Annotated in this window: 58 protein-coding genes, 2 tRNA genes, 3 pseudogenes and 1 riboswitch (2 of these 64 cut by a window edge); of the genes and pseudogenes, 26 read left to right on the top strand and 37 right to left on the bottom strand. The window is 60.7% G+C overall.

Annotated features, from left to right (window positions below; genetic code table 11):
* Together V7773_RS10795 and V7773_RS10790 are read right to left on the bottom strand one after the other, a co-directional pair.
* Positions 1–1154: the 5' portion of an MFS transporter gene (locus V7773_RS10795; RefSeq protein WP_336073339.1), read on the bottom strand. The gene continues 10 nt to the left of window position 1, outside the view; the window shows 1154 of its 1164 coding nt (coding positions 1–1154); it begins with the start codon at positions 1152–1154; the stop codon falls past the left edge of the window.
* 13 nt (positions 1155–1167) lie between these two features.
* Entirely contained in the window at positions 1168–2403 is a 1236-nt protein-coding gene (locus tag V7773_RS10790) for an aminotransferase class I/II-fold pyridoxal phosphate-dependent enzyme (RefSeq protein ID WP_063322565.1), read from the bottom strand.
* 257 nt (positions 2404–2660) lie between these two features.
* On the opposite strand from V7773_RS10790, the gene fos reads away from it, so the two are divergent.
* Positions 2661–3074: a fosfomycin resistance glutathione transferase gene (fos, locus tag V7773_RS10785; RefSeq protein ID WP_092347030.1), complete on the top strand. Its 414-nt coding sequence runs from the start codon at positions 2661–2663 to the stop codon at positions 3072–3074.
* On the opposite strand, the gene V7773_RS10780 is transcribed toward fos, so the two are convergent.
* Entirely contained in the window at positions 3064–3384 is a 321-nt protein-coding gene (locus tag V7773_RS10780; RefSeq protein ID WP_336073336.1) for a type II toxin-antitoxin system RelE/ParE family toxin, read from the bottom strand. The genes fos and V7773_RS10780 overlap by 11 nt on opposite strands.
* A complete protein-coding gene (locus tag V7773_RS10775; RefSeq protein WP_336073335.1) occupies positions 3374–3613 on the bottom strand; it encodes a CopG family ribbon-helix-helix protein in 240 nt (79 codons plus the stop codon). The genes V7773_RS10780 and V7773_RS10775 overlap by 11 nt, the downstream gene beginning before the upstream one ends.
* Before the next feature lie 248 nt (positions 3614–3861).
* On the opposite strand from V7773_RS10775, the gene V7773_RS10770 reads away from it, so the two are divergent.
* On the top strand, positions 3862–5211 hold the full coding sequence (locus tag V7773_RS10770; RefSeq protein ID WP_336073334.1) for a sensor domain-containing protein: 1350 nt from the start codon (positions 3862–3864) through the stop codon (positions 5209–5211).
* 325 nt (positions 5212–5536) lie between these two features.
* Complete coding sequence (locus V7773_RS10765; RefSeq protein ID WP_063322561.1) at positions 5537–6040, top strand: DUF4142 domain-containing protein; 504 nt, start codon at positions 5537–5539, stop codon at positions 6038–6040.
* An 89-nt stretch (positions 6041–6129) separates the two neighbouring features.
* Here V7773_RS10765 and V7773_RS10760 read toward each other — a convergent pair whose 3' ends face one another.
* Complete coding sequence (locus V7773_RS10760) at positions 6130–6534, bottom strand: low affinity iron permease family protein (RefSeq protein ID WP_336073333.1); 405 nt, start codon at positions 6532–6534, stop codon at positions 6130–6132.
* A 176-nt stretch (positions 6535–6710) separates the two neighbouring features.
* On the opposite strand from V7773_RS10760, the gene V7773_RS10755 reads away from it, so the two are divergent.
* The gene (locus tag V7773_RS10755; RefSeq protein ID WP_336073332.1) at positions 6711–6857 is read left to right on the top strand and encodes a hypothetical protein; all 147 of its coding nucleotides are present in this window, start codon (positions 6711–6713) and stop codon (positions 6855–6857) included.
* Positions 6858–6916: 59 nt separating this feature from the next.
* On the opposite strand, the gene V7773_RS10750 is transcribed toward V7773_RS10755, so the two are convergent.
* From V7773_RS10750 to V7773_RS10730, 5 genes and pseudogenes are all read right to left on the bottom strand, one after another.
* Positions 6917–7327 carry a type II toxin-antitoxin system HicB family antitoxin gene (locus V7773_RS10750; RefSeq protein ID WP_092148680.1) on the bottom strand — a complete coding sequence of 137 codons (411 nt, stop codon included), beginning with the start codon at positions 7325–7327 and terminating at the stop codon, positions 6917–6919.
* 40 nt (positions 7328–7367) lie between these two features.
* A pseudogene (locus V7773_RS10745) lies at positions 7368–7544 on the bottom strand (type II toxin-antitoxin system HicA family toxin); the annotation flags it as partial.
* A 269-nt stretch (positions 7545–7813) separates the two neighbouring features.
* Entirely contained in the window at positions 7814–8173 is a 360-nt protein-coding gene (locus V7773_RS10740; RefSeq protein WP_336073365.1) for a helix-turn-helix domain-containing protein, read from the bottom strand.
* The gene (locus V7773_RS10735) at positions 8173–8475 is read right to left on the bottom strand and encodes a type II toxin-antitoxin system HigB family toxin (protein WP_336073331.1); all 303 of its coding nucleotides are present in this window, start codon (positions 8473–8475) and stop codon (positions 8173–8175) included. Before V7773_RS10735 ends, V7773_RS10740 begins: the two co-directional genes overlap by 1 nt.
* Before the next feature lie 297 nt (positions 8476–8772).
* On the bottom strand, positions 8773–9402 hold the full coding sequence (locus V7773_RS10730) for a LysE family translocator (RefSeq protein WP_192263340.1): 630 nt from the start codon (positions 9400–9402) through the stop codon (positions 8773–8775).
* Between the two features lie 144 nt (positions 9403–9546).
* On the opposite strand from V7773_RS10730, the gene V7773_RS10725 reads away from it, so the two are divergent.
* On the top strand, positions 9547–10029 hold the full coding sequence (locus V7773_RS10725) for an Lrp/AsnC family transcriptional regulator (protein ID WP_063322558.1): 483 nt from the start codon (positions 9547–9549) through the stop codon (positions 10027–10029).
* Here the strand turns inward: V7773_RS10725 and V7773_RS30425 are convergent.
* Positions 9911–10189 carry a DUF3077 domain-containing protein gene (locus V7773_RS30425; RefSeq protein WP_442963471.1) on the bottom strand — a complete coding sequence of 93 codons (279 nt, stop codon included), beginning with the start codon at positions 10187–10189 and terminating at the stop codon, positions 9911–9913. The two genes, V7773_RS10725 and V7773_RS30425, sit on opposite strands and share 119 nt — an antisense overlap.
* A gap of 420 nt (positions 10190–10609) precedes the next feature.
* Between V7773_RS30425 and V7773_RS10715 the strand changes: the two genes are divergently transcribed.
* Positions 10610–10804 carry a hypothetical protein gene (locus V7773_RS10715; protein WP_063322557.1) on the top strand — a complete coding sequence of 65 codons (195 nt, stop codon included), beginning with the start codon at positions 10610–10612 and terminating at the stop codon, positions 10802–10804.
* A 130-nt stretch (positions 10805–10934) separates the two neighbouring features.
* Entirely contained in the window at positions 10935–11120 is a 186-nt protein-coding gene (locus tag V7773_RS10710; RefSeq protein WP_063322556.1) for a hypothetical protein, read from the top strand.
* A 110-nt stretch (positions 11121–11230) separates the two neighbouring features.
* Here the strand turns inward: V7773_RS10710 and V7773_RS10705 are convergent, their stop codons facing one another.
* The 13 genes and pseudogenes from V7773_RS10705 to V7773_RS10645 all read right to left on the bottom strand — a co-directional run bounded on the left by V7773_RS10705 (position 11231) and on the right by V7773_RS10645 (position 25008).
* Positions 11231–11812, bottom strand: coding sequence for a hypothetical protein (locus V7773_RS10705; RefSeq protein ID WP_063322555.1), 582 nt, complete (start codon positions 11810–11812; stop codon positions 11231–11233).
* Between the two features lie 141 nt (positions 11813–11953).
* Positions 11954–12027: transfer RNA gene (locus V7773_RS10700), tRNA-Gly, on the bottom strand.
* Between the two features lie 162 nt (positions 12028–12189).
* Entirely contained in the window at positions 12190–13074 is an 885-nt protein-coding gene (locus V7773_RS10695; RefSeq protein ID WP_063322554.1) for an alpha/beta fold hydrolase, read from the bottom strand.
* Positions 13075–13383: 309 nt separating this feature from the next.
* A complete protein-coding gene (locus tag V7773_RS10690) occupies positions 13384–14076 on the bottom strand; it encodes a pseudouridine synthase (RefSeq protein WP_336073327.1) in 693 nt (230 codons plus the stop codon).
* Positions 14077–14111: 35 nt separating this feature from the next.
* Positions 14112–14330 (bottom strand): cysteine-rich CWC family protein, encoded by a 219-nt coding sequence (locus V7773_RS10685; RefSeq protein ID WP_072347095.1) that lies wholly within the window; start codon positions 14328–14330, stop codon positions 14112–14114.
* A pseudogene (locus tag V7773_RS10680) lies at positions 14323–14940 on the bottom strand (GGDEF domain-containing protein); the annotation flags it as partial. The gene V7773_RS10685 and the pseudogene V7773_RS10680, both read right to left, overlap by 8 nt.
* A 311-nt stretch (positions 14941–15251) precedes the next feature.
* Complete coding sequence (atzF, locus tag V7773_RS10675; protein ID WP_336073326.1) at positions 15252–17030, bottom strand: allophanate hydrolase; 1779 nt, start codon at positions 17028–17030, stop codon at positions 15252–15254.
* 22 nt (positions 17031–17052) lie between these two features.
* Positions 17053–20733: an urea carboxylase gene (uca, locus tag V7773_RS10670; protein WP_336073324.1), complete on the bottom strand. Its 3681-nt coding sequence runs from the start codon at positions 20731–20733 to the stop codon at positions 17053–17055.
* A gap of 198 nt (positions 20734–20931) precedes the next feature.
* Positions 20932–21573 (bottom strand): urea amidolyase associated protein UAAP2, encoded by a 642-nt coding sequence (locus V7773_RS10665; protein ID WP_336073323.1) that lies wholly within the window; start codon positions 21571–21573, stop codon positions 20932–20934.
* Between the two features lie 12 nt (positions 21574–21585).
* On the bottom strand, positions 21586–22311 hold the full coding sequence (locus V7773_RS10660) for an urea amidolyase associated protein UAAP1 (protein ID WP_063322547.1): 726 nt from the start codon (positions 22309–22311) through the stop codon (positions 21586–21588).
* Between the two features lie 13 nt (positions 22312–22324).
* Entirely contained in the window at positions 22325–23113 is a 789-nt protein-coding gene (locus V7773_RS10655) for an ABC transporter ATP-binding protein (RefSeq protein ID WP_336073322.1), read from the bottom strand.
* Positions 23110–23925 (bottom strand): ABC transporter permease, encoded by an 816-nt coding sequence (locus V7773_RS10650; protein ID WP_336073321.1) that lies wholly within the window; start codon positions 23923–23925, stop codon positions 23110–23112. Before V7773_RS10650 ends, V7773_RS10655 begins: the two co-directional genes overlap by 4 nt.
* Before the next feature lie 15 nt (positions 23926–23940).
* Positions 23941–25008 carry a putative urea ABC transporter substrate-binding protein gene (locus tag V7773_RS10645; RefSeq protein ID WP_336073320.1) on the bottom strand — a complete coding sequence of 356 codons (1068 nt, stop codon included), beginning with the start codon at positions 25006–25008 and terminating at the stop codon, positions 23941–23943.
* Between the two features lie 60 nt (positions 25009–25068).
* A riboswitch (guanidine-I (ykkC/yxkD leader) is annotated at positions 25069–25170 on the bottom strand.
* Positions 25171–25474: 304 nt separating this feature from the next.
* Here V7773_RS10645 and V7773_RS10640 point away from each other — a divergent pair.
* Entirely contained in the window at positions 25475–25903 is a 429-nt protein-coding gene (locus V7773_RS10640; protein ID WP_092148636.1) for a hypothetical protein, read from the top strand.
* Between the two features lie 92 nt (positions 25904–25995).
* On the opposite strand, the gene V7773_RS10635 is transcribed toward V7773_RS10640, so the two are convergent.
* Complete coding sequence (locus tag V7773_RS10635) at positions 25996–27108, bottom strand: enoyl-CoA hydratase/isomerase family protein (protein WP_092148633.1); 1113 nt, start codon at positions 27106–27108, stop codon at positions 25996–25998.
* A 131-nt stretch (positions 27109–27239) separates the two neighbouring features.
* Between V7773_RS10635 and ung the strand changes: the two genes are divergently transcribed.
* A complete protein-coding gene (ung, locus tag V7773_RS10630) occupies positions 27240–27932 on the top strand; it encodes a uracil-DNA glycosylase (protein ID WP_336073319.1) in 693 nt (230 codons plus the stop codon).
* A gap of 250 nt (positions 27933–28182) precedes the next feature.
* Here the strand turns inward: ung and V7773_RS10625 are convergent, their stop codons facing one another.
* From V7773_RS10625 to V7773_RS10610, 4 genes are read right to left on the bottom strand one after another with little or no spacing between them, the layout of a single operon-like run.
* Positions 28183–29223, bottom strand: coding sequence for an AbrB family transcriptional regulator (locus V7773_RS10625; RefSeq protein WP_092148627.1), 1041 nt, complete (start codon positions 29221–29223; stop codon positions 28183–28185).
* Positions 29216–30730, bottom strand: a complete 1515-nt coding sequence (locus tag V7773_RS10620) for a tripartite tricarboxylate transporter permease (protein ID WP_336073318.1) — start codon at positions 30728–30730, stop codon at positions 29216–29218. Before V7773_RS10620 ends, V7773_RS10625 begins: the two co-directional genes overlap by 8 nt.
* 1 nt (position 30731) lies before the next feature.
* Complete coding sequence (locus V7773_RS10615; RefSeq protein WP_063322539.1) at positions 30732–31193, bottom strand: tripartite tricarboxylate transporter TctB family protein; 462 nt, start codon at positions 31191–31193, stop codon at positions 30732–30734.
* 54 nt (positions 31194–31247) lie between these two features.
* On the bottom strand, positions 31248–32240 hold the full coding sequence (locus V7773_RS10610; RefSeq protein ID WP_014337021.1) for a Bug family tripartite tricarboxylate transporter substrate binding protein: 993 nt from the start codon (positions 32238–32240) through the stop codon (positions 31248–31250).
* A gap of 426 nt (positions 32241–32666) precedes the next feature.
* On the opposite strand from V7773_RS10610, the gene V7773_RS10605 reads away from it, so the two are divergent.
* Positions 32667–33338, top strand: a complete 672-nt coding sequence (locus V7773_RS10605) for a response regulator (protein ID WP_063322537.1) — start codon at positions 32667–32669, stop codon at positions 33336–33338.
* Positions 33331–34716 (top strand): sensor histidine kinase, encoded by a 1386-nt coding sequence (locus tag V7773_RS10600; RefSeq protein WP_336073317.1) that lies wholly within the window; start codon positions 33331–33333, stop codon positions 34714–34716. Before V7773_RS10605 ends, V7773_RS10600 begins: the two co-directional genes overlap by 8 nt.
* A gap of 137 nt (positions 34717–34853) precedes the next feature.
* Here the strand turns inward: V7773_RS10600 and V7773_RS10595 are convergent, their stop codons facing one another.
* Both V7773_RS10595 and ygfZ read right to left on the bottom strand, forming a co-directional pair.
* Complete coding sequence (locus V7773_RS10595) at positions 34854–35675, bottom strand: HDOD domain-containing protein (protein ID WP_092148617.1); 822 nt, start codon at positions 35673–35675, stop codon at positions 34854–34856.
* A gap of 35 nt (positions 35676–35710) precedes the next feature.
* A complete protein-coding gene (ygfZ, locus tag V7773_RS10590; protein WP_092148614.1) occupies positions 35711–36652 on the bottom strand; it encodes a CAF17-like 4Fe-4S cluster assembly/insertion protein YgfZ in 942 nt (313 codons plus the stop codon).
* A 149-nt stretch (positions 36653–36801) separates the two neighbouring features.
* On the opposite strand from ygfZ, the gene V7773_RS10585 reads away from it, so the two are divergent.
* Positions 36802–37056 carry an FAD assembly factor SdhE gene (locus V7773_RS10585; protein ID WP_003184348.1) on the top strand — a complete coding sequence of 85 codons (255 nt, stop codon included), beginning with the start codon at positions 36802–36804 and terminating at the stop codon, positions 37054–37056.
* Positions 37040–37492 (top strand): protein YgfX, encoded by a 453-nt coding sequence (locus tag V7773_RS10580; RefSeq protein ID WP_336073315.1) that lies wholly within the window; start codon positions 37040–37042, stop codon positions 37490–37492. Before V7773_RS10585 ends, V7773_RS10580 begins: the two co-directional genes overlap by 17 nt.
* On the opposite strand, the gene nadB is transcribed toward V7773_RS10580, so the two are convergent.
* The gene (gene nadB, locus V7773_RS10575) at positions 37461–39077 is read right to left on the bottom strand and encodes an L-aspartate oxidase (protein ID WP_336073314.1); all 1617 of its coding nucleotides are present in this window, start codon (positions 39075–39077) and stop codon (positions 37461–37463) included. The two genes, V7773_RS10580 and nadB, sit on opposite strands and share 32 nt — an antisense overlap.
* 559 nt (positions 39078–39636) lie before the next feature.
* Here nadB and rpoE point away from each other — a divergent pair.
* The 4 genes from rpoE (at position 39637) to V7773_RS10555 (ending at position 43462) form a co-directional block, all read left to right on the top strand.
* On the top strand, positions 39637–40218 hold the full coding sequence (gene rpoE, locus V7773_RS10570; protein WP_003172477.1) for an RNA polymerase sigma factor RpoE: 582 nt from the start codon (positions 39637–39639) through the stop codon (positions 40216–40218).
* A gap of 31 nt (positions 40219–40249) precedes the next feature.
* Positions 40250–40837 (top strand): sigma-E factor negative regulatory protein, encoded by a 588-nt coding sequence (locus V7773_RS10565; protein ID WP_336073313.1) that lies wholly within the window; start codon positions 40250–40252, stop codon positions 40835–40837.
* A 12-nt stretch (positions 40838–40849) separates the two neighbouring features.
* Positions 40850–41797, top strand: a complete 948-nt coding sequence (locus V7773_RS10560) for a MucB/RseB C-terminal domain-containing protein (RefSeq protein WP_336073312.1) — start codon at positions 40850–40852, stop codon at positions 41795–41797.
* Between the two features lie 234 nt (positions 41798–42031).
* Entirely contained in the window at positions 42032–43462 is a 1431-nt protein-coding gene (locus tag V7773_RS10555) for a DegQ family serine endoprotease (RefSeq protein WP_336073310.1), read from the top strand.
* Between the two features lie 61 nt (positions 43463–43523).
* On the opposite strand, the gene V7773_RS10550 is transcribed toward V7773_RS10555, so the two are convergent.
* Positions 43524–44957, bottom strand: a complete 1434-nt coding sequence (locus V7773_RS10550; RefSeq protein WP_063322529.1) for a M48 family metalloprotease — start codon at positions 44955–44957, stop codon at positions 43524–43526.
* Positions 44958–45055: 98 nt separating this feature from the next.
* Here V7773_RS10550 and V7773_RS10545 point away from each other — a divergent pair, with 98 nt between their 5' ends.
* Entirely contained in the window at positions 45056–45295 is a 240-nt protein-coding gene (locus tag V7773_RS10545; protein ID WP_053120054.1) for a sulfurtransferase TusA family protein, read from the top strand.
* Between the two features lie 29 nt (positions 45296–45324).
* Positions 45325–46395: an AI-2E family transporter gene (locus tag V7773_RS10540; RefSeq protein ID WP_063322528.1), complete on the top strand. Its 1071-nt coding sequence runs from the start codon at positions 45325–45327 to the stop codon at positions 46393–46395.
* A gap of 128 nt (positions 46396–46523) precedes the next feature.
* On the opposite strand, the gene V7773_RS10535 is transcribed toward V7773_RS10540, so the two are convergent.
* On the bottom strand, positions 46524–46997 hold the full coding sequence (locus tag V7773_RS10535; protein WP_336073309.1) for a peroxiredoxin: 474 nt from the start codon (positions 46995–46997) through the stop codon (positions 46524–46526).
* 10 nt (positions 46998–47007) lie between these two features.
* On the bottom strand, positions 47008–47568 hold the full coding sequence (locus V7773_RS10530; RefSeq protein WP_003184325.1) for a glycine cleavage system protein R: 561 nt from the start codon (positions 47566–47568) through the stop codon (positions 47008–47010).
* Between the two features lie 315 nt (positions 47569–47883).
* Here V7773_RS10530 and dapA point away from each other — a divergent pair, with 315 nt between their 5' ends.
* The 5 genes from dapA to V7773_RS10505 all read left to right on the top strand — a co-directional run bounded on the left by dapA (position 47884) and on the right by V7773_RS10505 (position 51572).
* Positions 47884–48762 carry a 4-hydroxy-tetrahydrodipicolinate synthase gene (gene dapA / locus V7773_RS10525; RefSeq protein WP_063322526.1) on the top strand — a complete coding sequence of 293 codons (879 nt, stop codon included), beginning with the start codon at positions 47884–47886 and terminating at the stop codon, positions 48760–48762.
* A gap of 17 nt (positions 48763–48779) precedes the next feature.
* Positions 48780–49895: an outer membrane protein assembly factor BamC gene (gene bamC, locus V7773_RS10520; RefSeq protein ID WP_092148600.1), complete on the top strand. Its 1116-nt coding sequence runs from the start codon at positions 48780–48782 to the stop codon at positions 49893–49895.
* 4 nt (positions 49896–49899) lie between these two features.
* Entirely contained in the window at positions 49900–50658 is a 759-nt protein-coding gene (locus tag V7773_RS10515; RefSeq protein WP_072341286.1) for an MBL fold metallo-hydrolase, read from the top strand.
* A gap of 27 nt (positions 50659–50685) precedes the next feature.
* The gene (purC, locus tag V7773_RS10510) at positions 50686–51399 is read left to right on the top strand and encodes a phosphoribosylaminoimidazolesuccinocarboxamide synthase (protein ID WP_025212375.1); all 714 of its coding nucleotides are present in this window, start codon (positions 50686–50688) and stop codon (positions 51397–51399) included.
* A gap of 83 nt (positions 51400–51482) precedes the next feature.
* A tRNA-Ser gene (locus V7773_RS10505) sits at positions 51483–51572 on the top strand.
* Between the two features lie 240 nt (positions 51573–51812).
* Here the strand turns inward: V7773_RS10505 and V7773_RS10500 are convergent.
* On the bottom strand, positions 51813–52334 hold the full coding sequence (locus tag V7773_RS10500; protein WP_336073308.1) for a hypothetical protein: 522 nt from the start codon (positions 52332–52334) through the stop codon (positions 51813–51815).
* Complete coding sequence (locus V7773_RS10495) at positions 52292–52585, bottom strand: type II toxin-antitoxin system TacA family antitoxin (RefSeq protein WP_092148591.1); 294 nt, start codon at positions 52583–52585, stop codon at positions 52292–52294. Before V7773_RS10495 ends, V7773_RS10500 begins: the two co-directional genes overlap by 43 nt.
* A gap of 791 nt (positions 52586–53376) precedes the next feature.
* On the opposite strand from V7773_RS10495, the pseudogene V7773_RS30420 reads away from it, so the two are divergent.
* Both V7773_RS30420 and V7773_RS30415 read left to right on the top strand, forming a co-directional pair.
* Positions 53377–54153 (top strand): annotated as a pseudogene (locus V7773_RS30420) (MCP four helix bundle domain-containing protein); the annotation flags it as partial.
* A 69-nt stretch (positions 54154–54222) separates the two neighbouring features.
* Positions 54223–54766: the 5' portion of a methyl-accepting chemotaxis protein gene (locus V7773_RS30415; RefSeq protein ID WP_371856975.1), read on the top strand. Its footprint extends 245 nt past the window's final position; the window shows 544 of its 789 coding nt (coding positions 1–544); it begins with the start codon at positions 54223–54225; the stop codon falls past the right edge of the window.

Below are 54766 nucleotides of genomic sequence, written 5' to 3'. Positions count from 1 at the left end.
CGGGGTGGCACGAACTTCACACAGAGCATCGCCGCCGCCCCCAACAGTGCGCATAACGCCGCCAGCGGCCAGGCCTGTTGGCTCAACAACAGGCTGGCCATGGCACCGATCACCGAGGCCATCAGTTGGTGCAGGAACCCACTCAACGCCATGGCATAGGCGCCGGCCACCGGTGAGCCTTCGTTGGCCAGGGACAGGCTGATGGGGTAGATCAACGACTGGCCAAACACCGCGAAGCAATACGGCAGCCAGAAGAGCAGCGCAATACTGCTCAAGGTGAGGCTGCCTGCCAGCATGCTCATGCTCCCGCCCAGCACCAGGGCAATGCCCCAGCCCATCATTCGCCGTTGACCGGTACGCAATACAAAAGCATTCACCACCAGCGCCCCAAGCAAGTACGCCGCACTGACCGGCCAGCCCAGCAGGCCGTATTCAATGGGTGACCAGTGGAAGCTCTCCTGCAGGATCAGTGGCGCGGCGGTGTTGAAGGCGACGATCACGCCGTAACCCAGCCCACCGGCCAAGGCCGGCAGCAGGAACGCGGGTTGTCGCAGGATGTGCCCGTAGATGCCCCACGCCGATTGCCCGTTGCCGGTTTGCACCAGCACCGGGAACCTGGCCCGGGACACCGCCGCTGCCATGGCCAGGCTGACGGCGCCCAAGCCTTGGAAAATCGCTTCCCAGCCGAAAACGGCCTGGATCAGCGAGCCCAGGTACTGGCCGATACCGAGGGCAATCACAAAGGCGATCGATATCCATGACAGTGCCTTGGCCAACAGGTCGCCGCTGAAACTGTCCCGGATCAGTACCCGCGCCATCACCGAGATACCGCTGGCGCCGATGCCCTGGATCAACCTGAGCGTCAGGAACGCCTCCACGGTTGTGCCCAGCGGCAGGGCCAGGTTGCCCAAGCCGTACAACCCCAAGGCCGCCAGCAAGACCGGTTTGCGCCCCAGCCGTTGGCTCAGGCTGCCCCACAGCAACATGGGCAGCGCCATGCCGATCAGGTACACCGACAAGCCCCAGGAAACCCGGGACGCATCGGCGCCCAGGTCCCGGGCGATATCGGGCAGGGCCGGCAAGTAGATGCTCATGCCCAGTTGGGCCAGGAAAACGGTAGTGCAAGTGACGATCAGGGTTGTACGGTTCTTCATCGAGCGTCCTGTCTCAAGGGCGGATGTCACGCCCGTGGGTCAGCAGCAGTTCGGTGATTTTTTCGCAAAACGAGCGAATCACGTTCGGCTCCATGTCGGCGCGCAGGGTGATGCGTATGGCGGCTTTGCCTTGCGGCACCACGGGAAAAAAGACCGCTGAAGTGAAATACCCCAGTTCGGCCAGTTCGACGGCCAGGCTGTTGGCCAGGGCCGCTTCACCGCAGGGCACCATGCGGATTGCCATGGGATTGCCACGCTGTTCAGTGCGCACGAGGCTGTCGAAGAAGCGGATATTAGCTTGCAAACGCTCCTGCAGGGCGCTGAATTCTCGACTGCGGTGCAGGCGTATCGACGCCATACCGGCGCCGATGGCCGCTGCGTTCAGGCTCTGGGACCAATTGCTCGGCCCACCGTAACGCTGCACCAGCGCTTTGTGCCGCTCACTACCAAACATGACCATCCCGCCACTGGCGCCGAATGACTTGGCCAAGGACGCAACGATCAGGGTGCGTTCATCCACGGCCGGGACGCGCGAACGGACCAGGCCTGCGCCGGACTCCCCGACCGCGGACAGCGCGTGGGAGTCATCCAGATAGAGAAACAGGCCATAGCGTTGCTTGAGATACATCAGGCTATCCAGGTCCGCCAATCCGCCCATGCTGTAGGCGCTGTCGGCCACGTACGCCACGCAGCGCTGGCGTTTGCACAGGTCTTCGATGAAGTCCATGTCGTTGTGCGGGCACGTGACGACCTGGGTTTCATCGGCACAGGCGGCCTTGCTGTGGTTCATCGAGTAATGGGCGTGTTTGTCAAACACCATGACCGGCGAACAATGGTTGGTGAATGCACCGCTGGCCAGCAGCGGCAGGATTCCGGCGCTTGCCGCACTGCACGACAGGGCACTGAGGCAACTGGCGCCAAACAGCTCCGACAATTGAGTTTCGTACTGGTCCAGGATCGCCAGTTTGCAGCGATTCCTTGAGTTGGCGACCCGCAGGGTCCCGGTTTCCCACAGGGCAGTCATGGCACCGTCCAGCAATGCGGGGTGATAGTCCAGGCCCAGGTAGGACGTGGTACAGAAATGATGAAAGGTACGACCGTATTGGTCGACCAGCACATTGGGTGTCTTGACCTCGACATTCAGCCCTGAGACCTTGCCGGCCTCGGTGCCCTGCCAGTTCTGGTCTGCCAGGGAAATCACCTTGCGGTAGTGGGTGAAGTGATGGGGTGCTTGAGCGGTCTGGTTCATGGTGCGATTACATTCCTTGGTGAATGGTGCTGTCCGTGGGGTGTTTCGATAGCGGTGTGTTTCCAGACTTTACAGATTGTTGTGCAGGGCTTTGAATCGGCTGTTTCTGGCGTGTTTGAGTGTCACTGGAGAGTTCTGCGTAGGACTTTGCCTAGGGCCTTGGACGGGGAATCCGTCGGCGATGTCGGAGCTTGGAAGTACCCTGGGTTCGCCCCACGCCCACTGGGTTATCACTCTTTTCTGAAGGTGGTTTGCTGATGCTCTCAGGCTTCAATCATCTGACTCTTGCCGTCACCGACCTGGATCGCAGCGTGGGTTTTTATGGCGAGCTATTACAGTTGCGTCTCGAAGCCAAGTGGGACCGCGGGGCCTATTTGTCGCTGCCGGGTTTGTGGTTGTGCCTGGCTTTCGACCCATTGCGCCGGCCCCAGCCGGCGGCGGACTACACCCATTACGCTTTCAGCATCACTGCCGAGGATTTCCCGGAACTGGTGGCGCGGCTGAACGCGGCCCAGGTGTCATCATGGCGCGACAACCGCAGCGAGGGGGATTCGTTCTACTTTCTCGACCCGGACGGGCACAAGCTTGAAGTGCATGTGGGCGACCTGGCGTCGCGGTTGAAGGCTTGTCGACAGGCACCGTATGCCGGTATGGCGTTTTTTACGGAATGACGGGGTTGCGTTGAAGCGAGTGGCTGCACCTACCAGGCGTTGGCAATCGTCGCGTATGGAACAGTCGCAGGATTTGCACACGTGCGTGGCGAACGCGATAGGGAATCAGGTATGGGCGGTCGGGGACAACCCATTCACGGGTGCCAGCCAGGCGGCCTTCACGACCGGACGCAGGGAATTGAGCAAGTTGCTCGACGCTCATGAGGATTGCCTTGACGAAGTGCGCTGCTGCTTTTGGATTGTCCAGCGCAATATAAGCGGCTTCGTCGTCCAGATTCTTGAGGGCAGTACGCAGCCACTCAACCTGCATTGTTCATCCATTTTTCGGCAGTCGTGCTGACATCCTCGGGACTCGCGAAGTCACCTGCATCTGCCTCATGCAAGGCTTCTTGGATTTCCTTGATCTGCCAGGCTTCACGGGCTAGGTATTCGCGTAGCGCATCGACGGCCAGGAATGATTTGCTGCGCCCGGTAGCCTTGGCCAATACCGCCAGGGTTTCGGCGACGTCATCGGGCAAGCGCAATGACATGATGGACATGACGATCTCGATGTAGTGGTTTGTAATACAACATACTACATCGTCCTTGAAGTGTGGCCAGTCCCGTTGGTCTCCATCGTTTGTGTGAATGTTCGCCCCGATATCGAGGCTCATCCTCTACAGTCTGATCCCCTGCGCTATCCTCATCGCTACAGGGGGCGAGTCGTTCTCGCCCGTTGTATCGGCGTCACGAACTGACGATCACCCGCTTCGCTCACCGCTGCATTATCCGGATGACCTCCAGCCCCATGGACACTCGAAGTTCCGCGCCGCTGGCCAGCTACATCGATCTTCTGCTGGACGCCGTGTGTGCCGTCGACGGCCAAGGGCGTTTCGTGTTCGTCAGTGCTGCCTGCGAACAGATCTTTGGCTACACCCCGCAGGAACTGATCGGCCAGCTAATGATCGACCTGGTGCATCCCGCCGACCGCCAGCGGACCCTTGAGGCGGCGCGGGAGATCATGGACGGCGAGCCCAAGCTCAATTTCGAGAACCGCTACGTGCACAAGGACGGTCGGGTGGTGCACATCCTGTGGTCGGCGCGCTGGTCGCCGGCGGACCAGCTGCGCATTGCCGTGGCCCGAGACATCACCGAACGCAAGCAGGCCGAGTCCCGACAGGCGGCGTTGTATGCGATTTCCGAGGCAGCCCATGCCGCGGCAGACCTGCTGGCGCTGTTCAAGCGCATCCATCTGATTATTGGCGAGTGGCTGCCGGCGCTGAATTTCTCGGTGGCGCTGTATGACGAACAATGTTCGCAGCTGAACTTCCCCTATCACGTCGACGATCGGGAAGGGCAGCCCGAGTTGCCAGGCACGGTCACCGGGCGTTTGTGCGCCGAGGTGATTCGCAGCGGCCAGCCGATCCTGCTGACGCCTGGTTGTAACGACTTGCCGCCGGGGTTCGATGACCTTGTAGCGCGACCGGATGCGCCGTGTTGGCTGGGCGTGCCGCTGAACTCGCAGAGCGGTACGATTGGCGCGCTGATCGTCAAGAGTGCGCCGCACAACGAGCGCTACACCGAGCAGGACAAGGAACTGCTGCAATACGTCTGCGCACAGATCACCGTCGCCATCGAGCGCAAGCAGTTGCACGCCCGGTTGCAGCACATGGCTCAGTACGATCAATTGACCCAGGTGCCCAACCGCGAATTACTCCGTGAACGGTTCAAGTGTGCATTGGCGACCGCTCGCGCGGCGTCCGGGCGCATGGCCTTGCTGTACATCGACCTGGACCGTTTCAAGCAGATCAACGACACCTATGGCCACGGGGTTGGCGACATGCTGTTACAAGCGGTGGCCAATCGTCTCAAGGGCTGTATCCGCGACACCGACACCGTGGCACGTATTGGTGGGGACGAGTTCGTGGTGCTGCTGCACAGCATCCAGGCCTTGGCGGATGCCCAACGCGTGCAGGAAAAAATCCGCCATGCATTGGCCCAGCCACTGCGCCTGGACGGGCACTGCCTAAGCATCGAACCGAGCATCGGCGTGGCCTGTTTCCCCGACCATGGCACTGAAGATGTTGCCCTGTTCCGCCACGCCGACGAGGCGATGTATGCCGCCAAACGCCAGAATCACAGGGCGTTCGGCATCTGAAAGCGCGCCACCGTTCGTCGTGGCACGAGCACCTTTCTCAAACCTTCAACCCGTATCCAATTCGAATATAAGAAGGGGGCTGCGCGCCCTGCATCCACGAATAGGGGGGGCCGGACCATGCCCGGTTCAAGCGGTATTTATCTGGCAAACATTGCTCATGATCGAACGAAGGTGTCCGAAGCGGGTCGCAGAAGTGGGAGAACCACCATCACGAGCGTCGATAGAAACCGTCGAAAGCCGGGTCGTACGTTTCGCTGTATTCATGGCTGGTTCTGATTCAACGGTGGATAAACCGCCAGAACTTTCATCAGAGGAGGGCGCGATCATGAGCCGTATGGCCAGTTTTTTTCGCACCACCAGTGTTGTCGTGTTGATGGGCCTGGGCGCCAACAGTGCCTGGGCCCAATCGCCTGCCGAATTCATCAACGATGCTTCCGCCAAAGGCATGGCCGACATCGAGACAAGTCGCATGGCCCACGGAAAAGCCGAATCCAGGGAGGTCAAGGACTACACCATCATGGTGATCAACGACCGCACCACGGCCAATCAACACTTGGCGAAGATCGCCAAGAAGCTCGACTTGCCTGTCGCCCCCCGGGAGGAGGTGGCGGACAAGGCCAAGGCCCTGATGCCGCAGGTCAAGGAAGGCGAGTCGTTCGAGGCTGCGTATGCCGCCACCCAGGTCAAGGCCACCGAGGAGGCCATCGCGCAGATCCAGCAGCAGGCCCAGACCACCGAAGTGCCGGAGATCAAGGCGTTTGCCGATGAAACCCTGCCTAAATTGCAGACCCATCTTGAAATGGCCAGGGCGCTGCAAGCCAGCCGTTGATCTGCTGCGTTTTTTGTATTCAGTGCCGGGACGTTCGCGTCCCGGCTGATTTTTGCCCGCCAAAAGGAGAATCTTCCAGCGTGTCTGCGTCAGCACTGGTTCAGGTCTACTTTGTTCTTTTCCTCCAGCCCTTCAAGACTCTTGGCTTCGCCCTGGCCCATGGCCTGGTAATGCTTTCTCAGCGCTTCCAGTTGCTTGAGGTCCAGCGACTCAAGGCCGAGCATTGCATTCTGTGCCTCCTTGGTCGCTCGCAATAACTCATCAACCTTGAGGTGCAAGATGTCGGTATCGCGGTTCTGCGTGTTTTGAATCAGGAACACCATCAGGAAGGTAATGATCGTCGTTGATGTGTTGATGATCAGTTGCCACGTGTCGTTGAAGTGGAAAAGAGGTCCGCTGAGGGCCCAGAGCGCCAACAACACGATGGCCCCCAGAAACGTCTTGGGGCTCCCCGCCCAAAGGGCCAGTTTTTGAGCGATTTTTGCGAAGGTCATTGCTGTGTTCCTTATGGATGCACCTGTCTGGTGTGACAGCAACGAAACGGTGAAAATTCTGCTTACATTTTCAGGCGCCGCTGTTCGGCAAGGTTTTTCGTGCAGCCTGAAAATCATCGCAACCAATTGCTGTGTTGGCGGGTCACTCCTTAAGGCCCTCAGCTTCGGAGTCCACCATGAACCTTGCACGCACAGTTTGCCTTGCCTGCTGCTTGTTCACCCTGCAAGGCTGTTTCGACAACTCGGATAACGAGACCAAGGACAACACCGACGGCACCAAGTCTTCGGTGCAGATGCAGGAGTCTGGAAAGGAGAACAACTAGCCGTCTGGCTGAGTCCTGTGGGAGCGAGCAAGATCGCTCCCACAGGTAGTGGCGGCTTCTCACCGGCCTTGTTGCAACACCTTCAGCGCCGCCGACGCCAGGAAGCCGGAGCGACTCTTCTCTTCAGGATGGTGCAGCACGTATTCATCGATACGATTGAGCAGATAACCGGGCAACGTGATGTTGAGCTTCTGGGCCTTGCCCAGGTACTTAGTGACATCGATGTCCACCAGCGCCCAAGTGCAGCCGGCATACTTTGGATTAGCTGCATGTAGGGTGACGGTGTTGGCTGGCGGAATCGCCGAACCGTCCTCGGCCAAAATCTCGAAGTGTCCCTCAATGGCCTCACGCGCCATCGCCATGGCCTCGTCCAGGTCATCGCCTGCGGAAAAACATCCGGGAATATCCGGCACTTCAACACCCCAGGCGTGCTTGTCATCGCCCATGGAAATCGCAATCGGGTAAAGCATATTCATCGTCCTCCGGGAACGTCGCGCAACGGGCCGGCTGAAGCAGCGCCTGTTGCAAAATACTGATGGCCGTTTTCTTGAGCAGGTCCTTCTTCGGATGAGGAACCGTGACCAATCCCGGCTTGGTCGGGTGCTTGAAGTGATGGTGGCTGCCCCGAACCCGCACCAGATACCAACCGTCTGCAATGATTTGGCTTATCAAGAATCGGCTATTCACAACACCTCCGTGTGGTGTGCTTGGTGGGTACTATACCTACTGAAATTTAATGATCAACACTATAACCACCAGGGACGACACTGGCGGGTGGCTGAGTGGGTTGCTTCGAAGTGTAGAAGCCGCGCCCGGTAAGGACTGCGGGAGAGAGGGAGTGAGTTATTTCGGGATGTGATGAGGGGGGTAGTGACTAAAACGAGGACCTCAAAAACCGGTCACGATGGACCGGTTCTACTTGAGATGTTGGTGGGATTGGTCGATGCCATCACGTGTTAGGCAACGTCCGCCAAAAGGCTCTCGTAAGGGATTCGCAATCCATCGTGAAGGCGTTTAATCATCGCCAGACTCAGTTTGCGTTTGCGGTTCAGCACTTCAGATACACGCCCGCTCGAACCGAGGAACGGTTCCAAGTCGCGCGCGGTCAAGCCTTGCTGATCCATCCGGAATTTGATGGCCTCAATTGGGTCGGAAGGCGGCATTGGGTAGTGCTCGTCCTCATATTTTTCGATCAGCAAGGCAAGGATTTCCAGCTCATCGCCTTCAGCCGAACCGACTTCAGCACCCCAGAGTTGCTCGATGCGCGCAAAGGCTGCATTCAAGTCGTCTTGGCTGCGAATGGGTTTGATGTTCATCATACGGTCTCCGCATTAATTTGGTCGTACTGGGCATGGGTTCCGACGAACCGGACAAAACCGAGCTGGCGCTGATAGTCGATCGCCAGAATGATTCGGTATTTGTTACCGCCAATGTTGAATACAACCCTGCTGCTTTTGAGAATGCTGGCTGTTCCGAGTTCTGCCTTAATCTCTTGAGGCGTGTGATAGGTTGCTTTCTCCATGTGTCGATACCATTCAACCAGTGGAATCTGAGAGTCGGTATAAGCCGGATTACTTTCCCAAAATTCCCGCAAGGTACCTCTCGCAATAATCCGCACCCATTACCTCCCGTTTTGGGAGGAGTCTAGTCTGAGCATCCCACCATTGCAAATGGTGCTTAATGGGAACGGAGTTGAGGGGGCTGAAAGGTCCGCTCGACCCCTAGCACCCCATGCTAGTGCGCTATTCCCGATGGTGAAGAAGTACATCAGAAGACGCCTGGTTCGATTTACTGACATTTGGAATGTGATTACGACAGGTGATGCCACGTGGCGAGGGAGCTTGCTCCCGCTGGGCTGCGTAGCAGCCCCCGGTTTACTTCGCTCCAGGTCCCGTCCGACCAGCTTATCCAGGCACTAGGCCTGCTGCACAAACGTCAGCCGCACCGCAAACCCAATCAAAAGACTCCCAAACAACCACTGCTGTACGCGCTGGGCCGAAGGGGAGCGTTGAAGCCAGCGCCCAAGCGCGACACCTACCAGCGCGTAGGCGCTATCAAACAACAAACCCACGCTGACCAATACCACGCCCAGGGACGCAAACTGTCCCAACACCGGTCCGCCCTGTGGATCGATGAACTGCGGCAATAACACCGAGCAAAACAACAATGCCTTGGGGTTGAGCAGATTGGTCAGCAGACCGCGCCGAATCGCCTGGTACCAACGCCGCTTTCCGGCCTCGATACCGGCTCCTTCAAAACTCGGCAACAACGTGGTCCTCAGGCATTGAAAACCGATCCATAACAAATAGGCCGCCCCGGCCAGGCGTACCGCGTCAAAGGTCCAGGGCGCGGTCTTGAACAATGCCGAAAGCCCCAATGCGGCCAGCGCGACATGACATCCCCGGGCGACGCCCAGGCCCACCGCCGTCGCCAGCGCCGCGCCCTTGCCCTGGCGGGCACCGGTTTGCAGCAGCAGGATCATGTCCGGCCCAGGCAGCACATACACCACCATCAAGGCCATCAGGAACAACCAGAGCTCTGCCATGCCACACCCCCTTCATCGACGATTCGGTCGTGCCAGTCTAGGGCCGAAGGGCAGGGCAGGTGGTTGCGAAGTCAGCTTCTAAAGCTCAGAAAATTGGCATAACCTGCCATGTACTCGTGTTATTCAATCGGGAAATGCCAATTCATGAAACTGGATGCCTTCGACCGCAAAATCCTCGCCGCGCTGCAACGCGATGGTCGCCTGAGCAATGTGCAACTGGCCGAAGAAATTGGCCTGTCCCCGTCACCCTGCCTGCGCCGCGTGCGGATGCTCGAAGACGCCGGTGTGATTCGTGGTTATCAAGCCATTCTGGATCGCGACGAAGTGGGCCTCGGGCTGACGATCTTTGTCGGCGTGAAGGTCGAACGACACAACGACGAACAAGCCGAAGCGTTTCGCCAGGCGGTCACGGCGTTGCCGGAGGTGATCTCGGCGTTCCTGGTCTCAGGCGAATCGGATTTCCTGTTGCAAGTGGTGGTGCCGGATCTGCGGGCCTACGACCGGTTCCTCACCGGGCGGCTGCTAAAGTTGCCGGGGGTGAGTGACATCCGGAGCAATTTTGCGATTCATACGGTGAAGACGCCGGGGGCGCTGCCGTTGGGGCATCTGCCGGGGACTGAGCAATGAACGACACAAGTGGGCGGCCAAGATACAAAAAGCAAAGATCCGACGCCCGTTCCAGTGCCTCTTGGATGGGGAATCCGCCGTTGACCCGGAACAGCGCTCGATCAGCGGAATAGTTGAAGGGGGTGTAGCCGATGGTTTTTAGTTCAGTGTTTTCGTTCATGGCCTGCCTCTGTCGATCGAGAAACAGTAGGTTCGGGGCCTGAGCTTTGGCTGGTTTGAAAGTGATTTGATTTGCTGCGAGGTACGCATTGTCTAGCTCCCGTGAAGCGCGGTTGCTTGACTCGCGGGTTTCCAAGCCCCGATCGCTGATTTGCAGCGACGTCTGGAGAGTGGCTCGAAGGACAAGCGCAACAAGGCGAAACTCGCCGAAAAGTAAAGTATGCGCACCCCCTACGCAATTCTCGGATTCGGCCTACAAATTAAGCGAGAGCCGCCCGCTATCCACAACTGCGCAGATAGGAAATAGTGCTCCGCAGACGGACTACACGGTTGGCAACGAGCCATTGATGTCCGACAGATTTTTCCGGCTTCGCAGAAAACGACGCTTAATGCGGCGGCTCAAACCTTGGAAGGATGATCAATGCTTCAGAACGACCGCGATAATTTAGAACTCGATAAACTATTGATCGAAACCCGAAAGCTGTTGGCTGAGACTCGCAAACTTACGGCCGAGGAAACGAAGCTGAAGCACGAGGCCTTCTGGTATCCATACGCAGTAGGGGCAGGGGTTGCGACTGCCCTTGTCGCCGTTGCGGGTTTTGGGATTAAAATTTGAACGCTGGTTCGCCACAATGCGCCAATACCCACCCTACATTACTGGTACTTGAGCTTTGCAAGCATACGGCTCACATTGCTCGAAATGGTTCAGACTCAGCACGACCCGCGACCTCGGAGGAGAAAGAAACATGCCTACACCTCGTAGTTACCAAGCAAGCATCGAGCAATTGCATCAAGAGGTAGAGGCGTTAGCTGAAGAGATGAGACGCCCGGCCCCGGCCACATTCCGCGTTACGTTTTTGCCGTTCAGCATCGGTGCCGCGTTCGCCCTGACCCTGTTTGCCGTCGTCGCTTTTGTCGCAAGGCATGTTTGATTTTCTGTCCACTTTTCGGCACAGCCCAGTCCGGTTTGGTCAGCACCCTTACCGCCTACCAGTTCCCCTCTTGGTGAGGGCGCGGTGAAATTTTCGCCATGAGCGCTCATTCATGCTCTTGGCGTACTGCTCTTCAAAGCGCCTGCTGCGCAACGCCTCGCAATAGCCTTCAGCATGCGCCGACGGATAAGCCCGCTGACCGGGCGAATCAAATACCAATACGACGTAAAACTTCGCAACGCATCCGCGTCGAGGCAATGCACCCGTGTCTGCGTGGTGACCCTCGTCAGCCCCGATCGCAGCAACTGGCAGCTGAAACTGATGACCAGCTTCACATTCCCCGGCTCATTGAATAGCTCGAACGCTTCGGCATCCGCGACAACGACTTGGCCGTAGTCAGCTTTCCACAGCTTGCCGGCGAGTCCGTAAGCGACCTCTACGTCGCCGTTGCGCTGAAGCAATGTGAAATTATCAATGCCGAATGAAGCGCGTTGATCAGCGCCTGGATGCGGAGATCGACCCAGCAGGCGCATGGGGAGTTCGCGAAGCTTGATTGCATACCGAAAGAAACGGTCGTCTTCGGGGCGGTGGTCGAGGATTGCCGCCATGGCACGGGAAGGGTCTACGGGGATGTCCACGGTATGCAATTCACTGAACTGATACGTAGGCAGATATGAGTCAATCAGGTGCATCCTTGCTCTCCTTCATAGGTACTCGATGTGAACCTCAGGGGCGCAAATCCCACAAAATTCCAGACCAAAAAAAACCGGCCACCAAGAGCCGGTTTTTTTATCCTTCGCCAAAAAACACACAGCGCAGGACCAGAATTCGATTGGAGCGGGTGAAGGGAATCGAACCCTCGTTATCAGCTTGGGAAGCTGGAGTAATGCCATTATACGACACCCGCTCAGAGCGGCTGACTTTGTACCAGATGTGGCCGAGGATTTGAAGTTTTTCTTTACGTACGGCGAGGTCACCCGTCTACGCAAGCCTTAAACCAGAGCGGTCGTTCGCGGGCAAGCCCCGTTGCCAGAAGCGTAGGGCGGGGCTTGCTCGCGAGGACTCGGTTTCAGATAGCCAGTGCATGGTAGTCCTGCACGTAGTTGTAGCGTGGTCGACTTTCGTGGTGGGCCGGTTTCAGGAAGTCCAACAGGGCGTTGCGGCTGTCGCGGCAGGCGGCCTTGTGTTCCATGTCCAGGAAGTGCCCGGTGGCTTGCAGTGTGCTGAAGCTGCTGTACTGCACGTGATCGGCAAAAAGCCTGGCGTCGTCGGCCGCGGTGTATTCGTCCCATTCGCCGTTCAGGAACAGCACCGGCACGTTGATTTTTTTCGCCGCGTTGACGTAGCACAACTGGTCGCTGTGAAGCACATCGCTGATGTGGAAGTGCATCTGCCCGTACTCATGCTCGGCCAAACTGCTGACATGGCGATAGTTGAAACGCTTGAACAACGGCGGCAAGTGTTTGCCGATGGTGCTGTTGACCAAGTGTCCGACACGGTCGCCGTCCAGGCTGCTCAGGTAATCCACGCCGCGCTCCAGGTAGTCACGCATCGGCGCATTGAGTACCGGTGAGAACGAGCTGATCACGGCTTTTTCGATGCGCCGTGGGCGCTGGGCCAGGGCGGTCAGCGTGGCGGCGCCGCCCCAGGAAAACGACAGCACGTGCTCGGCGGCGAAGTGGTCGATCAGTTCCAGGAGGATCTGGCCTTCGACCTCTTTCGTCAGCATGGTCTCATGCCGGTTGTGGGCTTTGGACTTGCCCGCGTAGGGTTGGTCGTACAGCACAACATTGAATTGCGGGTAGAGGTTTTTGGCGGTCTGTGCAAACGACGCAGTGGTGGCCATTGAGCCGTTGACCAGGATGATGGTCTTTTGTGCGGCGTCTGCGCGATAGAACTCCGTGTAAACCCGATACTGACCCTGTATATCCAGCACAGCGATTTCTGGCCTCATGTCATAAGACTCCTGGCAAGCGGGTATGCGCGCAATGAGATTGCACGGGCAATGTGACAGGTAGGCATACGCCTGGAAGATAAGGCCCATGTCGATCCAAAAAAAGGTCGACGGGTGTTGTTATAGGCGGGCAGTTCGCCGGCGGGACAAGGCGGAACCTGAGGGTTCCGGCCGGCAAAAAGTTTCTTGGAAGTATGTTGTGACTCATCGGTCACATTTCGGCCGACGGTTTGATTCAAGCAGGGGGCCGACCGTTGCGCAAGTACCTATCGGAAAATTGTTCGACACTTCTGCCCAGCGGTAGCAGGTTCAGATGAGATGGACTTCTTCAAGGCTCAAGGCGCGGTACTGGCCCGGCTCAAGACGGGCGTCCAGTGTCAGTGGGCCCATGCGCTCGCGGTGCAGGCGCAGCACCTTGTTGTTGAAGTGGCCAAACATGCGCTTGACCTGGTGATAGCGCCCTTCAACGATGCTCAAGCGCGCCGATCTGGGCCCCAGCAGCGTCAGCTCAGCAGGTTGGGTGGTGAGGTCTTCGAAGGCAAAGTACAGGCCCCGGGCGAAAGTGTCGGCGTATTCGGCCGTGATGATTTGCTCGGTTTCAACGTAGTAGACCTTGGGCAATTTGGTCTGCGGTTGGGTCAGGCGCCGCGACCAGGCGCCGTCATTGGTGATGAGCATCAGCCCGGTGGTGTTGAAATCCAGGCGTCCGGCGATGTGCAGGTCGTCCTTGTCCGGTTCGTCCAACCGGTCGAGCACCGTGGGGTGTTGCGGGTCGCGGGTTGCACTGACACAGCCGGGCGGCTTGTGCAGCATGAAGTAGCGCGCTGGCCGGCCTGCTTGCAGCACTTCGTCGTCGACTTCTACACGGCTGAATTCGCGGACTTGTGCATGGGGATCGCTGACGGTCTGTCCGTCGATCCGCACCCGGCGTTCCACCAGCAACAGGCGCACTTGTTGGCGATTGAATCGCGGCAGATTACTGAGGAAACGGTCGACGCGCATGGGCAGTTCAGGCAAGGCAACGGAGGGCGGGCATCTTACGCGATCGGCTGAGGCTTGGCGCGCAACTGGGCTTGGACCTGGGCGCAGCGTGGGCACAGGCAGGATTGATCACGCAGCTCGGCTGGCAATGCTTCAAGCACGGCCGGGTCGATGCTCACGCCGTAACACCAGCAGGCGCGGTCGGCGGTTCGTGGGTCGGCCAGGGTGCAGTCATTGGCACCGCCGCAGGCCGGGCAAAGATCGGGTTTATTCATAACTGGAATGAGGCATTTCCACGCAGGTTCGATTGCGCCCGGTCTGCCGGGCGCGTTGCAGCGCATGATCGGTCCGCGACAGCAGGCTGTGCAAGGTGTCTTCGTCCTGCAAGGTGGTGAGGCCGAGACTGACGGTGACCAGCAATTGTTTTCCACTGCAGAAATAGCGCTGCTTTTCGATGTGCTGACGAATTTTCTCTGCGATCTTCAGACCGGTCTGTCCATCGATGTCCTTGAGCAGGACGACAAAGGCTTCCGTGCTCCAGCGACACACGATGTCCGAATGCCGCAGGTTTTGTGTCAGGTCGCGGGCGAACCCGGCCAGCAGTTGATCGGTGGCGACATGACCATGGGTGGTGTCCAACCGCTTGAAATCGTCCAGTTCCATCAGCAGCGCAGTCAAGGGTTTGGGTTCGCGCTGGGCTTCATGGAGGGCTTGCACGGCCAGCAGATCGAAGCCACGGCGATTCGGCAATTCGGTCAGACTGTCGAGGGTGGCTTGGGCGTCGATGCGTTGTTGGTAACTGTTGATCAACCGATAAAGGATTGCCAGGACAGCCAGCGTCACGAGTATGCCGATCAACAGGTTCAGATACAGTGTCTTGAGGATGTTATCGCGTACCGAGGCATGGGCTGCGTAATAGCCCAGCAACGCAATGATCAGGAATCCGGTACCCAGCAGCGCCACCACGGCCAGGAGCGGCTTGCGCTGGGAATACAACGGCGAACGGAGCGACATGGCGATTCCCTTGGCGCAGACCCAATGAAGTCAGTTTAGTGGCCTTGTGGGAAAAGACAGTCGAATTTGCAGGTTTGTGGGACCGTGGCGAGGGAGCTTGCTCCCGCTGGGCCGAGAAGCGGCCCCGAAAGCGTCTGCTTCGCAGCCGAGCGGGAGCAAGCTCCCTCGCCACAGGTTCAGCTTTATTCCAGGCTACGCAGATAAGCCCGCCATCCCCCCAGATGACTGATGTCCTGCGCGCCCTCCAAACCATAGGCCTCGCAAATGAATCCGCTTTCCCAGCGCCCATCGGCCAGTTGCACCTTGCCCAGCCCCAACGGTGCGGGGATGCCGGTCAGGAACGAACCCAGTTCGCTGCTCGGCAGCTCCCAGACTTCCACCTCGATCGCTACGCCGCCTTTACGAACCCGAACCATGCCGGGACGCAAGGGTGGGCCGCCGGCCAAGGCATGGAGGCGGTAGTCCGGTGAGCTCTGGGTGGCCTCGATCAGCCGGCCACCGCGTTGCTTGAGCTGCCAGTTCAGCGCCAACCCGTCCAGGTGTGCGCCGCACACGACCAGCCGTGCCCGGTCGTGGCGCGCCGGGTGGGCGGGAACAGGCAAGGCCTTATCCTGTTGACGCTGCAAGGCATCGGCCACGCTCAAGAGGTATTGATCGGTGAACGCTCGACCGAACAGCGTCACGCCCCAAGGCAAGCCGTTGGCCATGAATGCGCTGGGCACGGCGACGGCGGCGTAGTCCAGCAGGTTCATGAAATTGGTGTAGTACCCCAGCTCCGAGTTGCGCAGCACCGGTTCGGCGGCCAGTTCGGCGAGGGTCACCGGTCGGCCGATGGTCGGTGTGAGTACGCAATCAAGCGCCTCCATGGCCCGGTCGCATTGGGCTTTGAGCGTTTGCAAACGGTAGCGGGCGCGGAAGGTTTGTACACCATCCACCGTAGGCGCTTTCGCCAATACGGCACGGATGACGGGCAGTACGGCGTCGGGCTCGCGCTCCATCAATGGGCCGGCAACGCTGTAGCGTTCGGCCACCCACGGGCCTTCATAAAGCAGCCGTGCGGCTTCCAGGAACGGCGACAGGTCCAGTTCCACGGCTTCGCCGCCCAGGCGTTCGAGTCGCTCGATGGCATCCAGAAACAGTTGCGGACCTTCAGGACAGCCGAAAAACGCCAGGTCTTGCTGGCGCGGCACACCGAAGCGAAAGCGCCGGGGGGCGCCGAACGCGGTGCCATCGTTCCACTGCGGGTTGTGGCGGCTGTAGTCGTCACGAGGGTCTGGACGGGCCGTCAGCGCTAACAGCTGGCTGGCTTCCTTGGCCGTCGCCGTGAAGGTCGTGACGCAGTCCAGCGTGCGACAGGCCGGGACCACGCCCGCCGTGGAGATCAGCCCCAGGGTGGCTTTCAATCCCACCAGGTTGTTCAGCGCGGCGGGCACCCGACCGGAGCCGGCGGTATCGGTGCCCAAGGCAAAGCTCGCCACGCCCAGGGCCACGGCCAGCGACGAGCCGGCGCTCGAGCCACCCGCCGGGTAGTCGGGCAGCACGCTGTTGCGGCAGGCGCCGTAGGGCGAGCGAGTGCCATTGAGCCCGGTGGCGAATTGGTCGAGGTTGGTCTTGCCCAGGGGGATCGCGCCCAGTGCCAGCAACTGTTCGACGATGGTGGCCGAACGTGGCGGTACGTAGGCAAACGAAGGGCAGGCGGCAGTGGTGGGAATGCCGGCCAGGTCGATGTTGTCCTTGATGGCAAAAGGTACGCCGTACAGCGGCAGGCTCTCGAGGTCGCGGCCTTCCAGCGCGGCCAGGTAGGGTTCCAGTTCCTCGGCCGTCAGCAGGTGGATGAACAGGTGATAGTCCGGGTTCAGCGCCGCGGCTTTTTCCCGCAGCTCCAACAGCAATGTCCGAGGCGTCAGTTCGCCGCTGCGGTAGGCATTGCGCAGGTCGTCCAAGCGAAGAGAGAAGTTCATGGGGTTAATCCTTTGATTGAGTTCAGTCACGTTCCAGCACCACGACGCGCTGTCCGGCGCGCACTGCCGAACCGGGCTGGACGCGCACCTCGCGTACCAAGCCGGCCACGGGTGCCAGCACCGGGATTTCCATCTTCATCGACTCCAGGATGACCAGCACATCGCCAGCGGCGACCCGAGCGCCAACCTCCACCTGCACCTGCCAGAGGTTGCCGGCGATATGGCTGTCGACACTCAGTTGACCGTCAGTCAGCGGCGAATCTTCGCTCGGTGCGATGGCCGGTTCTTCGCTGTCGAAGTGCGCCTGGCCACTGGCGATCCAACGCTCGCGCTCGGCCTCGAAGGCGCCTTGTTGCTGGCGGCGGAACGCGGCGATGCTGTCAGCCTCCTGCGCCAGGAAACGCTGGTAGTCAGCGAGATTGAGCTGGCTATGCTCGATCTTCAGGTCGAAGCGGCCCAGGGGGAAGTCCCGGCGGATGCGCAACAGTTCATCGGCACTGACCGGGTAGAAGCGGATCTGGTCGAAGAACCGCAGCAGCCACGGCTTGCCGTCGAAGGCGGCGACGTCCCGATAGCGGTTCCACATCTGCAACGTGCGCCCGACGAACTGATAGCCGCCCGGGCCTTCCATGCCGTACACGCACATATAGGCACCGCCGATGCCCACCGAGTTTTCCGCGGTCCAGGTCCGGGCCGGGTTGTATTTGGTTGTCACCAGCCGATGCCGTGGGTCCAGTGGCGTGGCGACCGGCGCGCCGAGGTAGACGTCCCCCAGGCCCATCACCAGGTAGCTGGCGTCGAACACCGTGCGCTGCACTTCGTCGAGGTTGGGCAGGTCGTTGATGCGCCGGATGAACTCCAGGTTGCTCGGGCACCAGGGCGCGTCCTTGCGCACGGTGGTCATGTATTTCTCGATGGCGAGTTGGCAAGCCGGATCGTCCCAGGACAATGGCAGGTGGACGATGCGCGACGGCACTTGCAGATCCTGCGCGGCGCACACGGCGTCCCATTCACCGACGATGAGCGTCAGCAGATCGGCCAGGGGCATTTGCTCGGGTTGGTAGTGCACTTGCAGCGAGCGAATGCCCGGCGTCAGGTCGATCACGCCGGGCAGGTGTTTGTGTTCCAACGCTTGCATCAAGGCGTGGGCGCGAAAGCGCAGCACAAGGTCCAGTTCGGGGGCGCCGATTTCCAGCAGCAGGTGGGTGTCGCCGGCCAGGCGAGCGACCAGGCGGGTATCGTCCTGGCCGATATCCAACACCACAGGCGACCCCCATTTCTGTGTGTGCCCAGAACCTGTGGCGAGCGAGCTTGCTCGCGCTGGGTCGCGAAGCGGCCCCAACTCTTTATCGGTAGGATCATTGTCTGGCGAGTGCTGCGCACTCGAGCGGGAGCAAGCTCCCTCGCCACAAGGGATGTGTGTCGCCAGTGAGCGGGCGGTCGATATGTCCACCGGCACAAACCGCACCTTGTCCCCTGCCTTGAGTTGCCCCAACTGCCAGAGGTCCGCTTCGATCACCGTCACCGGGCAGACGAAACCGCCCAGGCTCGGGCCGTCGGGGCCGAGGATGACGGGCATGTCGCCGGTGAAGTCCACGGCACCGATGGCGTAGGGGTTGTCATGGATGTTGGAAGGGTGCAGCCCGGCCTCGCCGCCGTCGGCGCGCACCCATTCGGGTTTCGGCCCGATCAGGCGCACGCCGGTGCGGCTGGAGTTGAAGTGCACTTCCCACGCCGTGTCGAAGAAGGTCTGGATGTAACGCTCGGTGAAATATTCCGGCGCGCCGTGGGGACCGTAGATCACGCGGATCTGCCGCACGCTTGGCAGTTCCAGGATCGGCGCGCTCGTTGGCGGCGGTGTCGTGTGCTCGCTCAGCGGTGCCAGGTGCAACACGTCGCCGGTACACAACGCTCGTCCGCCGTGGCCGCCAAACTGGCCGAGGGTGAAGGTGCTTTTACTGCCCAGGTAATCCGGCACTTGCACGCCGCCTTGCAGGCACAGGTAACTGCGTGCCCCGGCGCCAGAGATGTTGCCGATCGCGAGGGTGGCGCCGGCAGCAATCGACAACGGTGTATTCATCGGCACCGCTTCACCGTCGAGCGTGAGGGCAATCACCGCACCGGTCACCGCCACTCGGGCGGCGCAGTTGAAACGCAGCAGCGGCCCGTTCATGGTGATTTCCAATGCCGCCGCACCTTCTTCGTTGCCCAAGAGGCGATTGCCCAGGCGCAACGATCGACTGTCCATCGGTCCTGACGGCGGCACCCCCACCGCCCAATAACCGAGGCGGCCGGGATAGTCCTGGACGCTGGTCTGGGTGCCTGGACTGAGCACTTCAACGGTGTGGGCACGATAGACCAACGTCTCCAGGCAACGGGTCCAGGGCTGGCCGCTGGCAAACGGTGTGTCGAGGAGAATTTGTTGCAGGTATTGGCGGTTGGTCTCGACGCCGTACAGCAGGCTTTCATCCAGTGCTTGATAAAGGCCCAGGCGCGCTTGCTCGCGGGTCGGCGCCCAGCGAATGACCTTGGCGATCATCGGGTCGAAGTAGGGCGGGATCTGGCAACCGGCCTCGACCCAGGTGTCGATGCGCAGTGTTTTGCCGTCGGCCTGGGGAAATTTCACGGCGGTCAAAAGCCCAGGGCTTGGCTGGAAATCCCGGCCTGGGTCCTCGGCATACAGGCGCGCCTGGATCGCGTGGCCCTCGGCTTTCAAACCTTGGCCCAGCTCGTTCAGTGGCGGTAAATCACCGGCCGCCAATTGCACCATCCAGCGCACCAGGTCCACGCCCCACACCTGCTCGGTGACGCCGTGCTCCACTTGCAGGCGGGTGTTCACTTCCAGGAAATAGAAGCGCCCGGCGTCGCTGTCGAACACGAATTCCACAGTGCCGGCGCTGCGGTAGTTCACGGCTTGGGCCAGTTGGATCGCCGCTGCGCAGAGTTCGTCGGCCATGCCCTCGGGCAGGTTCGGCGCCGGGGTTTCCTCGAGGACTTTCTGGTTGCGCCGTTGCACCGAGCAGTCGCGCACGCCCAGGGCGATCACCTGGCCCTGGCCGTCGCCGAACACCTGTACCTCCAGATGCCGTGCGCGTTCGATGTACTTCTCGATGAACACTCCGGCATCGCTGAAGTTGTTCTGGCCCAGGCGCTTCACAGCTTCGAAGGATTCGCTCAGCTCAGCGGCGCTGCGACACACGCGCATGCCGATGCCGCCGCCGCCGGCGGTACTTTTGAGCATCACCGGATAACCGATCTGAGTGCCGGCCAGTAGCGCGGCGTCGAGGCTGTCGAGCAGTTCGGTGCCTTCGAGCAGCGGCACGCCGTGTTGCCGAGCCAGGTCGCGGGCGGTGTGCTTGAGGCCGAACACGCGTAGTTGCTGTGGTGTCGGACCAATGAAGGCGATCCCGGCCGCTTCGCAGGCTTCGGCGAAGGCTGCGTTTTCCGAGAGAAAGCCGTAGCCGGGATGAATCGCCGTCGCGCCACTGTTTTTGGCGATCGCCAGGAGCTTGTCCACCGCCAGATACGTATTGGCCGCCGCGCCTTCGCCCAGGCTGTGGGCTTCGTCGGCCTGCAAAATATGCAGGCTGGCGGCATCGGCTTGGGAATACACCGCGACACCTTGGACCTTCAGTTCGCCCAAGGTCCGCAGGATGCGGCAGGCGATGGCGCCACGGTTGGCAATCAGGATTTTTTCGAACATGGCATTACCCCTCAGGCATACAGGTCTGCCTGAATTGGGATGCGGGCCGTCCCGCAGTTTTCGATGGCCGCCGGGGTCGTCCCAGGTGGCGAAACTTCCAAACACCTCATCCCCTGTGGGGTTCATGAAGTTATTTGATGCACTGCCCCGACCTGCTCTGGCACAACGCGAACAGCCAGCGCCGCAGGCGGGTGAGTTTCAGTTCCATATCAAAAGCTCCGCAGGCGTGGGGTTGTAGGCGTTGCACGGGTTGTTCAGTTGCGGGCAGTTGGAGATCAACACGATCACGTCCATCTCGGCCCGCAGGTCGACGTATTTGCCTGGCGCCGAGATCCCGTCTTCGAAGGTCAGCCCGCCAGCGGCGGTGACTGGCACGTTCATGAAGAAGTTGATGTTCGGCCCGATATCGCCCTTGCCCAGGCGACCGTCGTGGGCACAGGCCCGCAGGTAGTTATCACGGCAGCTGTGCATGTAGCGTTTCTCCAGGGCGTAGCGCACGGTGTTGCTTTCCTGTGCGCAGGCGCCGCCGAGGGTGTCGTGGCGCCCGCAGGTGTCTTCGACGATGGTCAGCATCGGGTGGCCGAGGTTCGAATAGAGCACGCTGCCGGTGCTCAAATAAACGCTGTTTTGCCGGCGCAGGGTGCGCTGCACGTCGTAGCGTTCCTTGGGGTTGGCCAGGCTGTAGAACAGCGTATCGACCGCCTGGTTGCCTTCAAGGTCGAGAATGCGCAGGGTCTGGCCCGCCTTGACCTCCACCAGCCAGGGTTCCCCGGCGGGAATCGTGGCACGGTAGACGGCGGTGTCGGGTTGCTTGTGTGCGGTGGCGATGGCGTGTGACATGGCAGCGATCCTTCAGGCGAACAGGCGGTCGGTGTTGATGAAGCCGCGTTGGTTTTCCGGGCGCGAAAGGCGGCAGTGCTCGGCGACGCTGGCATCGGCATTCATCCAGCTGAGCTTGAGCGGTTGCGGGGCGTATTGCGGGTTCGGGTCCATCGGGTGTTGCAGCGCGGTCAGCACCACCAGGGTGTCCATCGGCGCGTACAACTCGATGTAGTCGCCGGTGAGGGAATTGCCCTCGACGAAGTGAAAGTTTCCGGCCTCATCGACATCGACCCGGCTGAACAGGTTGAGGGTCATCAGCAGGTCGGACAGGCCCAGTCCCCATTTGCCCAGTTCCACCAACAGGTTGTCGGTGCCGTTGCGAAAGAAGCCGTTGCGCAGTTCCTGGTAGCGGCCCTGACCGTATTTTTGCGCGACTTCCTCGGCGCAGAGCACGCCGCCCAGGCTGTCGCTCCAGCCGCAGGTGTCGGCGGTGATGGCGGCGAGCACTCGGCCCATGTCCGAGTACAGGCAATGGCCGGCGGTGAGTTTGGCGGTGTGTTGGCATTTGAGGCTATCGGGCAGGTTCAGGCGTTCGGTTTTCTCGTTGGCATTGAGCAGCGTCAGGCTCACGTTGGCGCCGCCGCGCAGGTCGGTCAGGCGTAGCAGTTGGCCGCGCTTGAGCACGAAGGAACGGTGGCCGCCGCCGGGCAGCAGTTCTTCGGCGAAAGGCGTAAACAAGTGGGTCGAGTCGGTCATGAAAAAACTCCGTTCAAGCAATACGCAACGTGCCGGCCAGTTCGGCAGGCAGGGCGTCGACGGCGGCACGGGCGGTGCGGCGGTCGCTGTTCAATGGGATGTCGTAGGTGATGCGGGCGCCATAGGCGCCGGGGGCGTGGGGATCGACGCGGACCTTGTCGAACACCAACAGGCGTGTGCCGAGGCTGAAACCTTCGGACAGGTCGTGGGTGACCATGAACACCGTCAGCCGGGTTTCGCGCCACAGCTCCAGCAACAGGGCGTGCATGTCTTTGCGAATGCCCGGGTCGAGGGCGCCGAAGGGCTCGTCCAGCAGCAGGACACGCGGCTTCATGATCAGTGCCTGGGCGATCGCCAGCCGCTGCTGCATACCCCCGGACAGTTGCGCCGGGTATTTATCCAGCGCATGGCCGAGGCCGACTTTTTCCAGTAGTTGTGCGGCTTCTTCGCGGGCCTGGCGCTTGGCGCTGCCGAACAGCCGCCCCAAAAGTGCTGAGCGCGGCAACTCCAGGCCCAGGGTTACGTTGTCCAGCACGCTCAGGTGCGGGAACACCGAATAACGCTGGAACACCACGCCCCGGCTGGCATCCGGCTCGCCGGCCAAGGGTTCGCCATCGAGGAGAATCTGTCCGCGGCTGGCGCGTTCTTGGCCCAGCAGTAGCCGCAGGAAGGTCGACTTGCCACAACCCGACGCGCCTACCAGGGTGCAGAACTCCCCTTCGGCGACCCTCAGGTTCAAGCGCTCGAGCACCACCTGATCGGCGTACTGCTGCCAGACGTTGTTCACAGTAATGAAACTCATGCCTTCGCCCCTTCATACCAAGGGAACGCTTGCCGGGTCAGGCGCTTGAGGCACCAGTCCATCAGCCAGGCGAGTAGGGTGATCCACACCACGTACGGCAAGATCACGTCCATCGCCAGGTAACGACGCACCAGGAAAATCCGATAGCCCAGCCCATCGGTGGAGGCGATGGCTTCGGCGGCGATCAGAAACAGCCAGGCCGAACCGAGCATCAGCCGCAGGGAAATCAACAGGCGCGGCAGCAATTGCGGCAGCACCACCCGCAGCATCAGGGTCCAGGTCGAAGCGCCCAAGGTCTGGGCCTTGATCAGCAGTTCGGGCGGAATTTCCCGGGCGCGCTGTTCCAGGTCGCGAGCCAGGCACGGTGTGATGCCAATCACGATCAGCATCACTTTCGACAGTTCCCCCAGGCCAAAGACGATGAACAGGATTGGCAGGATGGCCAGCGGCGGCACCATCGACACCACGGTGAGCAGCGGCGATAACGGCGCGCCCAATAGCGGCAACGTGCCGGCGGCGATGCCCAGGCACAGCCCAGCCAGGGCACTGATGCCCAGGCCGATGGCCAACCGACGCAGGCTCGAGGCGGTGTCTTGCCAGAGCAAGTAATCGCCACTGCGGGCGTCGGTGGTGAAGGCCAGGCGTTTCACCGCATCGGCCATCTGCACGGCGCTGGGCAGGAGCTTGTCGTTGGGGTTGTCCGTCAACCGTTCGGCCGAGCCCATGAAGTAGGCGAGCAACACCAGCGCGAAGGGCAGGATCACCAGCAACAAGCGGCTGGGACGATCCGGGTAGCGGTTGATCAGGCGCATGCCAGGTCCTCCGGTTTACAGCTTGGCGTCGGCGGCCAGCTGTACGTAGGTTGGGTCAAAGCGCAGCTTGAGGTTGGCCTTGTCGCCGCGGGTTACGCCATTGGCGAACGCCATGCCGACTGCGTTGGCGTCCTTGGCGCCTTCGCCCAGCAAGCCGTGCTGGAACGAGAAGTTGGCGACTTTGCCCATGGTGGCGGGCAGTTGTTCGCTGGTGGCGAAACCCAGGGCTTCCTTGGGCGTGGCGAACAGCTTGGTGGTGTCCAGTTGCGCCTGGAAGCCGGCCAGGTCGGTTCCCGAAGCCTTCGCCATGTGCTCCAACGCGCTCTTGCTCGCGGCGTTTTTCGCGTTCATCAGCGCCACCACTTCAAACCAGGCGCCGGTCAACGCTTTGCCCAGGGCCGGGTTGTCCTGCAGGGTCTGGGTGTTGACCACCATCATGTCCATGATTTCGCCAGGGACCTGGCTGGAATTGAACACTTCGCTCACGCCGGGCTGGGCCTTGATGTCCGAGAGCATCGGGTTCCAGGTGGTGACGGCCTTGACCTGGTCGGTGTTGAAGGCGGCAGAGATGTCGGCGTCGGAGGTATTGACGACTTTCAGGTCTTTCTCGGCGAGACCAACCGAATCCAGGGCGCGGGCCAGCAGGTAATGGGACACCGACAGTTCCACCAGGTTGACGTCCATACCCTTGAGATCGGTGACTTTCTTGCCTTCGCCCTTGAGGACGATGCCGTCGTTGCCATTGGAGAAGTCGCTGACGATCAGCGCGGTGCTGTCCACGCCACCGGCGGCGGGAATGGTCAGGGCGTCCATATTGGTCATGGTGCAGCCGTCGAACTGACCGGCGGTGTACTGGTTGATGGATTCGACGTAATCGTTGAGCTGCACGACATCGATCTTGATGCCGTATTTTTTCGCCCATTTATCGACGATGCCTTGGCTACCGGCGTATTCCCAGGGCATCCAGCCGGCGTAAATGGTCCAGCAGACGCTGAAGTGGTCTTTTTGAGCAGCGGCGGATGAGAAGCTCACGAGGGCCGAGAGGACGGCGAGGAGCAGGGCGGACAGACGAAGCTTGAGCATGGTGGTTCTCCAGTTGATCAAGGGCGGACAGGAGCAACGCGGCACCGCGAACGGTGGCTTGTCTCCCGGGCTTTTGTCCCGCCGTGTAACCTCAACTGGAGGTCGCCAACTCTCGGACCAGTCACTCGCCAGAGGCGAGCCGGAACCCTAGTCAGCCATTGCAAATTGTGGTGCCGCGAACCTGTGATGACTCCTGCACGGAATTTGTTAAAGCGAGAGCCGTGCCAATTCGGGCAAAGGCCCGGGATAGAGAGGGCAGGAGTTGGGGAAGGACGATTGAGGGCGGATTTGTGCTTGCTTGTGGTGCCGTCGCGCACCGGAAGAGGGCGACGAGCGACATGTTTCTAGTTGTTGCCAGGTCGCACCAGATTCCGATTTTGCTGTCTGAATATGCGTCAGTCACACAAAGTTGGCTGCCGCCCATCAGCGTCGCTGATGCGGCTCATTCGCGGTCCAGGAGGCCGCCATGTATCGACGACTGCTCCTCATTGCGTTTCTCGGTTTGACTCTTTCGGCCTGCGTGCCTTACTACGACGGAGACTCGAGCTACTACCGTTCCGAGGTCTATACCTCACCGGCACCGGTCTATTACGGTGGCGGGAGTTATTATTCGGCTCCGCGTGGCTATTACGCCCCGCGGTATTACCAACCGGCGCCGCGCTATTACTCGGCACCGCGTTACTACCAACCGGCGCCGCGCCATTACTCGGCACCGCGTTACTACCAGCAAGGCCCACGCTACTACTCGCCACCGCGAGCGGCGTACCGGTCTTATCCGAATCGGGGTGGCTGGGACGGCCATGACCGGGGCGGCTGGAATGACGACCGACGCGGTCGAGGCGGACGTGATCATCGGGGACGCGGCGATCACGATGGACGGGGCAGTCACCGCTGATCCCAGGGCAACAGAAAGCGGCGCATAAAGCGCCGCTTTTTTGTGCCTGCAATAAACCCGATGGGATAGCTCTTGTGGGAGTTGCTGACTCGTTACTCGTTAGACAAATCCGCCAACGGATGCCGACCTTCCCACGCCTTGTGAAAGTGCGCCTCGACCGCCGCCTCGGGCACATGGTTGATGTCCGGCCAGTGCCAACGGGGCTTGTGGTCCTTGTCGATCAGCCGCGCGCGCACGCCTTCGCTGAATTCCGGATGGCGACAGCAGTTGAGGCTCAAGGTGTATTCCATCCGGAACACGCCGGCCAAGGACAAATGCCGGGCACGGGCGATCTGTTCCCAGACCAGATGAGCGGTCAGCGGGGAGCCTTCGCTCATGGTCTTGGCCGCGCGGGCGATCAACGGGTCCGGGTGGTCCACCAACAAACTGAGCGCTTTCCAGGCGCAGCGCACATCGCTGACATCCAGCCATTCATCGATTTTCTGCCGACGTGGTAGCCATTGGGCTTCGGGCATTTGGCCGACCGCTTCCTGTTGCAGGGCCTTGAGCAGGCTGTTGAGCTGCACCTCGGTCTGTTCCTGCCAGTTGAGTTGCAGTAGGCCTTCGATCAGGTCGTCCTGTTGTTCATCCAGCAAAAAGCGGTCGGCCAGGTCCAGGTCGATGGCGTCCCGGGCATTCATGTGGGCGCCGGTCAGGCCGAGAAACAGCCCGAGCTTGCCGGGCAGGCGCGACAAGAACCAACTGGCGCCGACATCCGGGTACAGGCCGATGCTGATTTCCGGCATGGCCAGGCGACTGCTTGGCGTGACGATGCGGGTACTGGCGCCTTGCAGCAGGCCCATGCCGCCACCCAGTACATAACCATGCCCCCAGCACAGCAGGGGTTTGGGGTAGGTATGCAGGTTGAAGTCCAAGCGGTATTCCGCGGCGAAGAATTGGGCCGCCAACGGCGGCACTTCGCCGGGATGGGCGCGGCAGGCCTCCACCAAGCTGCGCACTTCACCGCCGGCGCAGAAGGCCTTGGCGCCATTGCCGCGCAACAGCACACACACGACCTGTGGCTCCCGGGCCCAGGCATCGAGACGATCACGCAAGGCGTTGATCATCGGCAGGGACAAGGCATTCAAGGATTTTTCGGCGTCCAGGGTGGCGATGCCGATACGGGCACCGTCGATGCCGGTGAGCTCTTCGAAGTGCAGATTCATCGTGACCTCGATCAGAAATTTGAATAATCAGTATGACCGCTGCGTGGGAAAGTGCTGGTTCTGCGTCAGATCAATTGACAAGCCATGTAGGCTTTCCTAGGGTGCGCCCATTGTTTTTACCGGATGCAACCATGACTGCCGACGACCGTATCAAACTCGAACCGAGCTGGAAGCAGGCACTGCGTGCCGAGTTCGACCAGCCCTACATGGCGGAGTTGCGTGAGTTCCTACGCAGTGAATACGCCGCTGGCAAGGAGATCTATCCGCCGGCTCCACTGATTTTCAACGCCCTCAACTCCACGCCGCTGGACAAGGTCAAGGTGGTGATCCTCGGCCAGGATCCGTATCACGGCCCGGGCCAGGCCCATGGCTTGTGTTTCTCGGTGCAACCGGGTGTGCCGGCGCCGCCGTCGTTGGTCAATATCTACAAGGAGTTGAAGCGCGATCTGAACATCGACATGCCCAACCACGGCTATCTGCAAAGCTGGGCCGACCAGGGCGTGTTGCTGCTCAACACTACCATGACCGTGGAGCGTGCCAACGCCAACGCCCACGCAGGCAAGGGCTGGCAGCATTTCACCGACCGGGTCATCGAAGTGGTCAGCGAACACCAGCAGAACCTGGTCTTCCTGTTATGGGGCGCCCATGCCCAGAGCAAGCAGAAACTGATCGACGCTACCAAGCACTTGGTGCTGACCTCGGTTCACCCGTCACCGTTGTCGGCTTATCGGGGTTTTCTGGGGTGCGGGCATTTCAGTCGGGCCAACAAGTTCCTCGAGCAACATGGCGAGGCGCCTATTGATTGGCGGTTGCCGCCGCTTTAAGTGGTCGGCAGTCAGGGCTTCATCGCGAGCCCAAACCACCCACAACCCGTGGCGAGGGAGCTTGCTCCCGCTCGGCTGCGCAGCAGTCGCAAAATCGGATCATGCGGTCCGGCTGAAAAAATGCAGAGGCCTGCTTCGCAGGCCAGCGGGAGCAAGCTCGCTCGCCACATTGGGTTTGTGTGGAGCCGAAATTGGAGCTCGACCGAAGTCCCTGTGGGAGTGAGCTTGCTCGCGATGAAGGCAACTTGGTCTACAAGTCCGAACCCGGCTTGCGCATCCAATACCTGAACAACGGCTCCGCCAGAAACAACACAAACAGCAATCGCATCACCTGCAACGCTGTCACCAATGGCACTGACAGTTGCAATGTTTCCGCCGTCAGGCTCATTTCCGCGATGCCGCCGGGCATCATACCGAGTGTCAGTGAACGCAGATCCAGATGGGTCAAGGTGCTCAAGCCTAGGGCTGCAAGCGTGGCGATCAGCATCGTCAACACCGTGCCGATCAGGGTACGCCCCATGAACGACGGCGCCCGACGAAAGAACTGCCGGTTGAAATGACAACCCAATCCGCTGCCGATCAACCACTGGCCGACCTGGCTGGCGCCGTTGGGCAGGCCGATGTGCAGGTCCCAACCGACGCTCACCGCCGCACTTACCAGCAAGGGTCCGAACAACCAGGGGTTGGGTTGGCGCAATCGCTCCCAGACCCAGGCGAGCAGGGCGCCCGCCGGGAACAGGATCGCCAGCCACAGCCAGTCCACCGTCGTGGCGTGTTGCACCGGCGAGCCTTCGCCCAACAGGTACTTGAAGGCTGCCGGCACGCACAGCACTACCACCAGCACCCGCAGGCTCTGGCCTGCTGCAACACGACTAAGGTCCGCGCCGTTGCGGGCGCCGAGGTTGACCATTTCGCCGGAACCGCCCGGCATGCTCGAGAAGAACGCGGTGGCGCGCTCCTCGCCAGTGCGACGCATGAGCCAGACACTCACCACGCTGGACACGCTGGTGATCAGCGCGCCGAAGAAGATCAGGCCGAAGTGGCTTAGCACCTGCTCCATCACCACAGGCGTGAAGTGCAGGCCGATACCGATGCCCACCACCCATTGGCCGCACTTACGGCCGCCGGGGATTTCCATCAGTTGCCACGGCGTAAGACAGCGCACCAGGATGATCGCCAGCAACGAGCCGACCATCCAGGGCAAAGGCCAGCCGATCAGGCTGGCCAGGTAACCGCCGGCCAGGCCGACCAGCGGTGTTCCCCACCATTGTCTGAATATCGCCTCAGACATTGGCCAGGGCGCGACGTTGAGCGGCGCGGCGACGCCAGATTCGCAGCAATGGCATGAACAGCATGATCGCTGTCAGGATCCAGCAGCCGAACGTGATCGGGCTCGACCAGAGGATCTCCAGTGCACCGTTGGAAATCGACAGCGCACGCCGCAGGTTCTGCTCCATCAGGCCACCGAGGATGAAGCCCAGCAGCACTGGCGACAGCGGGAAGTCCAGCTTGCGCAGGATATAGCCGAAGATGCCGATACCGATCATCAGGAACAGGTCGAACGTGGTGGCATGCACCGCATAGACACCGATCCCGGTGATGATCGCGATGACCGGAACCAGCGCCCAGTTCGGCACCGCCAGGATCCGGGTGAAGATGCGGATCATCGGGATGTTGAGGATCACCAGCATGACGTTGGCGATGAACAACGACGCGATCAGGCCCCAGACGATGTCCGGCTGTTGCTGGAACAGCAGTGGACCGGGCGTGATGTTGTACAGCGACAGCGCGCCGATCATCACCGCGGTGGTGCCCGAGCCGGGAACACCGAGGGTCAGCATTGGCACCAGCGCACCGCAGGCCGCGCCACCGATGGCTGTTTCCGGGGCGGCGAGGCCGCGCTTGTCGCCCTGGCCGAACGTGCCACCGGCGCCGGCAATGCGTTTTTCCGTCATGTAGGCCACGGCACTGGCCAGGGTCGCACCAGCACCCGGCAGCACGCCCATGATGAAACCGAGCACGCCGCAGCGCAGGTTCACAGTGAAGACCGACGCGGCTTCCTTGAAGTTGAACATCATTCGCCCGGTAGCTTTCACTGCCTCCTGGCCGCGATGGGTTTTTTCCAGCAGCAACAGGATTTCGCTGATGGAGAACAGGCCCAGCACCAGCACGACGAACTGGATGCCGTCGGTCAAGTGGATGTTGTCGCCGGTGAAGCGGTATACGCCGCTGTTGGCATCGATCCCGACACTGGACAGGAACAGGCCGATCAGCGCCGCGATGAAGGTCTTGAGCGGTCGGTCGCCGGCCATGCCGCCGAGGCAGACAATGGCGAACACCATCAGGACGAAATATTCCGCCGGCCCGAAGGCAATCGCCCATTTGGCCAGCAACGGTGCGAACAACACCATGCCGCAGGTGGCGATGAACGCGCCGATGAATGAACTCCACGCCGACAGCGACAACGCCACGCCGGCCAGGCCTTGGCGGGCCATTGGATAGCCATCGAGGGTGGTCATCACGGTGGAAGCTTCACCCGGGATGTTGAGCAGGATCGAGCTGATACGTCCGCCGTATTCGCAACCCAGGTACACCGCGGCCAGCAGGATCAGCGCCGATTCCGGCGGCAGCCCCAAGGCAAAGGCAATCGGGATCAGCAGCGCCACGCCGTTGATCGGGCCCAGGCCCGGCAGCAGGCCGACCACGGTGCCGATCAGGGTGCCGGTCAGTGCTGTGACGAGGTTGTAGGGGGTCAGTGCAACGCCAAAACCCTGGCCGAGATAATTCAGGGTATCCATATCAATTCTCCAGGACGTCGAGCAGGCCCAGGGGCAGCGGCACGTCCATCAGCTTGTCGAACAACAGGTAAAGACCGATGGCCATCAGGCTGATGATCACCACGCTGGGCACCCAGCGACCGCCGTAAAGGCGCGCCATCGGCACGCCGATCAGGATGCTGGCAAGAATGAAGCCCAAGGGTTCGAAGGTGCCGGCGAAGACCAGCAGCAGCACCACGCAGATACCGATTTTCTGCAACGTTTCGCGGTCCAGGTGCGGGTCTTCGTCGCTGTGCACGATGGGCGTCGGGCGAAACAGCATGTACAGCAATGCCAGCCCCATCAGCCCGAGCATCAGCAAGGGAAAGGCGCGCGGGCCGACCGGTTCGTAGGAAAAAGCCGCTTGATAGGGCCAGGCCATCAGTGCCAGGCCGATACAGGCCAGTAGCAGCACCGCGGCAAAAATACGTTGGATGGTGAGCATGACTAACTCCTGGGCGGCGCCGGGGATGCCAGCACCGCCACGCGACAGAGACGGTTACTGGATCAGGCCGAACTCTTTGGCCAGCACCTTGTAATCAGCCACTTGCTTCTTCACGTAGGTGTCCAGCTCCGGGCCGGTCATGGCAAACGGGAACAGCTCACGCTGGTCACGCAGCTTGGCGAACTCTTCGGAGGCCAGCAGCTTGTCGAACGCGTCCTTCCACCAGGCGTAGTCTTCGTCGCTGACTTTTGGCCCGAGGTAGAAGCCACGAACCACCGGCCAGACAATGTCGTAGCCTTGTTCTTTTGCGGTTGGAATGTCTTTCATCTCCGGCTCGTCGATACGCTTCTCGGCAAACACGGCCAGCAGGCGCATGTCGCCGCTCTGGATGTGAGGCATGGAGTCGGAAATGTCGGTACTGCCGACCTGGATGTGGCCGCCCAGCAGCGCGGTGGCGATCTCACCGCCGCCTTCGAGGGCCACGTAACGCAGGTCGCGCGGGTTGATGCCGGCGGCCTTGGCGATCAGGGCGGTCTGCATCCAGTCCTGGCTGCCGACGGTGCCGCCAGAGCCGATGACCACGGAGCCCGGGTCTTTCTTCAGGGCCTGTACCAGATCGTCGAGGTTCTTGTAGGGGGAATCGCTTTTCACGGCGATGGCGCCATAGCTGGTGCCGACGGCGGCCAGCCAGCGCACGGCGCTTTCATCGAAACGACCGAACTTGCCCTGGGCCAGGTTCAGCAACGAGCCGCTGGACCAGGCCACCAGCGTGCCGGCGTCGGCCGGACGCTGAGCGACGACTGCGTTGTAGGCCACTGCGCCGACGCCGCCCGGCATGTAGGTGACGCGCATCGGTTTGGTCAGCAGTTTTTGATTGACCAGCGCGCTTTGCGCCAGTTTGCAGGTCAGGTCAAAACCGCCGCCGGGAGAGGCTGGGGCGATGCATTCGGGGCGCTTGGGCTCCTTGGATGGATCAGCGGCCAGCAACTGCCCGGCGAACATCAGGCATCCGGCGGCCAGGGCTACTTTACGCAGGGAAAGGTTCATTGTTGTCTCCACAGGATTGTTGTTATGCGTGGTGAAAATGTGTCGTTGACGGATCCCGCCCAGGTCATCGCCGACGGGGCGCGCAGGTCATTACCGGGATTGGATGCAGGGCGACACCGCCCAAGGCGGTCTGGTTGAAGCGAGAAGGGCGAGCAGGCGCTGGGGCCTGTAGCTGCATGGACAGCATGGTGAATACTCCGCTTTTATTCTTCTTATTCAGGACGAAAATGCTTCGTGGCATTTTTCATTCGCGATCGGGCGCCGCGACGGTCAGTCGAAACTATCCGTAAAGGGACTCTAACGGCCCAACCTTTCGCTAACCTTTCAAAAGCTTTCAGCGTGTTTTTTGGCTTCACACTGGCGGATGCGGCTGTAAACTCCGCGCCAAAGAATGGCGTCGGCCATCCCTGAATCGAGGAATAACCCATGCGTGTTCTGCTCGTCGAAGACCATCTGCAGCTCGCCGAAAGCGTTGCCCAAGCGCTCAAGAGTGCCGGTTTGACCGTGGACGTGCTGCACGACGGCGTCGCGGCCGACCTGGCCTTGAGCAGCGAGGAATACGCCGTGGCGGTCCTGGATGTCGGGCTGCCGCGCATGGACGGCTTCGAGGTGTTGGCGCGTCTGCGGGCCCGTGGCAAGACCTTGCCGGTACTGATGCTGACCGCTCGCAGCGACGTCAAGGACCGCGTCCATGGCCTGAACCTCGGCGCCGACGATTACCTGGCCAAGCCATTCGAGCTCACTGAGCTGGAGGCCCGGGTCAAGGCACTGTTGCGCCGCAGCGTACTGGGCGGCGAGCGCCAGCAGCGCTGTGGCGGGCTGGTCTATGACCTGGACACCCGCCGGTTTACCCTCGACGATGAACTGTTGACGCTGACCTCCCGTGAGCAAGCCGTGCTGGAGGCGTTGATCGCCCGGCCGGGGCGGGTGATGAGCAAGGAGCAACTGGCGGCTCAGGTGTTCGGCCTGGACGAAGAGGCCAGCCCCGACGCCATCGAAATCTACGTCCATCGCCTACGCAAGAAACTCGATGGTCATGCGGTGGCGATCGTGACGTTCCGCGGCCTGGGCTACCTGCTGGAAAATCGCAATGCATAAGCCCGACAGCCTGCGCTGGCGGCTGCTTCGCAACCTCGCGCTGCTGCTGGTGGTATTGATGCTCGCCAGCGGCTTGAGCGCCTATTGGAACGGTCGCGAGGCTGCCGACACCGCCTACGATCGGACCCTGCTGGCTTCGGCCAGGACCATCGCAGCGGGCCTTTCGGCGCGTGACGGCAGCCTCAGTGCGGATGTGCCCTACGTGGCCCTGGATACTTTCGCCTACGACAGCGCCGGACGCATTTATTACCAGGTCAATGACATCGACAAGAAGCTGATTTCCGGCTATGAAAACCTCCCCGGTCCGCCGCCCGGCACGCCGCGCACGGACGATTACCCAGCCCTGGCGCGCTTTTACAACGCTCGCTATCAGGGCCAGAACGTGCGGGTGGTGAGCCTGCTCAAGGCCGTGAGCGAGCCGAACATGAACGGCATGGCGGAAATTCGTGTAGCGGAGACTGAAGAGGCGCGGGTCAGCATGGCCCGCGGGCTGATGGCCGACACGCTGTTGCGCCTGGGCATGCTGGCCGTGGGCGCGTTGCTGTTGGTGTGGTTTGCAGTCAGCGCGGCATTGCGCCCGCTGGAACGCTTGCGCACGGCGGTGGAAGAGCGCCAGCCGGATGACCTGCGGCCATTGCCCCTGGTGGAAGTGCAGCATGAACTCTGGCCGTTGGTGCGCGCCCTCAACCATTTCACCGAGCGTCTGCGCGGGCAATTCGAACGCCAGGCGCAATTCATTGCCGATGCCGCCCATGAATTGCGCACGCCCCTGGCTGCACTCAAGGCCCGCCTTGAGCTGGGCTTGCGAGCCAGCGAACCGGCGACCTGGCGTGAGACCCTGGAAACTGCGGCCCAGGGTACTGACCGGCTAACCCACCTGGCTAACCAATTGCTGTCCTTGGCGCGTGTGGAAAACGGCGCCCGGGCCATTGCCGAGGGCGGCGCGCAACTGCTTGATCTCAGCCAGTTGGCTCGTGAGTTGGGCATGGCCATGGCCCCGCTGGCCCATGCCCGAGGGGTGGCGCTGGCCCTGGAAGCCGACGAGCCTGTGTGGTTGCGGGGCGAGCCGACCTTGTTGAACGAGTTGTTGAGCAACCTGGTGGACAACGCCCTGGCCCATACCCCATCGGGCGGCAATGTAATCCTGCGGGTTTCTGCGCCGGCCGTGCTGGAGGTCGAGGACGATGGCCCCGGCATTCCGCTGCACGAGCGGGATCGGGTGTTCGAGCGCTTCTATCGACGCAACCAGCAAGTGGCCGGCTCCGGCCTGGGGTTGGCGATCGTGGGTGAAATCTGCCGTGCCCACTTGGCGCAGATTACCTTGCATGATGGGCTTGAGCGGGGGTTGAAGGTGCGGGTGAGTTTTATCCCAGGGTAGGGGCGAGCGACGCAGATCCCCGTGGCGAGGGAGCTTGCTCCCGCTGGACCGCGAAGCGGTCCCATAAGCCTTGCGCCTGCTGCGCAGTCGAACGGGAGCAAGCTCCCTCGCCACAGAAAACCAGGTTTACATTTCGCTTAATAAAACATCGACCGCGCTTCTTCGATATCCACGCAGCGGGCCTTGTTGTCCGGGTCGATCCCCAGTTTCTTGAAAGCCGGGACTGAAAACACATCAATTCGGCTGAGCGGGTGATCGGTGTCCTTGTAGCAATACAGCGCCGCGACCTGCACCAGGTCGACATAATCGATTTGCTTGGAATCCCGGGTGAAATCCAGATACAGCCCCGGCAGCTTCACCAACCGCTCCGGAAACTCCCAGACGCTAAGTAGTTTGTCCCCCAGTACCGGGTGAATCGTTTCGATGACGTGGTTGAGGCTGACCGGGTCCGACAGCAATTCATTGTTGTCTTGCGCATACGTCAGGATCGGCAACACGCCGATCTGGTGCACCAGCCCACCCAACGCGGCCTGGTCGGGCTTGAGTTGGGTGTAACCGCGACACAGCGCATAGCTGACGCCGGCGATCTCCAGGCTCTTGCGCCAGACCTCGCGCATCTTCAGTTCCACCACCTCGGAGCGGGCGTGGAAAATTTGCTCCATGACCAGGCCGATGGCCAGGTTGCTGCTGTAGTTGACGCCCAATCGAGTGATGGCCGTGTGCAGGTCGGTGACTTCCTGGGTGGCGCGCAGCAGTGGGCTGTTGACCACCTTTATCAGGCGTGCCGAGAGGGCCGTATCGCGGCCGATCACTTTGCTCAGGTTGCTGACGCTGATTTCCGGGTCTTCGGCGGCCCGGCGAATCTGCAGGGCCACTTCCGGTAATGTCGGCAGAACCAAGTCATCGTTATCGATGGCTTGCACCAAATCCCGTTGGACCTTATCCGCCAAATCGCTCATTTCGGTTCTCTAGGGTATTGCGGCAAATGCTGCGATCAGCGCTGGATTTCGCGGTCGCGATCCAGTTCGTAAGGCAGGTCCAACAGTTGAAGGCGTGGGCCTTCCAAGGCACCGAGGTGCAGATTGTCATCTTCTGCTGCTTCGGCCTGCAATACTGCCAGCAGTTCAATATTTCCTTCGCCGCGGGCGGCAATCACCACTTCGCCGATGGAACTGCCATGCGTGGGGGAGAACAGCGCTGTGCCGGGCTCCGGTAGTTCGCTGGCGTCCAGTTGCAGGCGATACAGGCGTCGCTTGAGCTTGCCCAGGTATTGCATGCGGGCGACGATTTCCTGGCCGGTGTAGCAGCCTTTCTTGAAACTCACGCCGCCGACGGCTTGCAGGTTGAGCATCTGTGGGATGAACAGTTCGCGGGTGGCCGGCATGACCTGGCCGATTCCTGCGCGGATCTGGCCCAGCAGCCAGGGGTTCAGGTCCGCTTCGGCCAGTTCTGCGCCCAGGCGGGTTCGCAGCGTCTGTGCCTGTTCGGCAGGGGCCCACAATTCGGCGCGACCGGGAGATACGCGGATGGCGATCAAGGCTTCATGGCGAGCCACGCTGTCGGTGTCGCTCGGCAGTTCGAGGCCCAGGTCGGTCAGCGCCTTGTCGGCGTTTTCCAGGCCGAAGCGAACCCAGGCCGCGCTTTCATCGGTGAGCTTGGACTTGGAGAACACGGCATATTTTTTCAAGTCGGCCAGTTGCGGTTCGAGCAACTCGGTGGCCATGGCCATTAATACACCGTCACCTTCAAGCAGAATGCGGAAACTCGATTGCATCCGGCCTTTCTGGGTGCAGCGGGCGCCGAGGCTGGCTCGTCTGTCGCTCAAGTAGTCGAGGTTGCAGGTCAATTGGCCTTGCAGGAATTTGCTGGCATCCACGCCGCGGACCGCGAGGACGCCTTCGTGGGACAGGGTGCAGAAAAAAGCGGAATCAGCCATGGGTCATCGCAGGATAAAAGGTCTGGTAGACATCATAAGGGGGCGCCCTTGAAATGGGTAGTTCACAAAGGATCGGTGGTGCCCGACCAAAGCTGTCTGTTCCACTGCGGCGGGGCCTGTATACTTGCGCTCTATTTGAGGAGCGCTCCATGGTCGAAGATGTTGAACTGAATCGCCTCTACTGGCACAGCCGCCGCGGCATGCTTGAGCTGGACGTGTTGCTGGTGCCATTCGTCAAAGAGGTTTATCCCCATCTCAATGAAGTGGACCGCGCGTGCTATGTCCGCCTGCTCGAATGTGAGGATCAGGACATGTTCGGCTGGTTCATGGAGCGCAGTGAATCCGAAGACCCTGAGTTGCAGCGCATGGTCCGGATGATTCTGGACCGTGTCCAGCCCAAGTAATCGCTTCGAATGCCGCTGGCAGGCCTCCGGGCAACTGCTGGCGGCTTATCTGCTGGCCCAGGTGTTCGCCCTGGGTTCGTTGTGCCTGTTGTCCGTCCCATCCTGGTTCGCAGCGCTTGGCATTATATTGTGTCTGGCCCATGGTGCCTGGGTGATCCCCCGATATGTCGTGCTGACCCATCGCCGGGCTTTCTGCGGGTTGCGTCGTAATGCCGCTGGCTGGCAACTCTGGAGCCGGGCCGATGGGTGGCGGGCTGTGCAACTGCGCCCCGATAGCCTGGCGCTGCCGATGATCGTCGTGCTGCGTTTTCGCGTGCAGGGTGAACGGCGGGTCCGGTCGGTGTGTGTGCCGCGCGACGCGCTGGCGCCGGATGTTCATCGGCGCCTGCGGGTGCAGCTCAGGTTCAGTCGGCGTAGGTGGGCGGCACCAGGATAGTGTCCAGTGCCTCGGGCAGCAGGTTCGGGTAGTCGAGGGTGTAATGCAGTCCCCGGCTTTCCTTGCGTTCCATGGCCGAGCGAATCATCAGTTCGGCCACCTGGGCCAGGTTGCGCAGTTCGATCAGGTCGCGACTGACTTTATAGTTGCTGTAGAACTCGTCGATTTCATCCAGCAGCAAGCGCACCCGATGTTGTGCTCGTTGCAGGCGCTTGTTGGTGCGCACGATGCCCACGTAGTCCCACATGAATCGCCGTAGTTCGTCCCAGTTGTGCGCGATGATCACGTCTTCATCCGAATCGGTGACCTGGCTGGCGTCCCACGAGGGCAGGGCGGCTGGAACGGCAATCTGCGGCAATTGCGCCAGGATGTCTGCCGCCGCCGAGCGGGCGTAGACGAAGCATTCCAGCAGCGAGTTGCTGGCCATGCGGTTGGCGCCGTGCAGGCCGGTGAAGCTGGTTTCGCCAATGGCATACAGGCCAGGCACGTCGGTGCGGCCCTGTTGGTCGACCATCACGCCACCGCAGGTGTAATGCGCTGCCGGCACCACCGGAATCGGCTGCTTGGTGATGTCGATGGAGAACTCCAGGCAGCGTTCGTACACCGTCGGGAAGTGGCTCTTGATGAACGCTTCGGGCTTGTGGCTGATGTCCAGGTAAACGCAATCGATACCCAGGCGCTTCATTTCGTGGTCGATGGCCCGGGCGACGATGTCGCGCGGCGCCAGTTCGGCGCGCGGATCGAAGCGTTGCATGAAGCGTTCGCCGTTGGGCAGTTTCAGGTGGGCCCCTTCGCCACGCAGGGCTTCGGTGATCAGGAAACTCTTGGCCAGCGGGTGATAGAGGCAGGTGGGGTGAAACTGGTTGAACTCCAGGTTCGCCACCCGGCAACCCGAACGCCAGGCCATGGCAATGCCATCGCCGCAGGCGCCGTCGGGGTTGCTGGTATAAAGGTAGACTTTCGCTGCGCCGCCGGACGCCAGGATGACGAAGCGAGCGCCGTAGGTATCGACTTCACCGGTGCCGCGATTGAGCACGTAGGCACCGAGGCAGCGATCGCCGTCCAGGCCCAGGCGTTTTTCGGTGATCAGGTCGACCGCGACGCGCTGTTCCAGCAACTCGATGTTCGGCCGCCGTCGCGCCTGGGCGAGCAGGGTCTTGAAGATCGCTGCACCGGTGGCGTCGGCCGCATGGATGATGCGTCGATGGCTGTGACCGCCTTCGCGCGTCAAGTGGAACTCGAAACCGCCGTCTTCGGTGCCCGATTGTTCGTCACGGGTAAACGGTACGCCTTGGTCGATCAGCCACTGGATGGCTTCCCTGCTGTGCTCCACGGTGAAACGCACCGCCTGTGGATTGCAAAGGCCACCGCCGGCGTTGAGGGTGTCGTCGACATGGGACTCAATGGTGTCGGTATCGTCCAGTACGGCGGCGACGCCGCCCTGGGCCCAGAAGGTCGAACCGTTGGCCAGGTCGCCCTTGCTCAGTACTGCAATGCGCAAATGCGCAGGCAAAGTCAGTGCAAGGCTCAATCCGGCGGCTCCGCTGCCGATTACCAGAACATCGTGTTGAAACTGTTGGCTCATTCGAATGGTTTCCGCTCAAGGCGACCCGGGTCGGGGTTGGCGCAAGACACCGCTTCAACGGGTCAGGCAGCCACGCAGCCCACTAGTATATAGAGGGGGGGATCGGCACAATAGCCGGGCATTCATGGCAATGTGAAACCAGCGTGACGGAAAAACGACACGCTTCGTCGGATTGCCGGTTTGGGTGCAACGTCGATAAGGCCGCCGTTTCGAGGACAGAACGCTGTTTATCTCGTCACGGTTGCCTGATATTCAGTGTACAGCGCTATAGATAGCGGGAACTTTTGCCAAGCGCCTACGTTCAATAGACGGTTGTCTGCAAAAGGGAGCAGCGTCGGGTTGGTGCAAGATTTCGATTGGAATCTCTGCCGTCAGGCCCGGTGACAGATTATTCGCGCAGCTGGGGAATCTCCTGCTGCGTTTTTCGTGCGTGCCGAGATCAGAGCGCGCCGGAAACTTGCTTGGAAGGGGGAGAACTTTTGCGAAAAGCCCGAGTCTATGTTTGCAAGCCCGGTCAATTAGTAATGCAAGCCTCCTTCGAGCTTATCGAGGAGTGTTCATGCTAACCCAGGAAGAGGATCAGCAGCTGGTCGAGCGCGTCCAACGCGGCGACAAGCGAGCTTTCGATCTGCTAGTGCTTAAATACCAGCACAAAATTCTCGGGTTGATCGTGCGTTTCGTGCACGACACCCATGAAGCGCAAGATGTCGCTCAGGAAGCCTTCATCAAGGCCTACCGCGCACTTGGTAATTTTCGCGGGGACAGCGCGTTTTATACGTGGCTTTACCGCATCGCCATCAACACGGCGAAAAACTATCTGGTTTCACGCGGCCGCCGGCCGCCGGATAGCGATGTAAGTTCTGAGGATGCCGAGTTCTATGATGGCGATCATGGCCTCAAGGATCTCGAGTCACCAGAACGTGCGTTGCTGCGGGATGAGATCGAAGGCACCGTCCATCGAACCATCCAGCAATTGCCCGAAGATTTGCGTACGGCTTTAACTTTACGCGAGTTCGACGGTCTGAGTTACGAAGACATTGCGAGCGTCATGCAATGTCCTGTAGGCACCGTGCGCTCCCGGATCTTCCGCGCCCGGGAGGCCATTGATAAAGCCCTGCAACCTTTGTTGCAGGAAAACTAGAGACAGCGGCGACAGCCAAGAGAGGAACGCCATGAGTCGTGAAGCCCAGCAGGAATCGCTGTCCGCAGTGATGGATAACGAAGCGGACGAACTGGAATTGCGTCGGGTATTGAATGCCTTCGACGATGTTGAAACCCGTGAGACCTGGGCTCGTTACCAGATCGCCCGGGCCGTGATGCACAAGGATTTGTTGCTTCCACGCCTGGACATCGCTGCGGCCGTTTCCGCTGCATTGGCTGACGAAGCCGTACCGGCTAAAGCCTCTCGCGGACCATGGCGCAGCCTGGGTCGCCTGGCAGTCGCCGCTTCGGTCACCGTGGCCGTACTGGCCGGTGTGCGCCTGTACAACCAGGATGAGATTGCCGGCGTGCAGATGGCGCAGCAATCCAACCAGCCTGGCCTGGCCGCTCCACAGGTCAAGGGCCCAGCGGTACTGGCCGGTTACAGCGAAGGCTCGGAAACCGCAGGCCCAATGGTCAATGGTGTTCTGCAAGGCCAACCTGGCTGGCATGATCAGCGTCTGCCCAACTACCTGCGTCAGCATGCTCAGCAAGCTGCCCTGAAAGGTACTGAAAGCGCACTGCCTTACGCCCGTGCAGCCAGCATGGAAAATCGTTAATAAGGAAAACCATTGCGCGCCATACCTCTATTCACGCTTCTGCTTGGTGGCTGGTGTGCGATTCCAGCCCATGCCGATGAGGCTCAGGATTGGTTGAATCGCCTGAGTCAAGCCGAGCAGCAGCAGAGCTTCCAGGGCACTTTCGTTTACGAGCGCAACGGTAGTTTTTCTACCCATAACATCTGGCATCGCGTCCAGGATGGCAAAGTCCGCGAGCGGTTACTCCAGCTCGACGGCTCGGCACAGGAAGTCCTGCGCATTGATGGGCATACTCAATGCGTCAGTGGCTCCTTGATCGCGGGGCTGGGCAATACGCCTGACGGCACCTCACGTGCGCTCGATCCGCAAAAACTCAAGAATTGGTATGACCTGGCCGTCATTGGCAAGTCGCGCGTGGCCGGGCGTCAAGCGGTCATTGTGGCGATGACGCCAAAGGACCAGCATCGCTATGGTTTCGAGCTGCACCTGGATAAAGAGACCGGCTTGCCGCTCAAGTCCCTGTTGCTCAATGACAAGGGCCAGTTGCTCGAACGTTTCCAGTTCACCCGCTTGAATGTCGCCGCGCCGACAGACGGTGATCTGCAAGCCAGCGCCGAATGCAAGGCTGTCACGCAGGATTCCGCCAAGGTCGTCGCGGTGAAAGCCGCCTGGCACTCGGACTGGCTTCCGCCTGGGTTCGAGCTGTCCAGCAGTGCCGTGCGCAAGGACCCGGACACTCAGGCTCAGGTCAACAGCTTGATGTACGACGATGGCCTGGCGCGCTTCTCGGTGTTCCTGGAGCCGTTGAACGGTGCCAACGCCACTGATACCCGTACTCAGCTCGGCCCGACGGCTGCCGTCTCCCGCAGGCTCACGACGCCCCAAGGCGAGATGATGGTCACGGTGGTCGGTGAGATTCCTATCGGTACGGCGGAACGGATTGCGCTTTCCATGCGCTCCGACGTCACGGCAACTCAATAGCCTACAGGTTGGATGGGTGGTTCGATTGTGCGAGAGGCTGATGATGCCAGGGCTTGATCGAAATGCCGAAACTTCCTGTCAGTATTTTCATTTGCAAAAATCCAGCTTTTTTTCTATAGGTCAGAGCCGCTCGGCCCTGGCCTTGTCTGTTTCCGGAACAAAAATACCGGCGTATCTTTTCCTGGTATTCCTTGCTCCATATCGCTTAACCATGCTCGTCGTAACGGGAGCCGTATGTCGATACCACGCTTGAAAACCTATCTCTCTATCCTTGCCACCGTGCTTGTGCTCGGCCAGGCCGTTCCTGCCGTGGCGGTCGAGTTGCCCGACTTTACGCAATTGGTCGAGCAGGCGTCGCCCGCCGTAGTGAACATCAGCACGACCCAGAAACTGCCGGATCGCCGCGTGTCGGACCAGCAAATGCCGGACCTTGAAGGTTTGCCGCCGATGCTGCGTGAGTTCTTCGAACGCGGCATGCCGCAACAACCCCGTTCGCCTGGCGGTGGTCGCCAGCGCGAAGCGCAATCCCTGGGGTCGGGTTTCATTATTTCGTCTGATGGCTACATCCTGACCAACAACCATGTGATCGCCGATGCCGACGAAATCCTGGTACGCCTGGCCGATCGCAGTGAGCTCAAGGCCAAGCTGATCGGCACCGATCCGCGTTCCGACGTGGCGCTGTTGAAAATCGAAGGCAAGGATCTGCCCGTGCTCAAGCTGGGCAAATCCCAGGACCTGAAAGCCGGCCAATGGGTCGTGGCCATTGGTTCGCCGTTCGGCTTCGACCACACCGTGACCCAGGGTATTGTCAGCGCCATCGGTCGCAGCCTGCCGAACGAAAACTACGTGCCCTTCATCCAGACCGACGTACCGATCAACCCAGGTAACTCCGGTGGCCCGCTGTTCAACCTCGCGGGTGAAGTCGTCGGCATCAACTCCCAGATCTATACCCGTTCGGGTGGTTTCATGGGCGTGTCCTTCGCGATTCCGATCGACGTTGCCATGGACGTGTCCAATCAACTGAAAAACGAAGGCAAGGTGAGCCGCGGCTGGTTGGGCGTGGTCATTCAGGAAGTGAACAAGGACCTGGCCGAGTCGTTCGGGCTGGAAAAGCCGGCCGGTGCGCTGGTGGCGCAGATCCAGGAAGGTGGCCCGGCTGCCAAGGGCGGCCTGCAAGTGGGTGACGTGATCCTGAGCATGAATGGTCAGCCGATCGTCATGTCCGCCGACCTGCCGCACTTGGTAGGTGCCCTCAAGGCCGGTGCCAAGGCCAATCTGGAAGTGATTCGTGAAGGCAAGCGCAAGAACGTCGAATTGACCGTCGGCGCCATTCCTGAAGAAGGCAAGGAGTTGGATTCGCTGCCCAAGTCTGGCGTCGAGCGCAGCAGCAACCGTCTGGGCGTGGCTGTGGCCGAGCTGACCGAAGAGCAGAAGCGCACCCTGGAGCTTCAGGGCGGTGTGGTGATCAAGGAGGTGCAGGATGGTCCTGCCGCCCTGATCGGCCTTCAGCCGGGCGATATCATTACGCACCTGAACAACCAGGCCATCGGTTCCGCCAAGGAGTTCACCGACATCGCCAAGGCGTTGCCGAAGAATCGTTCGGTCTCGATGCGGGTCCTGCGCCAGGGACGCGCGAGCTTCATTACCTTCAAGCTGGCCGAATGACCGGTTAGCGGCCCAAAAAAACCGCCTCGATAGAGGCGGTTTTTTATTGTCTGGCAAATGCTCAGCCCATCATGTCCTTGACCATGCGTTCCTGCTCCATGAGTTCCCGCTGCCGGGCATCGATGCGTGACGACAGGGGGAAATTGGTGCCGGCGCGCCGTTTGGCGAAGTCCAACTGCTGAATGGCCTGACGGTAGTCGCCCACCAGCGCGAAGTACTCGGCACGGGCCTGATGCAGGCCGATAATATTGCCCGACAGCCCGCGGGTCTCGGCCACCATGTACCAGACATCCGGATCGTCCGGACGGGTCTTGAGCAAGTTCTCCAGGGCCTTCTCGGCGTCGGCGGGGCGGTTCTGCTTGAGCAGCAGGTCGACGCGCACCTGGTTGAGCGGATAGTTGCCCGGGTATTGGCCCAGCATCCGGTCGACGCGGGATTGAGCGTCGGCCAGTTTGTTGCTGGTGATGTCCAAGTCCACCTGGGCGAGGTTGTAGATGATCTCGTTGGGCGATTTGGCCAGCAACGGCTTGAGGTTCTCCCGTGCTTCATTCAACTGGCCACCCTTGATCTGCGCGATCGCCAGGCCATAGCGCGCCACGTCGTTCTTCGGGTTCTCATCCAGCTGCGCCCGGAAGCGCTTGGCGCCCAGGCCCGGGGTTTCTTCATAGATCAACTGGACCCGTGCGCGAATCAGTTGGTAGCGCACACTGTCCTCGATACCGCCCGGCTTGGCCTGTTCGGCGCGGTTGCGGGTGTCGGCGATCCGGGATTCGGTCACCGGGTGAGTCAGCAGGAATTCCGGGGGCCTGGCGTCGAACCGGTACTGGCGCATCAGGCGCTCGAACATGGTCGGCATGGACCGCGGATCGTAGCCGGCCTTTTCCAGGTTCTGGATACCGATGCGGTCGGCTTCCTGTTCGTTCTGGCGCGAGAAACGCCGTTGTTCCTGGATGGCCGCGGCCTGGGTCCCGGCGATGGCCGCGATCCCGGCGTCACCGCCACCGGCGGCGGCAATCACGATGCCGGCCAGCAGTGCGGCCATCATTGGCACTTGCATGCGCTGCTGGGCTTCGACGCCGCGGGCGAAGTGGCGTTGTGACAAGTGCGCCAGTTCGTGGGCCATGACCGAGGCGTATTCGCCTTCGGTCTGTGCATTGAGGAACAGGCCGCCGTTGACCCCGACGATTCCGCCAGGTGCGGCGAAGGCGTTGAGCTGCGGGCTGTTGATCAGGATGAACTCCAGGCGTCGGTCGTTGACCTGGCTGGTTTCCACCAGTTTATAGACGCTGGATTCGACGTAGTCCTTGAGCTGTGGATCGTTGAGCTGTGAAACCTGGCTGCGTAGCAGGGCCAGCCAGGCGCGGCCCAGTTGGTGCTCCTGTTCTGGCGAGACGATGGCAGAACTGGCATCGCCAAGTGACGGCAGGTCGTCGGCGAAGCCCGGTGAGGCAAGCAGGCAAGCGAGCGTCAGCAGGGTGGGGCGCAGAAATGTCATGCACGAAGCCTTAGTCGACAAAGACCTTACTGTAGCCGGACACCGGGCCCGGGACCAGATATTCTAGGCCGCTCAACGATCTGCCGCGGAGTGAACCCATGACCGATGCTGTAGCCCACGATGCCGAACTGGACGCCAGCGGCCTGAACTGTCCGTTGCCATTACTCAAGGCCAAGTTGGAACTCAATCGCCTGGCCAGCGGCAGTGTGCTCAAGGTGATCGCCACGGATGCGGGCTCGCAACGTGATTTTCGCACCTTCGCCCGATTGGCCGGTCACACGCTGCTGCGTGAAGAAGACGAAAACGGCGTCTACCGTTACTGGCTGAAAAAGGCCTGAAAACCCACAGCGTCTCTTAAGGATTTTTAATGTTCAAAGTGTTACGCGACTGGATCCAGCGCTACTTCTCCGATGAAGAAGCTGTGGTCCTGGCGGTGCTGCTGTTCCTGGCCTTTGCCGCCGTGCTCACCCTGGGCGGCATGCTCGCGCCGGTGCTGGCGGGGATGGTGCTGGCGTACCTGATGCAAGGGTTGGTCACGACTTTGGAGCGCTTGCGGTTGCCGGGTGCGGTGGCGGTGGGCTTGGTGTTCGCCCTGTTCATGGGCTTGTTGTTGGTGTTCATAATCGTGATCGTGCCGCTGCTCTGGCATCAGTTGGTGACGCTCTTCAACGAGTTGCCGGGGATGCTTGCCAAATGGCAGTCCGTGCTGTTGCTGTTGCCCGAGCGTTATCCGCATCTGGTGTCCGACGAGCAGGTGTTGCAAGCCATTGAAGTCGTGCGCGGCCAGATCGGCAAGTTCGGCCAATGGGCGCTGACGTTTTCGCTGTCCAGCCTGCCGCTTCTGGTCAACATCATGATCTACCTGGTGCTGGTGCCGATCCTGGTGTTCTTCTTCCTCAAGGACCGGGAAATGATCGGTCGTTGGGTCCGAGGCTACCTGCCGCGTGAGCGGGCGCTGATTACCCGAGTGGCCCAGGAGATGAATCGGCAGATCGCCAATTACATTCGCGGAAAAGTCATCGAGATTTTCATCTGCGGCGGCGTGACCTATATCGGTTTCGTGACCATGGGGCTCAATTACGCCGCCCTGCTGGCGCTGCTGGTGGGCATTTCAGTGGTGGTGCCTTACGTCGGCACCGTGGTGGTGACCGTGCCGGTGGCCTTGATTGCGCTGTTCCAGTGGGGCTGGAGCGATCAGTTCATCTACCTGATGGCGGTCTACGGGATTATCCAGACGCTAGACGGCAACGTGCTGGTCCCGCTGCTGTTCTCCGAGGCGGTGAACCTGCACCCGGTGGCGATCATCTGTGCGGTGCTGTTGTTTGGCGGGCTGTGGGGGTTCTGGGGTGTGTTCTTCGCGATCCCCCTGGCGACCCTGTTCAAGGCGGTGCTGGATGCGTGGCCGAGCAAGGAGCCGGTTGTCGCGCCGTTGTTGTAGCTGATCCATCGGTTGGGGCTGATGGCCTCATCGCGAGCAAGCTCGCTCCCACACTGGATTGGTGGTGTTAATCAATCCGTGTGGGAGCGAGCTTGCTCGCGATAGCGCCAGTAAAGGCAACGAAAGTTTCAGCCCTTGTTAAGCGCCTGGGCCGCCGCCAACACCGCATCCACATGCCCCGGCACCTTCACGCCACGCCATTCCTGGCGCAGCACGCCGTTCTTGTCGATCAGGAAAGTGCTGCGGTCAACGCCCAGGTATTCCTTGCCGTAGAGCTTCTTCAGCTTGATCACGTCGAACAGCTGGCAGACGGCCTCGTCCTTGTCGCTGATCAGCTCGAACGGGAACTCCTGCTTGCACTTGAAATTCTCGTGGGACTTGAGGCTGTCCCGGGAGACGCCGAACACTTCGGTGTTGGCGGTCTGGAACTGCGCATACTGGTCCCGAAAACCCTGGCCTTCGGTGGTGCAGCCCGGGGTGCTGTCCTTGGGGTAGAAGTAGATCACCACCTGTTTGCCCTTGAGGGCGGCGAGGCTGATGGTCTGTCCGCTGGTGGCGGGTGCCTGGAAATCGGTAACCGGCTGGTCGACTGCAACGGCCATGAACGCTTCCTTACATTGGGTTTTGTGGGCGCCACGGTTCGATCAGGGCATCGAGGTTCATCGCATCGGCGAAATCCAGGAACTGATCGCGCAGCCAACTGATCTGGGTGCCGGCCGGCAGGGTCACGGTGAACGTGGCATTGAGCATGGTGCCGCCGGTCTGCGGGGCCTGGTAGGTGTCGCAGGTCAGGTTTTCCAGCTCGACGTGATGGTCCATGAAGAACTGGCACAGCTCGTTGATGATGTCCGGACGGTAGGCCGAGCTCACATAGGCCACGTAGGGCAGGGCCTGGGGACGGTTCTCCAGCGCGGCGCTACGCACCACGTTGACGGTGAAGGCATGCTTCTTGGCCAGCACCGGCAGGCTGCCTTCCAGGCGAGCCAGGGCGTCCCAGCTGCCGGAGATCTCGAGCACGAGCGCACTGCATTCGCCGTGACGGGTCAGGCGTGAGGTCACGACGGCGCAGCGATTTTCATGGCTGGCGCGGCACAGGACGTTAGTCAGCTCCATGGGGTTGGCGCCAAGGGCACTGATAACAAGGAATTGTTCGCGGACTGTGGGGGTGGACATGCAGCATTCCTAAAGCGATGAGCGGTCGGTACTTTTGCCGCTCGATACAGCGCCAGGCCCGGAAAAACGAACGGCTCAAGCCTTGTGCCCGGGGTTGCGCTGCATTCCACGACAGCTGGAACGCACCGGGACAAACCCGGGATCGGGGCTTGCGGCGACGAAAACGGAGGCTGGAAACCGGCATATGAGCTTGTCGGTACCGATCAAAGCCTGAAGGGTAGCGAAAACCATCGCCAAGGGGAATGGTAGTTCGCTTGTACAAGCATCTTGGCGCCAGTACCATTACCGCTCTCTTTTTCCGGCAGGAGCGGTTTCATGATTGCGGGCAGTATGGTGGCACTGGTCACACCCATGGATGCACAAGGGCATCTTGACTGGGCCAGCCTCAGCAAACTCGTGGACTTCCACCTTGAGAACGGCACCCATGCCATTGTCGCTGTCGGTACCACCGGCGAGTCGGCAACCCTCGACGTCAATGAGCACATCGAAGTCATCCGTGCCGTGGTCAAGCAGGTCAACGGTCGCATCCCCGTCATCGCCGGCACCGGCGCCAACTCGACCCGCGAGGCCGTCGAGCTGACCCGCAACGCCAAGGAAGCCGGTGCCGACGCTTGCCTGCTGGTCGTTCCGTACTACAACAAGCCGACCCAGGAAGGCTTGTACCAGCACTTCAAGCACATTGCCGAAGCCGTCGACATCCCGCAGATCCTCTATAACGTTCCCGGCCGCACCTCCTGCGACATGCAGGCCGAGACCGTGATCCGCCTGTCCACCGTGCCGAACATCATCGGCATCAAGGAAGCCACCGGCGACATGAAGCGCGCCAAGGCCATCCTCGATGGCGTGAGCAAGGACTTCATCGTGCTGTCCGGTGATGATCCGACAGCGGTCGAGCTGATCCTGCTGGGCGGCAAGGGCAACATCTCCGTCACCGCCAACGTTGCTCCGCGCGAAATGGCCGACCTGTGCGAGGCCGCGCTCAAGGGCGACGCCGAGACTGCGCGGGCAATCAACGCAAAACTGATGCCGTTGCACAAGGACCTGTTCATCGAGGCCAACCCGATTCCGGTGAAGTGGGCCTTGGTTGAAATGGGCCTGATGCACGAAGGCATCCGCCTGCCACTGACCTGGCTGAGCACCCCCTGTCACGAACCGCTGCGGCAGGCCATGCGCCAGTCCGGCGTCCTGGTTTAATTGAGGAAGTACAACGCATGAAGCGAATGGCCGGACTTTCCGCACTTGCCTTGATTATCTCCAGCACCAGCGGCTGCGGATGGATCTGGGGACCGGAAGGTTACTTCCGCGACCGTGGTAGCGATTACCTGCAGGCGCAACAGACTGCACCGATGCAACTGCCGCAAGACGTCAGCGTTGCCAAGCGCCTCGATCCGCTGCTGCCGATCCCGCGCAACGTCGCCGACGACAGCGTCAAGGGCGAATACATCGTCCCACGTCCACAGCCGCTGTCGGCCGTGGCCGATGCCAGCGACTACACCCTGCAGAAGAGCGGCGACTCCAGCTGGGTCATGGGCCAGCATCCACCGGCCGAAGTCTGGCCGGTGGCGATCCAGTTCTTCCAGGACAACGGTTTCCGCCTGGACGAACAGCGTCCGCAAACCGGCGAGTTCACCACCACCTGGCAGCGCTCCGATGAACTGTCTGCTGCCATGGCCAAGCGCATGAGCGCCGCCGGTGTCGCGGCCGACAGCGAAACCCGCGTGCGGGTGCGCATCGAGCCGGGCGTGCAGCGCAACACCAGTGAGGTCTATGTGGTCAGCGCCGAGCGACCTGCCGGCAGCACCGCCGACGTGGCCTTCACCAACCGCTCGGTCAATACCGGCCTCGACGCTGCGCTGGTGGACGACATGCTCGCCAGCATGAGTCGTAACGCGGAGCAGGGCGGTTCGGTCTCGATGCTGGCGTCCAAGGAGTTCGATGCGCCGAGTCGCGTCAGCCTGAGCGAAGACGGCAGCGGCAACCCGGTGCTCAACGTCGGCTCCGACCTGGACCGTGCCTGGTCGAGCGTTGGTCGCGCGCTGGAGCAGGGCGAGTGGCGCGTTGAAGACATCAACCGCAGCCTGGGCCTGTACTACATCAACCTCGCTGAAAAGGCCGAGAAGAAAGACGAGAAGCCTGGCTTCTTCAGTGGCCTGTTCGGCAGCAAGCCGGACAAGGAAGAAATCGAGGCGCGCGCCGAGCGTTATCAGGTTCGTCTGAGCAAGGTCGGCGACAACGTCCAGGTCACTGTCGAGAAGAACATCAATACCGTGGCGCCGGCTGATGTGGCCCGCAAGGTGTTGGGCGTGATTCAGGACAACCTGGGCTGATCCGATGCGTTTTTCCGTTCTCGGCAGCGGTAGCCAAGGGAACGGCACGCTGGTAGCCAGCGCCGACACGTATGTGTTGGTCGATTGTGGTTTCTCCTTGCGGGAAACCGAGAAGCGCCTGTTGCGCCTGGGTGTGCACCCGGCGCAACTGAGCGCGATACTCGTGACCCACGAACATGCCGACCACGTGCATGGCGTGGGTTTGCTGTCTCGGCGCTACAATCTGCCGGTGTACCTGAGCCGTGGAACACTGGCAGGCCTGCGCAAGCCCATCGAGCCGGCCGGTTTCGTGGCCGGTGGCGAGCAACTGCGCATCGGTTGCCTGGATATCAGCGTGGTCAGCGTGGCGCACGATGCCCGGGAGCCGACGCAATATGTGTTCAGCGACGGCGAGCGGCGCTTTGGGCTGTTGACCGACCTGGGGTCGTATTGCGACAGGGTGATGGACAGTTATCGGGACCTCGATGCGTTGATGATCGAGTCCAACCACTGCCGCGACATGTTGGCGCGTGGTTACTACCCGTACTTCCTCAAGCAGCGGGTAGGCGGGGAACACGGGCATTTGAACAACCACCAGGCAGCGTTCCTGGTGGCCGAGTTGGGCTGGCAAGGCCTGCAACACCTGGTCCTGGCCCATCTGAGCAGCAAGAACAACCTGCCGCAGCTGGCCCGGCAATGTTTTGTCGACACCCTCGGGTGCGACCCGGACTGGCTGCAACTGGCCGATCAAGATTCAGGGCTCGACTGGCGACATATCGCCTAGCCCACTACTTAGCAAGCGGAGCCCATCATGGAAAAACGTGAAGAACTCTACCGCGGCAAAGCCAAATCGGTTTACAAGACCGACGACGCTGACCGCTTGATCCTGCTGTTTCGCAACGACACCTCGGCGTTCGACGGCAAGCGCATCGAACAGCTGGACCGCAAGGGCATGGTGAACAACAAGTTCAATGCCTTCATCATGCAGAAACTCGAAGCCGCCGGCGTGCCGACCCAGTTCGACAAGCTGCTGGGCGACAACGAATGCCTGGTCAAGAAGCTGGACATGATCCCGGTCGAATGCGTCGTGCGTAACTACGCCGCCGGCAGCCTGGTCAAGCGCCTGGGCGTGGAAGAGGGCATGAAGCTCAACCCCTACACCTTCGAGTTGTTCCTGAAGGACGACGCCAAGGGCGACCCGTTCATCAACGAATCCCACGTCGTGGCATTCGGTTGGGGCACCGCCGAGCAACTGGCCCGCATGAAGGAATTGTCCCTCAAGGTCAACGAAGTGCTGACCAAGCTGTTCGACGACGCCGGCCTGCTGCTGGTGGACTTCAAGCTTGAGTTCGGCGTGTTCAGCGACGGCTCCATCGTCCTGGGCGACGAGTTCAGCCCGGACGGCTGCCGCCTCTGGGACAAGGACACCAAGAAGAAGATGGACAAGGACCGCTTCCGCCAGGGCCTCGGTGACGTCATCGAAGCCTACGAAGAAGTCGCCCAGCGTCTGGGTGTGCCGCTGTAATCGACGCAAGCATCTGATAGCACGGAAAAAATTTCGCTCGGGGGTTCGCTTCCGGCGAATGTGCTGGTATGATGCGCGCCACTGGAGAGATGCCGGAGTGGCCGAACGGGACGGATTCGAAATCCGTTGTACTGGCGACAGTACCTAGGGTTCAAATCCCTATCTCTCCGCCATTATTGAATACGACTAAGCCCCTGAAATGGTTGAACATTTCAGGGGCTTTTTCGTTCCTGGCGTTTGGTCCGGGGCATGACTGGAACCCATCGGGAAAACGGGGACAGGCCCTGTTTCGCTTGGACAGCATGAGCAGTTCGCAAAAGCGCCGATCCCCGGCACTCTGATGCGGTGCGGATGAACATGCTAAGCCGTCGATATACTGTGGACCTTGGGGTGGGGCGTGGTCCGTCAAAAAGCTATCGGAGTGGCAACATCAGCGTAATAGGTGAAAGCCCTGGGCACGGTATAAATCCTGCGTGCTTGGCATAAAAGTCCGACAGACGCTGGTCAAGCGGGTGGACAATCATTGCAGTAGAACCGATGGTTTCAGACGCGATAATTGCTCGTTCAACCGCATCTTGAAGCAAGCCGATAGCGAAGCCCCGGCCTTGTGCTGCCTCAGTGACGCCCATGCGTCCCAACAAGGTCAATGGGTGCACACTTGGGGAATTGCGCTGACGGCTTTTCGGAACGACATTCTCCCGAGCAATCGATCCACTCGACAGTGTGTAATAGCCCATGACGACCAACGTGTTCTTGCGACAGACAACGTACACAACGGCTTGCTTGGCGGCTTGGGCTTTACGCGCCGTTTTTTGAAGATAATCGTTGATCGACGCTACGCCTGAATCGAATTCGTCCAGGATGTGGTCGTCGTTCAGCTTTTCTGGAGCCCTCAGCTCCACGGTTTGGGCCTTTCGAGAAGTTGAAGCAGACATTTGTTACCTTGAATCGGATTGGCTTCCAAGGCCTGTTCAAATGCGTCAAATGCAACGTCATCGAGAAGGAACAGCCGCTTATCAAGGATGACTTCCTCTGCTTTCTGACAAGCAGCTTCCAAGATAAAGCTGGTTCGATCACGACCAGACAGGGCAGCTGCCAAATCGATCAGGTTCCGTTTTTTTTCATCCGCCCTCATGTTGATGGGGACGGGCTTGGATCTTTCGATTTTTTCAATATTTACGGTCATGTTGATTCCCGCCTTGGAGGTGCCTCGGTGCTTCGCTTAATGTGATCAGTCGTTGGAAAGATCTATCGATTTAGATTCGATGCCGTTGAGTCGGCTTCATGGTTAACACTATATCATCGTGTAGCTATTGTCTATACGCGTGTATCGTTTGGCTATACGGACTGCGCCGCTGGCAACCCCGTCAAACCCACTCCGCGACCCGCGTAGCAACGGCGTTCCGGGCACTGAAAGCCTTCGCAAGGGTGGTCGCATCCAGTCCGAGACCCCCCACCATTTTCAACCGCTCGATGCGGCTCAGCCATCTGATCCCATCCGTTCGGGTGAGCGACGAAAGTGGTACAGCCCATAGCGATCTGGGTGCCGGCTTTGTTTGCCAATAGAGTATTGGCAGCCCAGGCATTCGCGGGCCGAGACCATTGGATCGAGTGAGACGCGGGAGGTATTGCGTCCGCCAAGCGCTAGACTCTGTACGAAATCCCGAGGAAACCCGATCGTCGCCAAACCCAAGCCGCTCTTACGAACGACACTTGGACTATAGAGCCCTTCTGGAAAAATCATCAATCAGATGATGAGTCAGAAAACTCCCTAAATTATGTAGGCGGGAAGTGTCAGAAAACTCCCGCAGCTATTGCCTCCCCCCGCCTTTTTTTATCCCGCCAACCCCCCTCAGCGACCTGCATAACCCCGGTGTCTGCCAGACCCAAAGCTTTGTAACAATTGGACTAATGGTCTATAGCTCAAGGCATGGCTGCCGATAGGTAGGTTAATCCCCATGAAAGGAGTGACACCCCATGCTGCGGTTTTTTGCCGATCTGGGCTTTCGCTGGAAAATCACCCTTCCGATCGCATTCCTGGCTGTGTTGCTGGTGCTGATGGGGTGGGCGGGCATGCGCGGTATCGGTCAGGTGACTGAATCCAGTACGCAATTGACCAAGCGTTATCTGCCGGCGATCAGCCTGCTGCTCAACGCCGACCGTGATCTTTATCAGGCTTTCGTCGCCGAGCGCAGCCTGCTGGATGGTCATGCAAACGAGCATTTGAAAGCGCTGAGCACCAGTCATGGCGAGAATGCGAAGCAGGCTTATGACCGCGTGCAGAAATATGCCGCGATGCAGCCCGGTGCCGAGGCGCAGGCGTTGGTCAGTCAGTTCAATGACAGCTTCGGGAAATGGATGCAGGTGTCGCGGCGGGTCCTCGAACTGTCTGTAGGCGATCCGCAGGGCGCCAGTGCCCTGAGTTTTGGTGACAGTGAGCGCCTGTTCGAAACCATGCGCGACTCTATCGACAAGCTGGGTGAGCTAGAGGATGCGGCGTCGCATCGCGAAGGCGACGCAGCGATTGAAAACGGTGAGACGGTCGGCGTGCATCAAGGCGTGATTCTGCTGGTCGGCTTGCTTGGTTGCATCCTGGTGCTTGTCGTTCTGCCACTTGTGGTGCTGAGCCCTATGCGTCGACTGCTGCACCGCGTCGAGCAGATTGCCGAGGGCGGCGGCGATCTGAAAGGGCGTCTGGAGGTACGCTCGGCCGATGAGTTGGGCCAGCTCGGCAGCGCCTTCAACCGCTTTCTCGACAAGTTGCAGCCGTTGATCGCCGAGGTTGGACGGGTGACAGGTGAAGTAGATTCCGCCGCCCGCGCCATGGCCGATATGGCCGCGACGAATGACCGGTTGATCAGCAGCGAACATGCGGCGCTCGATCAGGTCAGCACCGCTGCGACCCAGATGAGCGCAGCGGTGCATGAAGTCGCGCATAACGCGGCGAACGCCTCGGGCGCCGCGCAACAGGCGAGCAGCCAGTCTCGTGACGGTGCCGAGGTGGTCAGCAGTACCATCGAATCGATCCGTCAGTTGGCCCAGGAAGTGGAGAGCGCTTCGGGCACGATCGAGGCATTGGCCCAGGAAACCTCCAGTATTGGCGCCGTGCTCGAGGTGATCCGTGGCATTGCCGAACAGACCAACCTGTTGGCGCTGAACGCTGCCATCGAAGCCGCGCGGGCCGGTGAGCAGGGCCGTGGCTTTGCCGTGGTGGCCGATGAAGTGAGGGCGCTTGCGGCGCGCACACAGGATTCGACCAAGGACATTCAGGTTCGCATCGAGCGGTTGCAGAGCGGTGTCGCCAAGGCTGTACAAGCCATGCACGTGGGCAGCACCAAGGCCCGTGACAGTGTCGAACGTGCCGCGG

The sequence above is a fragment of the Pseudomonas sp. 3JA genome, assembly GCF_036961705.1.
Lineage (GTDB): Bacteria > Pseudomonadota > Gammaproteobacteria > Pseudomonadales > Pseudomonadaceae > Aquipseudomonas > Aquipseudomonas fluorescens_Q.
Note: the sequence above shows the minus strand (reverse complement) of the source record. Positions and strands in the feature narration are given on the sequence as shown.

Coding starts and splice junctions, on each gene's coding strand:
- nadB (WP_336073314.1), bottom strand. CDS start 39,077: ATGAGCCAACAGTTTCAACACGATGTTCTGGTAATCGGCAGCGGAGCC.
- V7773_RS10760 (WP_336073333.1), bottom strand. CDS start 6,534: ATGACCTTCGCAAAAATCGCTCAAAAACTGGCCCTTTGGGCGGGGAGC.
- V7773_RS10555 (WP_336073310.1), top strand. CDS start 42,032: ATGTCGATACCACGCTTGAAAACCTATCTCTCTATCCTTGCCACCGTG.
- V7773_RS10550 (WP_063322529.1), bottom strand. CDS start 44,957: ATGACATTTCTGCGCCCCACCCTGCTGACGCTCGCTTGCCTGCTTGCC.
- V7773_RS10645 (WP_336073320.1), bottom strand. CDS start 25,008: ATGCTCAAGCTTCGTCTGTCCGCCCTGCTCCTCGCCGTCCTCTCGGCC.
- V7773_RS10595 (WP_092148617.1), bottom strand. CDS start 35,675: ATGAGCGATTTGGCGGATAAGGTCCAACGGGATTTGGTGCAAGCCATC.
- V7773_RS10535 (WP_336073309.1), bottom strand. CDS start 46,997: ATGGCCGTTGCAGTCGACCAGCCGGTTACCGATTTCCAGGCACCCGCC.
- V7773_RS10705 (WP_063322555.1), bottom strand. CDS start 11,812: ATGCACCTGATTGACTCATATCTGCCTACGTATCAGTTCAGTGAATTG.
- V7773_RS10620 (WP_336073318.1), bottom strand. CDS start 30,730: ATGGATACCCTGAATTATCTCGGCCAGGGTTTTGGCGTTGCACTGACC.
- V7773_RS10540 (WP_063322528.1), top strand. CDS start 45,325: ATGTTCAAAGTGTTACGCGACTGGATCCAGCGCTACTTCTCCGATGAA.
- V7773_RS10690 (WP_336073327.1), bottom strand. CDS start 14,076: ATGCGCGTCGACCGTTTCCTCAGTAATCTGCCGCGATTCAATCGCCAA.
- V7773_RS10750 (WP_092148680.1), bottom strand. CDS start 7,327: ATGCTTTACCCGATTGCGATTTCCATGGGCGATGACAAGCACGCCTGG.
- V7773_RS10715 (WP_063322557.1), top strand. CDS start 10,610: ATGCTTCAGAACGACCGCGATAATTTAGAACTCGATAAACTATTGATC.
- ygfZ (WP_092148614.1), bottom strand. CDS start 36,652: ATGGCTGATTCCGCTTTTTTCTGCACCCTGTCCCACGAAGGCGTCCTC.
- V7773_RS10775 (WP_336073335.1), bottom strand. CDS start 3,613: ATGTCCATCATGTCATTGCGCTTGCCCGATGACGTCGCCGAAACCCTG.
- V7773_RS10585 (WP_003184348.1), top strand. CDS start 36,802: ATGGTCGAAGATGTTGAACTGAATCGCCTCTACTGGCACAGCCGCCGC.
- V7773_RS10530 (WP_003184325.1), bottom strand. CDS start 47,568: ATGTCCACCCCCACAGTCCGCGAACAATTCCTTGTTATCAGTGCCCTT.
- atzF (WP_336073326.1), bottom strand. CDS start 17,030: ATGAACTTCTCTCTTCGCTTGGACGACCTGCGCAATGCCTACCGCAGC.
- V7773_RS10635 (WP_092148633.1), bottom strand. CDS start 27,108: ATGAATCTGCACTTCGAAGAGCTCACCGGCATCGACGGTGCCCGTATC.
- V7773_RS10610 (WP_014337021.1), bottom strand. CDS start 32,240: ATGAACCTTTCCCTGCGTAAAGTAGCCCTGGCCGCCGGATGCCTGATG.
- V7773_RS10640 (WP_092148636.1), top strand. CDS start 25,475: ATGTATCGACGACTGCTCCTCATTGCGTTTCTCGGTTTGACTCTTTCG.
- V7773_RS10655 (WP_336073322.1), bottom strand. CDS start 23,113: ATGAGTTTCATTACTGTGAACAACGTCTGGCAGCAGTACGCCGATCAG.
- V7773_RS10500 (WP_336073308.1), bottom strand. CDS start 52,334: ATGTCTGCTTCAACTTCTCGAAAGGCCCAAACCGTGGAGCTGAGGGCT.
- V7773_RS10755 (WP_336073332.1), top strand. CDS start 6,711: ATGAACCTTGCACGCACAGTTTGCCTTGCCTGCTGCTTGTTCACCCTG.
- bamC (WP_092148600.1), top strand. CDS start 48,780: ATGAAGCGAATGGCCGGACTTTCCGCACTTGCCTTGATTATCTCCAGC.
- V7773_RS10660 (WP_063322547.1), bottom strand. CDS start 22,311: ATGACCGACTCGACCCACTTGTTTACGCCTTTCGCCGAAGAACTGCTG.
- rpoE (WP_003172477.1), top strand. CDS start 39,637: ATGCTAACCCAGGAAGAGGATCAGCAGCTGGTCGAGCGCGTCCAACGC.
- V7773_RS10765 (WP_063322561.1), top strand. CDS start 5,537: ATGAGCCGTATGGCCAGTTTTTTTCGCACCACCAGTGTTGTCGTGTTG.
- ung (WP_336073319.1), top strand. CDS start 27,240: ATGACTGCCGACGACCGTATCAAACTCGAACCGAGCTGGAAGCAGGCA.
- V7773_RS10545 (WP_053120054.1), top strand. CDS start 45,056: ATGACCGATGCTGTAGCCCACGATGCCGAACTGGACGCCAGCGGCCTG.
- V7773_RS30425 (WP_442963471.1), bottom strand. CDS start 10,189: ATGAACGAAAACACTGAACTAAAAACCATCGGCTACACCCCCTTCAAC.
- V7773_RS10600 (WP_336073317.1), top strand. CDS start 33,331: ATGCATAAGCCCGACAGCCTGCGCTGGCGGCTGCTTCGCAACCTCGCG.
- V7773_RS10710 (WP_063322556.1), top strand. CDS start 10,935: ATGCCTACACCTCGTAGTTACCAAGCAAGCATCGAGCAATTGCATCAA.
- fos (WP_092347030.1), top strand. CDS start 2,661: ATGCTCTCAGGCTTCAATCATCTGACTCTTGCCGTCACCGACCTGGAT.
- purC (WP_025212375.1), top strand. CDS start 50,686: ATGGAAAAACGTGAAGAACTCTACCGCGGCAAAGCCAAATCGGTTTAC.
- V7773_RS10605 (WP_063322537.1), top strand. CDS start 32,667: ATGCGTGTTCTGCTCGTCGAAGACCATCTGCAGCTCGCCGAAAGCGTT.
- V7773_RS10685 (WP_072347095.1), bottom strand. CDS start 14,330: ATGAATAAACCCGATCTTTGCCCGGCCTGCGGCGGTGCCAATGACTGC.
- V7773_RS10790 (WP_063322565.1), bottom strand. CDS start 2,403: ATGAACCAGACCGCTCAAGCACCCCATCACTTCACCCACTACCGCAAG.
- V7773_RS10730 (WP_192263340.1), bottom strand. CDS start 9,402: ATGGCAGAGCTCTGGTTGTTCCTGATGGCCTTGATGGTGGTGTATGTG.
- V7773_RS10725 (WP_063322558.1), top strand. CDS start 9,547: ATGAAACTGGATGCCTTCGACCGCAAAATCCTCGCCGCGCTGCAACGC.
- V7773_RS10665 (WP_336073323.1), bottom strand. CDS start 21,573: ATGTCACACGCCATCGCCACCGCACACAAGCAACCCGACACCGCCGTC.
- V7773_RS10515 (WP_072341286.1), top strand. CDS start 49,900: ATGCGTTTTTCCGTTCTCGGCAGCGGTAGCCAAGGGAACGGCACGCTG.
- V7773_RS10695 (WP_063322554.1), bottom strand. CDS start 13,074: ATGAGGCCAGAAATCGCTGTGCTGGATATACAGGGTCAGTATCGGGTT.
- dapA (WP_063322526.1), top strand. CDS start 47,884: ATGATTGCGGGCAGTATGGTGGCACTGGTCACACCCATGGATGCACAA.
- V7773_RS10740 (WP_336073365.1), bottom strand. CDS start 8,173: ATGAACATCAAACCCATTCGCAGCCAAGACGACTTGAATGCAGCCTTT.
- uca (WP_336073324.1), bottom strand. CDS start 20,733: ATGTTCGAAAAAATCCTGATTGCCAACCGTGGCGCCATCGCCTGCCGC.
- V7773_RS10565 (WP_336073313.1), top strand. CDS start 40,250: ATGAGTCGTGAAGCCCAGCAGGAATCGCTGTCCGCAGTGATGGATAAC.
- V7773_RS10625 (WP_092148627.1), bottom strand. CDS start 29,223: ATGTCTGAGGCGATATTCAGACAATGGTGGGGAACACCGCTGGTCGGC.
- V7773_RS10650 (WP_336073321.1), bottom strand. CDS start 23,925: ATGCGCCTGATCAACCGCTACCCGGATCGTCCCAGCCGCTTGTTGCTG.
- V7773_RS10495 (WP_092148591.1), bottom strand. CDS start 52,585: ATGACCGTAAATATTGAAAAAATCGAAAGATCCAAGCCCGTCCCCATC.
- V7773_RS10770 (WP_336073334.1), top strand. CDS start 3,862: ATGGACACTCGAAGTTCCGCGCCGCTGGCCAGCTACATCGATCTTCTG.
- V7773_RS10780 (WP_336073336.1), bottom strand. CDS start 3,384: ATGCAGGTTGAGTGGCTGCGTACTGCCCTCAAGAATCTGGACGACGAA.
- V7773_RS10615 (WP_063322539.1), bottom strand. CDS start 31,193: ATGCTCACCATCCAACGTATTTTTGCCGCGGTGCTGCTACTGGCCTGT.